The organism is Streptomyces sp. NRRL S-920, assembly GCF_000717945.1.
Classification (GTDB): Bacteria; Actinomycetota; Actinomycetes; order Streptomycetales; family Streptomycetaceae; genus Streptomyces; species Streptomyces alboniger.
Genome location: NZ_JODF01000078.1, coordinates 1 through 51,002 on the forward strand (window position 1 = coordinate 1; position 51,002 = coordinate 51,002).

Annotated in this window: 48 protein-coding genes, 1 tRNA gene, 4 pseudogenes and 2 riboswitches; of the genes and pseudogenes, 34 read left to right on the forward strand and 19 right to left on the reverse strand. The window is 69.7% G+C overall.

Features of this window, described 5'->3' with window-relative positions; genetic code table 11:
* Positions 1–497, reverse strand: a pseudogene (locus IG54_RS43915) (hypothetical protein); the annotation flags it as partial.
* Here IG54_RS43915 and IG54_RS40870 point away from each other — a divergent pair.
* Positions 433–1,293, forward strand: a pseudogene (locus IG54_RS40870) (RDD family protein); the annotation flags it as partial. The pseudogenes IG54_RS43915 and IG54_RS40870 overlap by 65 nt on opposite strands.
* A 104-nt stretch (positions 1,294–1,397) precedes the next feature.
* Positions 1,398–2,084 (forward strand): RDD family protein, encoded by a 687-nt coding sequence (locus IG54_RS0133255; RefSeq protein ID WP_030793431.1) that lies wholly within the window; start codon positions 1,398–1,400, stop codon positions 2,082–2,084.
* A gap of 64 nt (positions 2,085–2,148) precedes the next feature.
* On the opposite strand, the gene IG54_RS0133260 is transcribed toward IG54_RS0133255, so the two are convergent.
* Positions 2,149–2,412: a hypothetical protein gene (locus IG54_RS0133260; protein ID WP_030793433.1), complete on the reverse strand. Its 264-nt coding sequence runs from the start codon at positions 2,410–2,412 to the stop codon at positions 2,149–2,151.
* A 540-nt stretch (positions 2,413–2,952) separates the two neighbouring features.
* On the opposite strand from IG54_RS0133260, the gene IG54_RS0133265 reads away from it, so the two are divergent.
* Together IG54_RS0133265 and IG54_RS0133270 are read left to right on the forward strand one after the other, a co-directional pair.
* Positions 2,953–5,373 (forward strand): immune inhibitor A domain-containing protein, encoded by a 2,421-nt coding sequence (locus IG54_RS0133265; RefSeq protein ID WP_030793436.1) that lies wholly within the window; start codon positions 2,953–2,955, stop codon positions 5,371–5,373.
* Positions 5,374–5,521: 148 nt separating this feature from the next.
* Complete coding sequence (locus IG54_RS0133270; protein WP_030793438.1) at positions 5,522–5,851, forward strand: hypothetical protein; 330 nt, start codon at positions 5,522–5,524, stop codon at positions 5,849–5,851.
* Between the two features lie 91 nt (positions 5,852–5,942).
* Here the strand turns inward: IG54_RS0133270 and IG54_RS0133275 are convergent, their stop codons facing one another.
* Positions 5,943–6,527: an isochorismatase family protein gene (locus IG54_RS0133275; protein WP_030793441.1), complete on the reverse strand. Its 585-nt coding sequence runs from the start codon at positions 6,525–6,527 to the stop codon at positions 5,943–5,945.
* Positions 6,528–6,606: 79 nt separating this feature from the next.
* Positions 6,607–7,935, reverse strand: coding sequence for a nicotinate phosphoribosyltransferase (locus IG54_RS0133280; RefSeq protein WP_030793445.1), 1,329 nt, complete (start codon positions 7,933–7,935; stop codon positions 6,607–6,609).
* A 92-nt stretch (positions 7,936–8,027) separates the two neighbouring features.
* Between IG54_RS0133280 and clpS the strand changes: the two genes are divergently transcribed.
* The 10 genes from clpS (at position 8,028) to IG54_RS0133330 (ending at position 15,944) form a co-directional block, all read left to right on the forward strand.
* Positions 8,028–8,342, forward strand: a complete 315-nt coding sequence (clpS, locus tag IG54_RS0133285; protein ID WP_030793452.1) for an ATP-dependent Clp protease adapter ClpS — start codon at positions 8,028–8,030, stop codon at positions 8,340–8,342.
* Between the two features lie 11 nt (positions 8,343–8,353).
* The gene (locus tag IG54_RS0133290) at positions 8,354–8,950 is read left to right on the forward strand and encodes a DUF2017 domain-containing protein (protein ID WP_030793454.1); all 597 of its coding nucleotides are present in this window, start codon (positions 8,354–8,356) and stop codon (positions 8,948–8,950) included.
* A 362-nt stretch (positions 8,951–9,312) separates the two neighbouring features.
* Positions 9,313–10,809 (forward strand): amino acid permease, encoded by a 1,497-nt coding sequence (locus tag IG54_RS0133295; RefSeq protein ID WP_051820294.1) that lies wholly within the window; start codon positions 9,313–9,315, stop codon positions 10,807–10,809.
* Between the two features lie 89 nt (positions 10,810–10,898).
* Positions 10,899–11,321, forward strand: a complete 423-nt coding sequence (locus IG54_RS40875; RefSeq protein WP_030793458.1) for a Mov34/MPN/PAD-1 family protein — start codon at positions 10,899–10,901, stop codon at positions 11,319–11,321.
* Positions 11,285–11,453, forward strand: a riboswitch (cobalamin riboswitch). Its footprint overlaps the gene before it by 37 nt.
* Positions 11,454–11,497: 44 nt before the next feature.
* Complete coding sequence (locus tag IG54_RS0133305) at positions 11,498–12,460, forward strand: ABC transporter substrate-binding protein (protein WP_030793460.1); 963 nt, start codon at positions 11,498–11,500, stop codon at positions 12,458–12,460.
* A 185-nt stretch (positions 12,461–12,645) separates the two neighbouring features.
* Positions 12,646–13,623, forward strand: a complete 978-nt coding sequence (locus IG54_RS0133310) for a FecCD family ABC transporter permease (RefSeq protein WP_078594807.1) — start codon at positions 12,646–12,648, stop codon at positions 13,621–13,623.
* On the forward strand, positions 13,620–14,429 hold the full coding sequence (locus IG54_RS0133315) for an ABC transporter ATP-binding protein (protein WP_051820286.1): 810 nt from the start codon (positions 13,620–13,622) through the stop codon (positions 14,427–14,429). The genes IG54_RS0133310 and IG54_RS0133315 overlap by 4 nt, the downstream gene beginning before the upstream one ends.
* Positions 14,430–14,473: 44 nt before the next feature.
* Positions 14,474–14,575 (forward strand): putative leader peptide, encoded by a 102-nt coding sequence (locus IG54_RS43670; protein WP_324615449.1) that lies wholly within the window; start codon positions 14,474–14,476, stop codon positions 14,573–14,575.
* 124 nt (positions 14,576–14,699) lie between these two features.
* Positions 14,700–14,978, forward strand: a complete 279-nt coding sequence (locus IG54_RS0133325) for a MoaD/ThiS family protein (protein ID WP_030793467.1) — start codon at positions 14,700–14,702, stop codon at positions 14,976–14,978.
* Between the two features lie 12 nt (positions 14,979–14,990).
* Positions 14,991–15,944 (forward strand): PLP-dependent cysteine synthase family protein, encoded by a 954-nt coding sequence (locus IG54_RS0133330; protein ID WP_030793470.1) that lies wholly within the window; start codon positions 14,991–14,993, stop codon positions 15,942–15,944.
* A gap of 533 nt (positions 15,945–16,477) precedes the next feature.
* Here IG54_RS0133330 and IG54_RS0133335 read toward each other — a convergent pair.
* Complete coding sequence (locus IG54_RS0133335; RefSeq protein ID WP_030793476.1) at positions 16,478–16,921, reverse strand: type II toxin-antitoxin system PemK/MazF family toxin; 444 nt, start codon at positions 16,919–16,921, stop codon at positions 16,478–16,480.
* A gap of 201 nt (positions 16,922–17,122) precedes the next feature.
* Between IG54_RS0133335 and IG54_RS0133340 the strand changes: the two genes are divergently transcribed.
* A complete protein-coding gene (locus tag IG54_RS0133340; protein WP_030793479.1) occupies positions 17,123–17,875 on the forward strand; it encodes an MBL fold metallo-hydrolase in 753 nt (250 codons plus the stop codon).
* 69 nt (positions 17,876–17,944) lie between these two features.
* On the opposite strand, the gene IG54_RS0133345 is transcribed toward IG54_RS0133340, so the two are convergent.
* Together IG54_RS0133345 and IG54_RS0133350 are read right to left on the reverse strand one after the other, a co-directional pair.
* The gene (locus tag IG54_RS0133345) at positions 17,945–19,219 is read right to left on the reverse strand and encodes a PTS transporter subunit EIIC (protein ID WP_030793482.1); all 1,275 of its coding nucleotides are present in this window, start codon (positions 19,217–19,219) and stop codon (positions 17,945–17,947) included.
* A 256-nt stretch (positions 19,220–19,475) separates the two neighbouring features.
* Positions 19,476–20,789 (reverse strand): PTS transporter subunit EIIC, encoded by a 1,314-nt coding sequence (locus tag IG54_RS0133350; protein ID WP_030793485.1) that lies wholly within the window; start codon positions 20,787–20,789, stop codon positions 19,476–19,478.
* A 236-nt stretch (positions 20,790–21,025) separates the two neighbouring features.
* Here IG54_RS0133350 and IG54_RS0133355 point away from each other — a divergent pair.
* From IG54_RS0133355 to rdgB, 4 genes and pseudogenes are all read left to right on the forward strand, one after another.
* Positions 21,026–21,262: pseudogene (locus IG54_RS0133355) on the forward strand (glucose PTS transporter subunit EIIB); the annotation flags it as partial.
* A gap of 110 nt (positions 21,263–21,372) precedes the next feature.
* The gene (gene rph / locus IG54_RS0133360) at positions 21,373–22,119 is read left to right on the forward strand and encodes a ribonuclease PH (protein ID WP_030793491.1); all 747 of its coding nucleotides are present in this window, start codon (positions 21,373–21,375) and stop codon (positions 22,117–22,119) included.
* A 238-nt stretch (positions 22,120–22,357) separates the two neighbouring features.
* Positions 22,358–22,753 carry a hypothetical protein gene (locus tag IG54_RS0133365; protein ID WP_030793493.1) on the forward strand — a complete coding sequence of 132 codons (396 nt, stop codon included), beginning with the start codon at positions 22,358–22,360 and terminating at the stop codon, positions 22,751–22,753.
* A 34-nt stretch (positions 22,754–22,787) separates the two neighbouring features.
* The gene (gene rdgB, locus IG54_RS0133370) at positions 22,788–23,393 is read left to right on the forward strand and encodes an RdgB/HAM1 family non-canonical purine NTP pyrophosphatase (protein ID WP_030793496.1); all 606 of its coding nucleotides are present in this window, start codon (positions 22,788–22,790) and stop codon (positions 23,391–23,393) included.
* An 83-nt stretch (positions 23,394–23,476) separates the two neighbouring features.
* On the opposite strand, the gene IG54_RS0133375 is transcribed toward rdgB, so the two are convergent.
* The 3 genes from IG54_RS0133375 to bcp all read right to left on the reverse strand — a co-directional run bounded on the left by IG54_RS0133375 (position 23,477) and on the right by bcp (position 25,687).
* Positions 23,477–23,562: transfer RNA gene (locus IG54_RS0133375), tRNA-Leu, on the reverse strand.
* 15 nt (positions 23,563–23,577) lie between these two features.
* Entirely contained in the window at positions 23,578–25,092 is a 1,515-nt protein-coding gene (proP, locus tag IG54_RS0133380) for a glycine betaine/L-proline transporter ProP (RefSeq protein WP_030793499.1), read from the reverse strand.
* Between the two features lie 127 nt (positions 25,093–25,219).
* On the reverse strand, positions 25,220–25,687 hold the full coding sequence (gene bcp, locus IG54_RS0133385) for a thioredoxin-dependent thiol peroxidase (RefSeq protein WP_030793501.1): 468 nt from the start codon (positions 25,685–25,687) through the stop codon (positions 25,220–25,222).
* Between the two features lie 149 nt (positions 25,688–25,836).
* Here bcp and IG54_RS0133390 point away from each other — a divergent pair, with 149 nt between their 5' ends.
* From IG54_RS0133390 to IG54_RS0133400, 3 genes are all read left to right on the forward strand, one after another.
* Entirely contained in the window at positions 25,837–26,157 is a 321-nt protein-coding gene (locus IG54_RS0133390) for a DUF3618 domain-containing protein (protein WP_030793502.1), read from the forward strand.
* A gap of 64 nt (positions 26,158–26,221) precedes the next feature.
* On the forward strand, positions 26,222–26,566 hold the full coding sequence (locus IG54_RS0133395; RefSeq protein WP_030793504.1) for a GroES family chaperonin: 345 nt from the start codon (positions 26,222–26,224) through the stop codon (positions 26,564–26,566).
* A riboswitch (guanidine-III (ykkC-III) riboswitch) is annotated at positions 26,565–26,635 on the forward strand. Its footprint overlaps the gene before it by 2 nt.
* A 47-nt stretch (positions 26,636–26,682) precedes the next feature.
* Complete coding sequence (locus IG54_RS0133400; protein ID WP_030793506.1) at positions 26,683–27,003, forward strand: DMT family transporter; 321 nt, start codon at positions 26,683–26,685, stop codon at positions 27,001–27,003.
* 110 nt (positions 27,004–27,113) lie between these two features.
* Here the strand turns inward: IG54_RS0133400 and IG54_RS0133405 are convergent, their stop codons facing one another.
* The gene (locus tag IG54_RS0133405; protein ID WP_078594809.1) at positions 27,114–29,372 is read right to left on the reverse strand and encodes a transglycosylase domain-containing protein; all 2,259 of its coding nucleotides are present in this window, start codon (positions 29,370–29,372) and stop codon (positions 27,114–27,116) included.
* 185 nt (positions 29,373–29,557) lie between these two features.
* Here IG54_RS0133405 and IG54_RS0133410 point away from each other — a divergent pair, with 185 nt between their 5' ends.
* From IG54_RS0133410 to IG54_RS0133425, 4 genes are read left to right on the forward strand one after another with little or no spacing between them, the layout of a single operon-like run.
* Positions 29,558–30,379 carry an ABC transporter permease gene (locus IG54_RS0133410; RefSeq protein ID WP_030793511.1) on the forward strand — a complete coding sequence of 274 codons (822 nt, stop codon included), beginning with the start codon at positions 29,558–29,560 and terminating at the stop codon, positions 30,377–30,379.
* Positions 30,372–31,211: an ABC transporter permease gene (locus tag IG54_RS0133415; protein ID WP_030793514.1), complete on the forward strand. Its 840-nt coding sequence runs from the start codon at positions 30,372–30,374 to the stop codon at positions 31,209–31,211. Before IG54_RS0133410 ends, IG54_RS0133415 begins: the two co-directional genes overlap by 8 nt.
* 6 nt (positions 31,212–31,217) lie before the next feature.
* Positions 31,218–32,186 carry an ABC transporter ATP-binding protein gene (locus tag IG54_RS0133420; protein ID WP_030793517.1) on the forward strand — a complete coding sequence of 323 codons (969 nt, stop codon included), beginning with the start codon at positions 31,218–31,220 and terminating at the stop codon, positions 32,184–32,186.
* Between the two features lie 10 nt (positions 32,187–32,196).
* The gene (locus IG54_RS0133425) at positions 32,197–32,877 is read left to right on the forward strand and encodes a DUF1707 SHOCT-like domain-containing protein (protein ID WP_030793520.1); all 681 of its coding nucleotides are present in this window, start codon (positions 32,197–32,199) and stop codon (positions 32,875–32,877) included.
* A gap of 28 nt (positions 32,878–32,905) precedes the next feature.
* Here IG54_RS0133425 and IG54_RS0133430 read toward each other — a convergent pair whose 3' ends face one another.
* Positions 32,906–34,228 carry an SGNH/GDSL hydrolase family protein gene (locus IG54_RS0133430; RefSeq protein ID WP_030793523.1) on the reverse strand — a complete coding sequence of 441 codons (1,323 nt, stop codon included), beginning with the start codon at positions 34,226–34,228 and terminating at the stop codon, positions 32,906–32,908.
* A gap of 216 nt (positions 34,229–34,444) precedes the next feature.
* Between IG54_RS0133430 and IG54_RS0133435 the strand changes: the two genes are divergently transcribed.
* The 3 genes from IG54_RS0133435 to IG54_RS0133445 all read left to right on the forward strand — a co-directional run bounded on the left by IG54_RS0133435 (position 34,445) and on the right by IG54_RS0133445 (position 38,532).
* Positions 34,445–35,839: a DUF445 domain-containing protein gene (locus tag IG54_RS0133435; RefSeq protein ID WP_030793527.1), complete on the forward strand. Its 1,395-nt coding sequence runs from the start codon at positions 34,445–34,447 to the stop codon at positions 35,837–35,839.
* 180 nt (positions 35,840–36,019) lie between these two features.
* A complete protein-coding gene (locus tag IG54_RS0133440; protein WP_078594811.1) occupies positions 36,020–37,531 on the forward strand; it encodes an MFS transporter in 1,512 nt (503 codons plus the stop codon).
* The gene (locus tag IG54_RS0133445) at positions 37,528–38,532 is read left to right on the forward strand and encodes a GlxA family transcriptional regulator (RefSeq protein ID WP_267883682.1); all 1,005 of its coding nucleotides are present in this window, start codon (positions 37,528–37,530) and stop codon (positions 38,530–38,532) included. The genes IG54_RS0133440 and IG54_RS0133445 overlap by 4 nt, the downstream gene beginning before the upstream one ends.
* A gap of 24 nt (positions 38,533–38,556) precedes the next feature.
* On the opposite strand, the gene IG54_RS0133450 is transcribed toward IG54_RS0133445, so the two are convergent.
* From IG54_RS0133450 to IG54_RS0133470, 5 genes and pseudogenes are all read right to left on the reverse strand, one after another.
* A complete protein-coding gene (locus tag IG54_RS0133450; protein ID WP_030793534.1) occupies positions 38,557–38,859 on the reverse strand; it encodes a hypothetical protein in 303 nt (100 codons plus the stop codon).
* 75 nt (positions 38,860–38,934) lie between these two features.
* Positions 38,935–39,450 carry a nucleoside deaminase gene (locus IG54_RS0133455; protein WP_051820291.1) on the reverse strand — a complete coding sequence of 172 codons (516 nt, stop codon included), beginning with the start codon at positions 39,448–39,450 and terminating at the stop codon, positions 38,935–38,937.
* A gap of 66 nt (positions 39,451–39,516) precedes the next feature.
* Positions 39,517–40,578: a hypothetical protein gene (locus IG54_RS0133460; protein ID WP_030793538.1), complete on the reverse strand. Its 1,062-nt coding sequence runs from the start codon at positions 40,576–40,578 to the stop codon at positions 39,517–39,519.
* Positions 40,579–41,372: 794 nt separating this feature from the next.
* Positions 41,373–43,553, reverse strand: a pseudogene (locus tag IG54_RS0133465) (DUF3427 domain-containing protein); the annotation flags it as partial.
* A gap of 75 nt (positions 43,554–43,628) precedes the next feature.
* Positions 43,629–44,663, reverse strand: coding sequence for an SEC-C domain-containing protein (locus tag IG54_RS0133470; protein WP_030793544.1), 1,035 nt, complete (start codon positions 44,661–44,663; stop codon positions 43,629–43,631).
* A 305-nt stretch (positions 44,664–44,968) separates the two neighbouring features.
* Here IG54_RS0133470 and IG54_RS0133475 point away from each other — a divergent pair, with 305 nt between their 5' ends.
* From IG54_RS0133475 to IG54_RS0133490, 4 genes are all read left to right on the forward strand, one after another.
* On the forward strand, positions 44,969–45,289 hold the full coding sequence (locus IG54_RS0133475; protein WP_051820292.1) for a DUF6412 domain-containing protein: 321 nt from the start codon (positions 44,969–44,971) through the stop codon (positions 45,287–45,289).
* A gap of 138 nt (positions 45,290–45,427) precedes the next feature.
* Positions 45,428–46,186, forward strand: a complete 759-nt coding sequence (locus tag IG54_RS0133480; protein ID WP_030793550.1) for a YidC/Oxa1 family membrane protein insertase — start codon at positions 45,428–45,430, stop codon at positions 46,184–46,186.
* A gap of 192 nt (positions 46,187–46,378) precedes the next feature.
* Positions 46,379–47,236 carry a fumarylacetoacetate hydrolase family protein gene (locus tag IG54_RS0133485; protein WP_030793553.1) on the forward strand — a complete coding sequence of 286 codons (858 nt, stop codon included), beginning with the start codon at positions 46,379–46,381 and terminating at the stop codon, positions 47,234–47,236.
* A gap of 215 nt (positions 47,237–47,451) precedes the next feature.
* Positions 47,452–48,786, forward strand: coding sequence for a hypothetical protein (locus IG54_RS0133490; RefSeq protein ID WP_106977153.1), 1,335 nt, complete (start codon positions 47,452–47,454; stop codon positions 48,784–48,786).
* Between the two features lie 89 nt (positions 48,787–48,875).
* Here the strand turns inward: IG54_RS0133490 and IG54_RS0133495 are convergent, their stop codons facing one another.
* Together IG54_RS0133495 and IG54_RS0133500 are read right to left on the reverse strand one after the other, a co-directional pair.
* Positions 48,876–49,364 (reverse strand): heme-degrading domain-containing protein, encoded by a 489-nt coding sequence (locus IG54_RS0133495; protein WP_030793559.1) that lies wholly within the window; start codon positions 49,362–49,364, stop codon positions 48,876–48,878.
* Positions 49,361–50,515 (reverse strand): Gfo/Idh/MocA family oxidoreductase, encoded by a 1,155-nt coding sequence (locus IG54_RS0133500; RefSeq protein WP_078594817.1) that lies wholly within the window; start codon positions 50,513–50,515, stop codon positions 49,361–49,363. Before IG54_RS0133500 ends, IG54_RS0133495 begins: the two co-directional genes overlap by 4 nt.
* A gap of 55 nt (positions 50,516–50,570) precedes the next feature.
* Between IG54_RS0133500 and IG54_RS0133505 the strand changes: the two genes are divergently transcribed.
* Positions 50,571–51,002 (forward strand): MarR family transcriptional regulator (locus tag IG54_RS0133505; RefSeq protein WP_030793564.1); only part of this gene is annotated, 432 nt, incomplete at its 3' end.

The following is a 51,002-nucleotide window of genomic DNA, read 5'->3' on the forward strand; positions in this document are numbered from 1 at the left end:
GCTGCGGGGTCCGGGTCCGCCGGGGTTGCGGGGTCCGGGTCCGCCGGGGCCGGGGTGACCGGGGCCGGGGCGGGCAGTTCTGCCGGGAGGGGGTCCGCCGGGGCCGGTACGACCGGTGCCTGGGCGGGCAGTTCTGCCGGGATGGGGGCCGCAGGTGCCGGCGCGACGGGTGCCGGGACGCACGGGTCCGCCGGGGCCGGTACGACCGGTGCCGGGACGCACGGGTCCGCCGGGGCCGGGGCGACCGGAGCCGGTACGACCGGCGCCGGGACGGGCAGGTCTGCCGGGACGCACAGGTCCGCCGGGATGGGGTCCGCCGGTGCCGGCGCGACCGGGGCCGGAACGACCGGTGCCGGGACGCACAGGTCCGCCGGGGCCCCCTCGGCGCGGGCCGGTGCCTCCGCCTCCGCCACCACGCCCTCCTCCTCTTCACCCGCGCCCACGCACACGCCCACGCCCTCGCCCCGCAGCGACGGCACCATGGCGATCCGTGCCATCCGGCCCGCGCCGGGGCAGCGGGGCGGGCAGACCTCCGCCGCGCAGACCTCCGTACCGCCGCAGGCGTCCGCCCCCGCACAGGCCCCTGTGCCCCAGCAGGCCCAGCAACCTCAGCAGCAGCAACCCCAGCCCCAGCCGAGCGCCGCGCCCCTCACCTCCGGGTCCGGCGGTGGCTCGCCCTCCTGGGCTCAGCAGGTGCATCAGCTCGCGGGGGCCTCCCCGGGCGCGCAGCAGCAGGGCGAGGGGCAGCCCGTCGTGCCGTGGAAGCCGGTGACCGAGGACCCGTTCCTCGCGGCCGCGCGAGCCCAGGCCTCGGCGAGGCCCGCGGGGCTCGGCAGGCGCTTCGCCGCACGGCTCATCGACACGACCGTCCTCGCCGTCGTCACCGGGGCCGCCGCCCTGCCGCTCGGCGCCGAGGCCGCCGACCACATCGACAGCAAGATCGACGCGGCGAAGCTCTCGGGCGAGAAGACCACGGTCTGGCTGCTCGACGGCACCACCGCGGGCTACCTCGGCATCGTCCTCGCCGTCCTGCTCCTCTTCGGCGTCGTCTACGAGGCGCTGCCCACCGCGAAGTGGGGCCGCACCCTGGGCAAGAGGGTGTGCGGAATCGAGGTACGGGACATCGAGGAGCACGAGACGCCCACGTTCGGCGCGGCCCTGCGCCGCTGGCTCGCCTACAGCGTGCCGGGGCTTCTGGTGGTCGGCGTCGTCGGCGTGCTGTGGTGCCTCTTCGACAAACCGTGGCGGCAGTGCTGGCACGACAAGGCGGCGGGCACGTTCGTAGCGGGATGACCGTAATTACGTACGCCGTGGAGTAGGGCCTGCACAAGGCGGCGGGTAACCCGGTCAGCCGCTCGCCGGATGCGGAGCCGGGGCCGTCGCGGTCGACTCGGGCCATGAGCACCGAACCGCCGCAATACCCGCCCCCGGACGACGACCCGTTCAAGAAGCAGCCCCCGCAGGGCGGCGGGTCCCCCTACGACACCCCGCCACCGGGCGGCGGCTCTCCCTACGGCGTCCCGCCCCCGCCCGAGAGCGGCGACCCCTACGGCGGCGGAGCCGGCGGACCCTACGGAGGCGGCGGCGACCCCTACGGCGGCGGTCCGGGCGGCTACGGCGGGCAGGATCCCCTCGCCGGCATGCCCCCGCTCGCCGACAGCGGCAAGCGCGTCCTCGCCCGCATCGTCGACATGATCCTCATCGGCATCGTCGTCTGGCTGCTGTCGTGGCTGTTCAACACGTCCGAATACGACGTGGACCCGGACAAGGTGAACACGGGCAAGTCCTTCGGCCAGTCCCTGCTGGCCGCCGTGCTCTACATCGCGTACGACACCCTCATGATCTCCAGAACCGGCCAGACGCTCGGCAAGAAGTGGCTGGGCATGCGCGTCGCGAACCTCAACGACGGTGCCACGCCGAGCATGCAGACCGCGCTCGCCCGCGCGGCCGTCCTCTGGCTGCCGTTCGCCTTCTGCTGCGCCTGCATCTGGACGGCCATCTGCGGCGGCTGGAGCTTCTTCGACAAGCCCTACAAGCAGGGCCTGCACGACAAGGCCGCCAAGACGGTGGTGGTCAGCGTCTAGGTCGACTCCCGGCAGGTCCGGGTGAGGGCTGGTGCGGCGGCACCAATACCGGCGGGTCCGTGGTTCACGGGCCCGCCGGTTCGCGTACGGGCTCGGCGAGCGCGGCGCGCTGGGCGGGGACGCGCTCCGGGGTGAGGGGCGCGGCGGGCGCGGCCGGTTCGGGCGTCGGGACCGTCATCGCCACGAGTAAGCCGAGGCCGAGCGCGGCCACGGCTATCACCGCGACACCGGCGCCCGAGGCGGTCTGGGAGAGCAGCAGCATGGCGAGGGTGGAGAAGACGACGGTCACCGAACCGTAGGCGATCTGTGCGGTGGTCGGACGTGGCATGGGTCGCGGCATGGCGTGATCCGTCCTCGGCAGTGAGCCCCCCGCGCTCTTGGCCTCGGGGGCGGATGCGGATGTATGGGCAGCTGTATACGAATCGGCGGTATCACCGATATTGGCGGTATCGGCACTATCGGCTGTATACGAATCAAAGGGTGCCTGACGGCGGCGACTTGGGATGTGTCGCCTCGCGCGGTGGCGCACCGTCGATTGACTCTATGACGCTGCATGCCCGACAGGAACGGGCGGTAAGCGTGACCTAACCCACGGTGCCGCAGCACAGGGGGCGCACGGGTTCATGGCGTCCACCAAGTGGACGGTGCGGAGCGCCTGTTGGACTTCTCTCTGTGGTTGTGCCCCGCGTTCGGATAGCGGAACCACGGGTCGCATAGTGCACTTGGCCTGTTCAAGTCAAGGACTGTCTTTTCTCCCGTACTTCCGGTCGAATGTCGTCACTTGTGACGCGTACATCGCGCGCGGACCTCCTCCGACCGGGATCTCGGTCCGCCATTCGCGCGGGCGCGTGGGGAGGACATTCATCAAGTGACAGCCAGAACACGCACGTTCAGAGCCACGGCCGTGGCTGTGGCGGTGGCCGCTGCCGCCGCCACCTACTCGGCGGCGACGGCCACGGCCGCTCCCGGGGACGGTGCCCCGGCCGGGGCACCGGTCGTCGACCGGCAGGACCCGTCGCGGCCCAAGGCGCACAGCGACCACGACCTCGACGGTCCGTTCAGCAAGCAGCAGGCGCAGCAGCGCAAGGCGGCCCTCCAGCAGGTCGTCGCGGGCGACGCCAAGGTGCAGAAGCGGGGCGCCTCGAAGGTCGTCAAGCTCGACGACAAGAAGTACGTCGAGCTGGGCCGTGAGAAGACCGACAAGATCTTCACGATCCTGGTGGAGTTCGGGAACAAGGTCGACGACACGACCATGTACGACCCGGACGGCCCCGAGGGCCCGCAGCAGCCCGTCAAGAAGTACGGCGGCAAGCCCGGCCCGCTGCACAACAAGATAGTCAAGCCGGACCGTGCCAAGGACAACAGCACGGCCTGGCAGAAGGACTACAACCGCAAGCACTTCGAGGACCTGTACTTCGGCGAGGGCAAGGACAGCAAGGGCAAGACCAAGCACTCGCTGAAGACCTACTACGAGAAGACCTCCTCCGGCCGCTACTCGGTCGACGGCGGGGTCTCCGACTGGGTCAAGGTCGACTACAACGAGGCCCGTTACGGCTCGAACTACTGCGGCGACACCAACTGCGCCAACGTCTGGGACGCGGTCAAGGACGGCGTGACCGCCTGGGTCAAGGCCCAGAAGGCCCAGGGCCGCACCGACGCGCAGATCAAGGCGGACCTGGCCAAGTACGACCTCTGGGACCGCTACGACTTCGACAACGACGGCGACTTCAACGAGTCCGACGGCTACATCGACCACTTCCAGATCGTCCACGCGGGCGAGGACGAGTCGGCCGGCGGCGGCGCCGAGGGCGAGAACGCCCTGTGGGCGCACCGCTGGTACGCGTACGGCAACGACGCGGGCCGCACAGGACCCGGTGACAACAAGGCCGGCGGCACCCAGATCGGCGACTCGGGCATCTGGGTCGGCGACTACACGATGCAGCCGGAGAACGGCGGACTCGGCGTCTTCGCCCACGAGTACGGCCACGACCTCGGTCTGCCGGACCTGTACGACACCACGGGCAAGGGCGAGAACTCGGTCGGCTTCTGGTCGCTGATGTCCGCCGGTTCGTGGCTCGGCACCGGCAAGGAGTCGATCGGTGACCTGCCGGGCGACATGACCGCCTGGGACAAGTTCCAGCTGGGCTGGCTCGACTACGCCAAGGCGAAGGCGGCCACGACCTCCGAGCACAAGCTGGGCGTCGCGGAGTACAACACCCGCCACCGCCAGGCGCTCGTCGTCGACCTGCCGAAGAAGGCCGTCACCACCAAGATCGTGAAGCCCGCCGAGGGCGCCAAGCAGTGGTGGAGCGACCAGGGCGACGACCTGAAGAACACCCTGACGCGCTCCGTCGACCTCACCGGCAAGACCAAGGCCGAGCTGTCCCTCCAGGGCTGGTGGGACATCGAGGCCAACTACGACTACCTCTACACCGAGGTCTCCACGGACGGCGGCGCCACCTACACGCCGGTCGACGGCACCGCGGACGGCAGGCCGATCACCCGCGACGCCGGTGACAAGCCCGCGCTGACCGGGGTCTCGGGCGCGTACAAGAAGCTGGTCTTCCCGCTCGACGCCTACGCGGGCAAGAAGATCGACATCCGCTTCCGCTACGCCACGGACGGCGGCGCGGGCGGCAAGGGCTTCGCGGCCGACGCGCTCGCGATCACCGCGGACGGCGCCAAGGTCTTCGAGGACGGCGCCGAGGGTGGCGACAACGGCTGGAAGACGAAGGGCTTCTCCCGCATCGGGGAGTCCTTCACCAAGAAGTACGACCAGTACTACCTGGCCGAGAACCGCCAGTACGTGTCGTACGACAAGACCCTCAAGGTCGGCCCGTACAACTTCGGCTTCTCGCGGACCCGCCCCGACTGGGTCGAGCACTACCCGTACCAGACCGGCCTGATGGTCTGGCAGTGGGACACCTCCCAGAAGGACAACAACACCAGCCAGCACCCCGGTGAGGGTCTGATCCTTCCGGTCGACGCGCACGCCAAGCCGCTGAAGTGGAAGGACGGCACGGTCATGCGCAACAAGATCCAGCCGTTCGACGCCCCGTTCAGCAAGTACGCGACGGACGCGTTCACGCTGCACAACGCGGACGTCGCGACGAAGCTGAAGTCCCAGAAGGGCGTCTCGGTCTTCGACGACCGCAAGGGCACCTACTGGTACGCGTCCAACCCCACCGGAAGCGTCAAGGTCACTGACACCAACACCAAGATCCAGATCCTGAAGCAGCCGAAGGACGGCTCTTCGATCACGGTTCAGGTGGGCCCCTCCAAGAAGTAACCCAGCGTTTCCGCAGGTCAAGCCATGATCGGCCGTCGCCCTCTAGCGGGCGGCGGCCGATCGTGTTTAGGTGCGTGCTGTGTACTTCTTATTGACGCGGGGTCCGGCCAGGGGCCCCGCGCGATGTCTCACGGGGGTGTGACGACGTATGTCCGCAGGAGGTTTCTGCAAGCTGCCGAACGGCAGCGTGGTGGTGGCGCTGACCCTGCCGAGCCCGTCGCCGGGCGGCGGCGCGGTCAGGGTGATAGCGCACGCCGTGAACCGCGCGAGGGCGCTGACGCGGGTGCGGAACCTCGGCCTGCGGGCGGTGTATCTGCGGGGCAACGCGGAGCCGCCCACGCCGGACGAGGTCACGGCGGTCCTGCACCATCCGGACGGGTTGATATGGCGGGCGGCGCCCAATGCCATGCAGGAGCTGTGGCATCCGGTCAGGACGCTGAAGAGGCAGAGCACCAGGACCAGCCCCTCCGGCGTCTGAGGAGCGAGCCCAGGAGTCAGCCCCTCCGGCGTCTGAGGAGGGGCGGAGCCCCGTGGCGGTCGGGGAGTACCGGGTCCGGGCCGCGTGTCGTTCAGACGACCGGCTTACCGGTCAGCTCGACGCCGGCGGACCGCAGCTCCGCCAGGGCCCGCTCCGTGGTCTCGGCGGAGACCCCCGCGGTCAGCGCCAGCAGCACCGTGGTTTTGAACCCCTCCCGGGCCGCGTCCATGGCGGTGGCGCGGACACAGTGGTCGGTGGCGATCCCGACCACGTCCACCTCCGTGATCTCCCGCTCCCGCAGCCACTGAGCCAGGGAGAGGCCGTTCTCGTCGACGCCCTCGAAGCCGCTGTAGGCCGCCGAGTGCGCCCCCTTGTCGAAGACCGCGTCGATGGCTCCGGAGGCGACGGCCGGGGCGAAGTTCGGGTGGAAGCCGACGCCCTCCGTGCCCGCCACGCAGTGCGGCGGCCAGGAGTCGGCGTAGTCCGGGCGGTCGGAGAAGTGGGCGCCGGGATCGATGTGGTGGTCGCGGGTGGCCACCACGTGGCGGTAGCAGGCGGGAGTCTGGCCGATCAGTTCGGTGATGGCGGCGGCCACGTCGGCTCCGCCGGCGACCGCGAGGCTGCCGCCCTCGCAGAAGTCGTTCTGGACGTCTACGACGATCAGTGCGCGGCGCATGGGCGGTGTCCTTTGGTGGGGTGACTACGAGCCTAGAGACTTCGCGTGCGTTACGGGAGGGGGTGTCTTCCCGGATCCGTCAGAGGTATTCCGTCGGGATGACCGCCTCGCCCCGCGACAGCTGCGTCGCCGAGAGGGGCAGGCGGGCGCGCGCCGCGGCGTGCCGGTCGCGGACCGCGTCCAGCGGCTCGCGGGCGACCACCTGGCCGCCCTTGACCAGCTCGACCAGGAGCTGGCGGTCGGCCAGCTCCGGCGGCACGGCCCCGGTGCCGACGACCTCGGCCTCGGCGACGCCGTACGCGTCGGTCCGCCGCGCGGCCCACTTCCGTCCGCCCAGGGAACTCTTGGCGCCCAGCGACTTCTTCGCCACGGGCTCCAAAGGCGCCTTGAGGTCCGCCGAGTGGGCGCGGGCCACCAGCTTGTAGACCATGGAGCAGGTGGGGTGCCCGGACCCGGTGACGAGCTGGGTGCCGACGCCGTACGCGTCCACGGGCGCCGCCCGGAGCGAGGCGATGGCGTACTCGTCGAGGTCGGACGTCACGACGATCCTGGTGTCCGTCGCGCCGAGTTCGTCCAGCTGCTGGCGCACCCGGTGGGCGACGAGCAGCAGGTCACCGGAGTCGATCCGCACCGCGCCCAGCTCGGGCCCGGCGACCTCGACGGCCATGCGGACGGCCTCGGCCACGTCGTAGGTGTCCACGAGCAGGGTCGTGCCGCGGCCGAGCGAGTCGACCTGGGCGCGGAACGCGTCGCGCTCGTTGTCGTGCAGCAAGGTGAAGGCGTGGGCGCTCGTGCCGACGGTCGGGATGCCGTAGCGGAAGCCCGCGGCCAGGTCCGAGGTGGTCGCGAAGCCGCCGACGTACGCGGCGCGGGAGGCGGCGACGGCGGCCAGTTCGTGGGTGCGGCGGGCGCCCATCTCGATCAGCGGGCGGTCCCCGGCGGCCGAGGACATCCGGGAGGCGGCGGCCGCGATGGCCGAGTCGTGGTTGAGGATGGAGAGGATCACGGTCTCCAGGAGCACGCACTCGGCGAAGGAGCCCTCGACCCGCAGGATCGGCGAGCCCGGGAAGTAGACCTCGCCCTCGGGGTAGCCCCAGATGTCACCGCTGAAGCGGTAGCCGGACAGCCACTCCAGGGTGGCCTCGTCGACGATGTTCCGCTCACGCAGGAAGCCGAGGACCCCGGCGTCGAAGCGGAAGTTCTCCACGGCGTCCAGGACCCGCCCCGTGCCCGCCACGACGCCGTAGCGGCGCCCCTCGGGCAGTCTGCGGGTGAACACCTCGAAGACGGACCTGCGTGCGCCGGTGCCGGCCTTCAGCGCGGCCTGGAGCATCGTCAACTCGTACTGATCAGTGAAGAGCGCCGTCGACGGAACATCCACCGGCAGGCCAAGGTCCGCTGTGTTCATACGAAGGATGCTACCGCACATCTCGTCACTCTGACGATTTCCTGGGCCCCGTTTGTGCCCCGTTTGTGCGAGTGCCCCCCTGGGGTGGCAGCATGGGGCAAGTGAGTACGGCTCCCGCAGAGATCACCCGCCCCGAATCGGACGAAGAGACGCTCGTCGTCCCTGAGCCGGACGTTCCGTGGATCACGCTCGTGCACAACGACCCGGTCAACCTCATGAGCTACGTGACGTACGTGTTCCAGACGTACTTCGGGTACTCCAAGGAGAAGGCCACCAAGCTGATGATGGACGTGCACCAGAAGGGCCGTGCGGTCGTCTCCAGCGGTACCCGCGAGGAGATGGAGCGCGACGTACAGGCCATGCACGGGTACGGGCTGTGGGCCACCCTTCAGCAGGACCGGAAGTAGCGACGCATCTGATGCCAGGACAATTCGAACAGATCCCCGGGGGTGGCGCCGCCGTCGCCCTCGACGAGGTCGAGATCTCGATCATCCGTTCCCTCGCCGTGCAGCTCCTGGAACTCATCGGCCCGGGCCCCGGCGGCGAGCCCTCCGACGACCCCCTGGCCGAACTCTTCGCCGAGGGCCCCAGCGAGCCGCCCGCCGACCCGGTGATGCAGCGCCTGCTCCCGGACGCCTACGGCGGCCCCGGCAGCGAGCGGGGTGACGAGGACGAGCTGCGGGCGTATTCGGCGGAGTTCCGCCGTTTCACGGAGAACGACCTGCGGGCCAAGAAGCGGGACGACGCGCTGGCCGTGATCCGCTCACTGGACTCGATGGCGTCCTCGGGTGAGGGCGGAGCTGTCCTGAAACTGTCGGTCGAGGAGTCCCGGCAGTGGCTCGGGGCGCTCAATGACCTGCGGCTCGCGATCGGCACGCGCCTTGAGGTCACCGACGAGGACGACGCCGATCTGCTCTACCGGCTCCCCGACTCCGACCCCCGCAAGCCGATGGTGATGGCCTACCTCTGGTTGGGCGGATTGCAGGAGACGCTGGTCGGGACGTTGCTCGACTGAAAACCGGTGCATATGACACCGAGATTTGCCGCCCCGGACGCCCGCCGTTCACGTGGCGGCCCGTTCGCTCAACGGACGCTCAAATCCGGATAACGATCCTGTCACTTCATTGCCCGCATTTACCGCGTCAAGAGAAGTTTGTCCGCTTCTCCCTGTGGTGTGCGCCACAAGTGGCTGATTCTCGCACTGTTGCGGTCGTGATAAATCTTCACGACCGCTCGGTCGACGCCACCCATGTCGCCGAGGGCGCTCGATCCGGCAGACCGCCGGAAGCACTCCATTCACATCCGGGGGGATCAGGACCTGGTCCGCAGCCATCACGCGAAACGCGGGCGCGGATCAGCATGGAGAAAGGCGTCACCATGACCTCAGTGCAGGTCGAAGAGCAGCACGACGGGCACGACGGCGATGGTGCCGTGCAGGCCGCAGGCGGCCCGTCCGGCGAGGGCTACCAGCGCGGTCTGGGGGCCCGGCAGATCCAGATGATCGCGATCGGCGGTGCCATCGGCACCGGCCTGTTCCTCGGCGCGGGCAAGGCCATTCACAAGGCCGGCCCCAGCCTCATCCTGGCGTACGCCATCGCGGGCCTCGTCATCTTCTTCATCATGCGGGCACTGGGCGAGCTGCTCATGTACCGCGCCGTGTCGGGCTCCTTCTCGGAGTACGCACGCGAATTCATGGGCCCGTTCTTCGGATTCGTGACCGGCTGGACGTACTGGCTCTTCTGGGTCGTCACCGGCATCACCGAAGTCACCGCGGCCGCCCAGTACATGCAGTACTGGACACACGACTCATTCCCACAATGGGCCTACGCGCTCGTCTTCACGGTCATCCTGTACGGCGCGAACCTCATCTCCGTGAAGCTCTTCGGTGAGCTGGAGTTCTGGTTCTCGATGGTCAAGGTCACCGCCATCATCGGCATGATCCTGATCTGCGTCGGCATCCTCACCATCGGCTTCTCCGACGCCGGTGACACCGCGACCGTGGCCCACCTGTGGAACCAGGGCGGCTTCTTCCCGAACGGCATCGGCTCCACGCTGATGACGCTCCAGATCGTGATGTTCGCCTTCCTCGCCGTCGAGCTGGTCGGCGTCACCGCGGGCGAGTCCAAGGACCCGAAGACCGTCCTGCCCAAGGCCATCAACACCGTGCCGTGGCGCATCGCCGTCTTCTACGTCGGCGCGCTGATCATGATCCTGTCGGTCGTGCCGTGGACGCACTTCCAGCCCGGGGTGTCGCCGTTCGTCGCGGCCTTCGAGAAGATGGGCCTCGGTGTCGGCGCCGCGATCGTGAACTTCGTGGTCCTCACCGCCGCGCTCTCCTCCTGCAACTCCGGCATGTACTCCACCGGCCGCATGCTGCGCGACCTGGCCCTCAACGGCCAGGGCCCGAAGCTCTTCACCAAGCTCACGAAGAACGGCCTGCCGCTGCTCGGCACCACGTTCTCCGCCGCGTTCATGCTGGTCGGCGTCTGGATCAACTACCAGTGGCCGGGCGAGGCGTTCAACTACGTCGTCTCCTTCGCGACCATCTCCGGCATGTGGGCCTGGATCATGATCCTGGCCTGCCAGATCCGCTACCGCCGCAAGGCCGACCGCGGTGAGCTGCCGCAGTCCACCTTCCGGGCGCCGGGCGCCCCGTACACCAGCTGGTTCGCCCTGCTCTTCATCGGCATGGTCATCGTGATGATGGGCGTCGACAAGGACGCGCGTATCTCGCTGTACGCCGCCCCGGTCTGGGCCGCGATCCTCGGGGTCACCTACCTGGTCCTCAAGAGCCGCAACCCGCAGGCCGCCGCGTTCAACAAGCGCAAGGTCGGCGTCGTCGCCTCCGAGGACGCGCCGGTCGACAAGGACTGACCCCGGCTCCCTGGAGCCCCTGTCCAGCATGTGGGCCCGCCCGTACCGCACTCCGGTACGGCGCGGGCCCTCTGCTTATCCTGACTGCCATGCTGACCATCACCCAGGCCCTCCACGACCAGATCGTCGCGCACGCCCGCCAGGACCACCCCGACGAGGCGTGCGGCGTGGTCGCGGGCCCGGCGGGCACCGGCCGCCCCGAGCGGTTCATCCCGATGCTGAACGCCGCGCGCTCGCCCACGTTCTACGAGTTCGACTCGGGCGACCTGCTCAAGCTCTACCGCGAGATGGACGACCGCGACGAGGAGCCGGTGGTCATCTACCACTCGCACACCGCGACCGAGGCCTACCCCTCCCGCACCGACATCTCGTACGCCAACGAACCCGGCGCCCACTACGTCCTGGTCTCCACCGCGGACACCGACGACGCGGGCCCCTTCCAGTTCCGCTCGTACCGGATCGTCGAGGGTGAGGTCACCGAGGAAGAGGTGCGGGTCGTACAGGCATACTGACCCCGACCACTTCTGGGCGGCAGGAGACAGGAAGCCGGTGCGAACCCGGCACGGTCCCGCCACTGTGACCCCACACCCCCCTCACCGGGGGCGCGGGGGAGTCAGGAACTGACCTGCCGCCTTCTCTCCACGCAACGCAGGGGACGCGGAAATCCCCTGGAGGAGGCAGTACAGCCATGTCCCGCGCCCTACGCGTACTCACCGCCGCGGCCCTGCTGGCCCCGCTCGCCGCATGCGGCTCGTCCGAGTCCGCCGACTCCAAGAAGCCCGCAGCCAAGGCCGCCGGATTCCCGTACACCGTCACCAACTGCGGTGTGCGCACGACGTACGAGGCGCCCCCCGAGCGGGCCGTCACCATGAACCAGCACGTCACCGAGGTGATGCTGGAACTCGGCCTCAAGGACCGCCTCGTCGGGACCGCCTACCTCGACGACAAGGTGCTGCCGAAGTACGAGAAGGCGTACGACTCCGTCCCCGTCCTCGCCAAGGAGTACCCCTCCTACGAGAAGCTGCTCGCCGCCAACCCCGACTTCGTCTACGGCGGTTACGCCAGCGCCTTCCTCGCGGGCGACGGCCGCGGCCGCCCCGCGCTCGCCAAGTCCGGCATCAAGAGCCGCCTCAACATCGAGGGCTGCGCGAAGCGTGCGGTCTCCATGGACGACGTGTACCGCGAGGTGCGCGAGGTCGGCTCGACCTTCGGGGTGCGCGAGCGCGCGGACAAGTGGGTGAGCGGCGCCAAGCGGGTACTGGCCGCCACCGAGAAGAAGGCGAAGGGCGGGAAGCCTGCCTCCGTCTTCGTCTACGACAGCGGCGACAAGACCGCGTTCACGCTGGGCGGCCGGGGCATCGGCAACGACATCGTCGAGCGGGCGGGCGGCCGCAACGTCTTCGCCGACGTGGACAAGTCCTTCGGCGACGCGTCCTGGGAGAAGGTCGTCGAACGCAAGCCGGAGGTCATCGTGATCCTCGACTACGGCGCCACGACCGTCGCCCAGAAGAAGCGCCGCCTCCTCGAAGACCCGGTCCTCGCGGACGTCCCCGCGATCAAGAACAAGCGGTTCGCGGTGCTTCCCCTGTCGGACGCGGTGACAGGAGTACGAGCCCCGGAGGCGGTGAAGAAGCTGGCGGCACAGCTGTGACGGAGCGCTTGGGAAGCAAGTCCGCACGGGTGGATATCAAGTCCGTCCGGCGCCTGATCCAGCCCGGGGGAGGCAAAATCCAGCCCGTCCGGCGTTTGAGGACGAGCCCGAAGGGCGATCGACCGAGCTTCAGGGGGCGGCGCCTCCTGACATTGGCGGGACTGACCGCAGCCCTCGCGGCAGCGATGCTCGCCGGCCTGGCCCTGGGCTCGGTCAGGATCCCCCCGAGCCAGGTCGTGGAGATCCTCACAGGCCGCGCGGAACCCTCCCCCTTCCGCACGATCGTCCTGGAGGTAAGACTCCCCAGGGTCCTGCTGGGCGCCACCGTAGGAGCCGGACTGGCAGTCATCGGCACCGTCCTCCAGGCGCTCGTCCGCAACCCCCTCGCCGACCCGTTCCTCCTGGGCGTCTCCTCGGGCGCCTCCGTAGGCGCGGTCTCGGCGATCGTCCTCGGCGGCGTCTTCGGCGTCGGCACCGCGCTGAGCACCGCCGTCACGATCCCCGCGGCCTCCTTCGTGGGCGCGCTGATCTCCCTGGTCCTCGTCTACGCCCTGGCCAGAAGCGGCGGCGGGGGCTTCGCCACCGGGCGGCTGATCCTCGCGGGCGTGGCCGTCTCGTACATCCTGACCGCGCTGACCAGCCTCATCCTCGTCACCGCCGACAGCGCCGACCACCTCAAGGAAGTCCTCTACTGGACGCTCGGCGGCCTCGGCAGCGCCCGGTGGGACATGCTCGCCCTGCCCTGCGTGGTCCTCGCCGTCGGTACGGCCGTCATGATCGCGCTGGCCCGCCCGCTCGACCTGCTGCTCGTCGGCGAGGAGGGCGCCACCGTCCTCGGCCTGGACACGGCCCGCTTCCGCGCCGCCGTGTTCGTCCTCTCCTCGCTGCTGACCGGCGTCCTCGTCGCGTACAGCGGCGCCATCGGCTTCGTCGGCCTGATGGTGCCGCACGCCGCCCGGATGCTGGTCGGCGCCGCGCACCGCCCGCTGCTCCCGGTCGTGGCGCTGATGGGCGCGGTGTTCCTGGTCGTCGCCGACCTCGCCGCGCGCACGGTCGCCGCCCCGCAGGACATCCCGGTCGGCGTGCTCACCGCGCTGACCGGAGGACCGTTCTTCCTGTGGCTGCTGCGCAGGGGCCAGACCCACGAAGGGATGTCCACGTGAGGCTGCGAGTCGAGAACCTCGGCTACCGGACCCCGGGCGGCCTGCGCCTCCTCGACGGCGTCTCACTGGCCGTCGCCGAGGGCGAGACGGTCGGCATCGTCGGCCCCAACGGCAGCGGCAAGACGACGCTGCTGCGCTGTGTGTACGGGGCGCTCACCCCGGACGAGGGCCGCGTCCTGCTGGACGGCGCCGACCTGGCGGGGGTCGGTGCCAAGGCCCGCTCGCGGCACATCGCCACCGTCCCGCAGGACGGCCAGGCGGGCTTCGACCTCACCGTGCGGCAGGTCGTCGCGATGGGCCGCTCCCCGCACAAGCGCTTCTGGGAGGGGGACACCGAGCGGGACGACGGTCTGGTGCGGGCCGCCCTCGGGCGCGTCGGCGCGAGCGCCCTGGCCGACCGCTCCTTCGCGGCGCTCTCCGGTGGCGAACGCCAACGTGCCCTGGTGGCGCGGGCGTTGGTGCAGCAGTCGACGGTCCTGGTCCTCGACGAGCCGACCAACCACCTCGACATCCGCTACCAGCTGGAGATCCTCGCCCTGGTCGGCGGTCTCGGCACGGCCAATCTCCTCGCCCTGCACGACCTGAATCTCGCGGCGTACTACTGCGACCGCCTGTACGTCCTGCAAGGCGGCCGCCAGGTCGCGTCAGGCACCCCCGAGGAGGTCCTGACCAGCGAACTGCTCGCCGAGGTGTACGGCGTGTCGGCGGACGTCGCGGTGCACCCGGCGACGGGGGCGCCGACGGTCACCTTCCTCCCCGCGGCGGGTGCGCATCCAGGTGATGGACGGAAAGTATCCACCATGTGAGATCACATTCCAGAACCCGGACCGGGAATCGATACGATGAGCGCATGGTTTCCCACGACGTGAGCGACAAGATGCCGGGCATGCTGCTCGTGGCGCGTCTGCACGTCGACCTGTGCAGGCTCAGCAGCGCCATCTGTCAGCGCTGACCCCTGCCGCCGTACGGCCGAGAAAAGGGCCGCGGCGCCCCACCGCGTACGAACGCGCACACGGCGCACGACCGGGCCGCCGCGCGCCCACTCACCTGAACTCTTCCGACAGGAGCCCGCAGCCATGGCCATCGAGGTCCGCATCCCGACCATCCTCCGCACCTACACCGACGGCGAGAAGGCCGTCCAGGGCAGCGGGGACACCCTCGCCGAGCTGTTCACCGACCTGGACTCGCGGCACGCGGGCATCGCCGAGCGCATCGTCGACGACGGCAAGCTGCGCCGCTTCGTGAACGTGTACCTCAACGACGAGGACGTCCGCTTCCTCGACGGCATCTCCACGAAGCTCTCCGACGGCGACAGCGTCACGATCCTGCCGGCCGTCGCCGGCGGCATGGTCTAGGCCCGATCCCGGATGCCTCGCTACGACTCCCCGCTCGCCGCGGTCGGCAACACGCCGCTCGTGCGCCTGCCGCGCCTGTCCCCCTCGGCCGACGTCCGCATCTGGGCCAAGCTGGAGGACCGCAACCCGACCGGTTCCATCAAGGACCGGCCCGCGCTGCACATGGTCGAACAGGCCGAGAAGGACGGCCGGTTGACGCCCGGCTGCACGATCCTGGAGCCGACCTCCGGCAACACCGGCATCTCACTCGCCATGGCGGCCGGGCTCAAGGGCTACCGCATCGTGTGCGTCATGCCGGAGAACACCTCGCAGGAGCGGCGCGACCTGCTCGCCATGTGGGGCGCCGAGATCATCTCCTCCCCGGCGGCCGGGGGCTCCAACACCGCGGTCCGCGTCGCCAAGGAACTGGCGGCCGAGCACCCGGACTGGGTGATGCTCTACCAGTACGGCAACCCCGACAACGCGGGCGCCCACTACGCCACGACGGGCCCCGAGGTCCTCGCCGACCTGCCCTCGATCACCCACTTCGTGGCGGGCCTCGGCACGACGGGCACGCTCATGGGCGTCGGCCGCTATCTGCGCGAACAGAAGCCGGACATCAAGATCGTCGCCGCCGAGCCGCGCTACGACGACCTCGTCTACGGCTTGCGCAACCTCGACGAGGGCTTCGTCCCCGAGCTGTACGACGCCTCCGTCCTGACCACCCGCTTCTCCGTCGGCTCGGCCGACGCGGTGACGCGCACCCGGGAACTCCTCCAGCAGGAGGGGATCTTCGCGGGCGTCTCCACGGGCGCCGCGCTGCACGCGGCGATCGGCGTCGGCAAGAAGGCGGTGGCGGCGGGCGAGAGCGCCGACATCGTCTTCGTCGTCGCCGACGGCGGCTGGAAGTACCTCTCGACGGGCGTCTACACCGCCCAGACGACGGAGGCAGCCATCGAAACCCTCCAGGGCCAACTGTGGGCCTAACCGGCCGGGGCACGGACCTCATCACCGGCTCCGCCGAGTTCGTCCTCAAACGCCGGACGGGCTGAGGGCATCTTGCCGGGTGGGTTGGGGGCATCCGGCTGGGTGGGGTGGGGACGTCCCGCTGGGCGGGGTGAAAAGGACCCGCCGGGCGGGCCGGGAACATCCGGCCGGACCGGCCGGAAGCCCCCCTGCCCGGGCCCGTTCACCCGCCCGGGCAGTGGCATGTCGGGGCTCAGCCCGCCAGGTACCGCACCTGGTCCCACACCACCGGGTCCACCGACCCTGCCCTGCACCGAAACTCTGGCCGGGGTGGGCTGGAAACGTCCTGCCGGGCGGGTTGGGAGCATCCGTCCGGATGGGCCGGGAACATCCCGCCGGGGTGGACTGCAAACGTCCTGCCGGGCGGGCTGAGAACATCCGGCCAGGTGGGCCAGGAGCATCCGGCCCAGGTGGGCTGTAAGCATCCCGCCGGACCGGCCGGAAGCCCCCCTGCCCGGGCCCGTTCACCCGCCCGGGCAGTGGCATCTCGGGGCTCAGCCCGCCAGGTACCGCACCTGGTCCCACACCACCGGATCCACCGACCCGGCCCTGCGTCGGAACTCCCACAGCGGTACGTCCCTCAGCTCGTCCGTCTCCAGGAAGCTGGGGCGGCCCTCCGCGTCGCCGACCGAACCCGGTGGCAGCGGGATCACGCCCGCTCGTTCGTCGTGGTACCTGCTGGTGATCTTCGCGACCCGGGCGTTCTCCCCGCGCACGGACAGGATCAGACACGGCCGGTCCTTTCCGCCGGGGCCGTCCTCGAAGGGCACCCGCGCCCACCAGATCTCCGCGGGCCGCGGCGCGGGAAGCCGTCGGCGCGGGCCGCGCGGCGGGCGGGTGGTCCGCCAGCGGGGGCCGCGGCCCCATCCGTCCACCAGCGCCACGACCAGCGCGAGCACCACGACGGCGGCGAGCGCCAGCCACCAGGACGTGTCCATAGCCACGACGGTACCGGCGCACTCCCCATACCGCCCGCCACTCCACCACCCGCCCCACGCGCCACCCGAACCGGTGACACCGCAGGTGAGTTCCCCCACAACGGCCCGCGACGGAGGAGCGACCGCGCCTTTCGCGCCTTACGCTCGACGGACCGCACACCCACCCCCCAGCTCCCTCGCCAGCGCGGAGGTCCCAGCTTCATGAAGCTCACCGTCGTCGGCTGCTCGGGGTCGTTTCCGTCCGCGGAGTCGGCCTGCTCGAGCTACCTCGTCGAGGCCGACGGCTTCCGGTTGCTGCTCGACATGGGCAATGGCGCCCTCGGCGAGCTCCAGCGCCACATCGGTCTCTACGACCTCGACGCGATCTTCCTCAGCCATCTGCACGCCGATCACTGCATCGACATGTGCGCGTACTTCGTCGCGCGCTACTACCGGCACGAGGGAGGCCGCTGCGCCCCCATCCCGGTCTACGGCCCCGAGGGCACCGAGCAGCGGCTGACGACCGCGTACGCGGACACACCGTCGGCCTCCTCGATGAGCGAGGTCTTCGACTTCCACACGGTCAAGCCGGCCTCGTTCGACATCGGCCCGTTCTCGGTGCGCACGGAGAAGATGTGTCACCCCGTCGAGGCGTACGCCATCCGCGTCGGGCACGCCGGGAAGACCCTCACGTACTCCGGTGACACCGGCCCCTGCGCGCCCCTGGACGAACTGGCCGCCGGCACCGACCTCTTCCTGTGCGAGGCGGCCTTCACCCACGGCAAGGAGAACATCCCCGACCTCCACCTGAACGGCCGCGAGGCGGGGGAGTCCGCGCGACGCGCGGGCGCGGGAAGGCTGCTGCTCACCCACATCCCGCCGTGGACCGACCCCCAGGTGAACCTCGCGGACGCCCGCGCGGTGTACGGGGGGCCGGTGGAACTCGCGGCGCCCGGCGCGTCGTACGAGGTCTGACTCCGGGCACGGCGAAGGCCCCGGAACCGAACCGGTTCCGGGGCCTTCGCCGTTCAGCTGGGCCGCAGGCTACTTCGCCTCGGCCTTCTGGAGTTCGGCCAGCTCCTCGTCGGACTCGCGGCCCGGCGTCGGCAGGTTGAACTTGGTGATCGCGAAGCGGAAGACCACGTAGTAGACCGCGGCGAAGCACAGGCCGACCAGGGCCAGGCCCCACGGGTTCTTCGCGATGCCGAGGTTGAGGAAGAAGTCGACCGCGCCCGCCGAGAAGCCGAAGCCATCCTTCATGCCGAGCGCCCAGGTCAGCGCCATGGAGACACCGGTGAGCACCGCGTGGATCGCGTACAGGACCGGCGCGATGAACATGAAGGTGAACTCGATCGGCTCGGTCACACCGGTCACGAACGCGGTGGCCGCGAGGGAGAACATCATGCCGCCGACGACCTTGCGGCGCTCGGGACGGGCGCAGTGCACGATCGCGAGGCAGGCCGCGGGCAGGGCGAACATCATGATCGGGAAGAAGCCGGTCATGAACTGGCCCGCGCTCGGGTCGCCGTGCAGGAAGCGGGCGATGTCGCCGTGGTAGTCCGTGCCGCCGTCGTTGTACGTGCCGGCCTGGAACCACGGGAAGGAGTTCAGCAGGTGGTGCATGCCGATCGGGATCAGCGCGCGGTTGGCGACGCCGAAGACACCGGCGCCGACGGCGCCCGAACCGACCAGCCACTCACTGAAGTTGTGCAGACCGGTGCCGAGGACCGGCCAGATCAGGCCGAAGACGATGCCCGCGACCAGGCCCGCGAAGGCCGACAGGATCGGGACGAGGCGGCGGCCGCCGAAGAAGCCCGCCCAGTCGGGCAGCTTGGTCCGGTAGAACTTCTGGTACAGCAGGGCGACGATGATGCCCATGACGACGCCGCCGAGCACACCCGCGTTGACCGGCGCCTCGTTCATGACGATCTTGCCGTCGGCGACGGAGGCGACCTTCGGCAGGTTCTTGTCCGTGAAGGTGGCGAGCACCTTCTGGAAGACCAGGTAGCCGGTCACGGCGGCGAGGGCCGTCGAGCCGTCCGACTTCTTGGCGAAGCCGATCGCGATGCCGACGCAGAACAGCAGCGCCATGTTGTCGAGCAGCGCGCCACCGCCCGCCGCCATGTAGCTCGCGAGCTTGTTGATGAAGGTCGGGAAGGACTCCCGGCCCAGCATGTCGTCCTGGCCGAAACGGACCAGGAGGGCTGCGGCGGGCAGCACGGCGACCGGCAGCATCAGGCTGCGGCCGATGCGCTGCATGACAGCCATCGCGCCGGAGCCCTTCTTCTTGGCCGCGGGGGCGGCACTGGCCGTGGACACAACTTCCTCCAGTGGGCAAGGCGCCGCCTGGGGACAGTTAAGTGGGGGACGGCGGCGTCTCCGGGGGACGCGACGAGAAGGCCGCGTGGTCTACACCATTGAGTGGTGTAGACCTGTTGTAGCACGGTGAAGGTGACGTAAGGAACCCGCGATTCCTGTGGGCTCGGCCATATCCGCATATGACCGGCCAAAGGCCCCCGGACCCGAGGTCCGAGGGCCTTGCGAGGAAGCCGGGGAGCCGCTCGGCGGCGCCGCGTCAGGCTTTGGTCTGCTCCCGGTCCAGGGCCTCCGCCTCTTCCTGTGGTTCACGCCCCGGAGTCGCCAGATCGAACTTGGTGATGACGAAGCGGAATACGAAGTAGTACACGACCCCGAAGCCGAGCCCGATCAGAATGATCAGCCACGGCTTCGTCGCCAGACTCCAGTTGATCACGTAGTCGATCAGCCCCGCGGAGAAGCTGAAGCCGTCCTTCACGCCCAGCGCCCACGTCACCGCCATCGAGACGCCGGTCAGCACCGCGTGCAGCGCGTACAGCAGCGGCGCGATGAAGAGGAACGAGTACTCGATCGGCTCGGTGATGCCCGTGACGAACGACGTCAGACCGACCGACAGCATCATGCCGCCGACCACCTTGCGCCGCTCCGGGCGCGCGCAGTGCGTGATCGCGAGCGCCGCCGCGGGCAGCGCGAACATCATGATCGGGAAGAAGCCCGAGGTGAACTGGCCCGCCGTCGGGTCGCCCGCGAGGAACCGGTTGATGTCGCCGTGCACCATCGTGCCGTCCGGCTTCGTGTAGTCGCCGAACTGGAACCATACGAACGTATTCAGGAACTGGTGGAGCCCGACCGTGAGCAGCGCGCGGTTGGCGACGCCGAAGATGCCCGAGCCCAGCCAGCCCAGATCCACCAGCCACTTGGAGAAGCTGGTCAGCGCGTCACCCACCGGCGGCCAGATCCAGACGCACAGCCCCGCGAAGAGCAGCCCGACGAAGGCCATGATGATCGGCACCAGTCGGCGGCCGTTGAAGAAGCCCAGCCAGTCGACCAGCTTCACACGGTGGTAGCGCTGCCAGAACCACGCGGCGAGCAGACCCATCACGATGCCGCCGAACACCCCCGGGTTCTGGTACGCGGCCTGCGCCACCGTGCCGTCCTCCGCGACGCAGACGCCGCTCCACATCCCGGCCGTGCCGAACGTCGTATCGGCGGGGCAGTCCTCGGGGAAGGCGCGCAGCACCGCGTAGTAGACGAGGAAGCCCGCGACCGCGGCGAGCGCCGTCGAGCCGTCCGCCTTCTTCGCCATGCCGATCGCGACACCGACGCAGAACAGCAGCGGCAGACCGAGCGAGGAGTCGAGCAGGGAGCCGCCCGCCGCGGCGAAGACCTTGGCCACGTTCGTCCAGCCGAGCCCGTCGGCGCCGAAGACGTCCGGCTGGCCGAGGCGGTTGAGGATGCCGGCGGCCGGCAGCACCGCGATGGGCAGCTGGAGGCTGCGGCCCATCTTCTGCAAGCCCTGGAACAGGCCGTTCCACCACTTCTTCCGCGGCACCGCTGCGGCGTCGGAACTCATCGGCGTCCTCCCGGGACAGGCCTGGTTTGGCGGTCGCCCTAGACTGGTGTAGACCAGTTGGGAACGGGTGGGGGCGCCGCCTCCGGCAGGGGGCGACACCTTGATCGTCATCATGGGGCGCATGCGCCGTGACCGCCCGCGAAGATGGTCCAACCGTGCGTTAACGTGACAGAGCGGACCGTCACACAGCGGACCTACGGCCTGCTGAGGCCGCGTCCTTTGGAACCAGGGAGAAACACATGGCCAGCAAGGCTGAGAAGATCGTCGCCGGGCTCGGCGGCATCGACAACATCGAAGAGGTCGAGGGCTGCATCACCCGCCTGCGCACCGAGGTCATCAACCCCGACCTCGTCGACGACGCCGCGCTGAAGGCCGCCGGCGCCCACGGCGTCGTCAAGATGGGCACCGCGATCCAGGTCGTCATCGGCACCGACGCCGACCCGATCGCGGCGGACATCGAAGACATGATGTGAGTTCCTGAACCCGCACAGGTGAGGGGCCCTTCCCCGGCCGGGGCACCGGCCGGGGCACCGGCCGGGGAAGGGCCCCTCACCCATGCCCCGGGTCCCGATAGGCTCAGCCCATGTCCTCTACGCCCTCCCCCCGCATCGACGGCCGCACGCCGCAACAACTCCGCCCCATCACCATCGAACGCGGCTGGAGCAAGCACGCCGAGGGCTCCGTCCTCATCTCCTTCGGCGACACCAAGGTCTTCTGCACCGCCTCCGTCACCGAGGGCGTCCCGCGCTGGCGCAAGGGCAGCGGCGAGGGCTGGGTCACCGCCGAGTACTCGATGCTGCCCCGCTCCACCAACACCCGCGGCGACCGCGAAGCCGTCCGCGGCAAGATCGGCGGCCGTACGCACGAGATCTCCCGCCTCATCGGCCGCAGCCTCCGCGCCGTCATCGACTACAAGTCGCTCGGCGAGAACACGATCGTCCTCGACTGCGACGTCCTCCAGGCCGACGGCGGCACCCGCACCGCCGCCATCACCGGCGCCTACGTCGCCCTCGCCGACGCCGTCGCCTGGGCCCAGGGCAAGAAGCTCATCAAGGCGGGCCGCAAGCCCCTCACCGACACCGTCTCCGCCGTCTCCGTCGGCATCGTCGGCGGCGTGCCCCTCCTCGACCTCTGCTACGAGGAGGACGTCAAGGCCGACACCGACATGAACGTCGTCTGCACCGGCGACGGCCGCTTCGTAGAGGTCCAGGGTACCGCGGAGGCCGAGCCCTTCGACCGCAAGGAACTCAACGCGCTCCTCGACCTGGCCGTCGGCGGCTGCGAGGACCTCGCCGCCCTCCAGCGCGAGGCACTGGCCGCCACCCGCTAGGGCCTGCCCGCGACGCCCGGCACGCACTCTCGCCGCGTCGGCCGGAAGCACAAGTACGCCCAGTACGAGGGCATCCGGCCGCCACGCCGAGGCCACGCACCGGGCGGGGCAGCGACGTACATCACGCATTACGTAAGCGACACTTGAGCAACCGACAACCCCCTGCCGGGCGTTGTTACGAGTACGGGCGCGCGGACAGAGCCGGGCGCCCGTACGCACCCCGGGGAGGGACCGAACCATGGCCGCGCGCCACCGTCGTATCGCCACCGCTGTCGCCACAGCCCTGATCGTCGTACCCGCAGGCGTCGGCCTCGTCGGCTGCGACGCCGTCTCGAAGGCCCTGGACTGCGTCCAGACCGCCGACACGATCGCCGACAGCGTCACCGACCTGCAACAGGCCGTCGAGAACGCCGGCGACAACCCCGCCGAGGCCGATCGGGCGCTCGACGACATCGGCAAGAACCTCGACAAGATCAGCGACAAGACCGACGACGCCGACGTCAACAAGGCCGTCGACGACCTCGACAAGGCCGTCGACAACGTCCGTGACGCCATCAAGAGCGGCGACAACACCCCCGACGTCAGCCCCGTCACCGACGCGGCCGGCGAACTCACCAAGGTCTGCACGCCGTGACGGACGCGGGTCCGCTCCCCGGGATACTGGGGGCATGACCCGCCTCATCCTCGCCACCCGCAACACCGGCAAGATCACGGAACTGAGGGCGATCCTCGCCGACGCAGGCCTGAGCCACGACCTCGTCGGCGCGGACGCCTACCCCGAGATCCCCGACGTCAGGGAGACCGGCGTCACCTTCGCCGAGAACGCCCTCCTCAAGGCGCACGCCCTCGCCCGGGCCACCGGCCTGCCCGCCGTCGCCGACGACTCGGGCCTGTGCGTCGACGTACTCGGCGGCGCCCCCGGCATCCTCTCCGCCCGCTGGTCGGGCCGCCACGGCGACGACCGGGCCAACCTGGACCTGCTCCTGGCCCAGCTGTCCGACATCGCTCCGGAACACCGGGGCGCCCACTTCGCCTGCGCGGCGGCCCTGGCGCTGCCGGACGGCACGGAACGCGTGGTGGAGGGCCGGCTGCGCGGCACCCTGCGCACGGCCCCCACGGGCTCCGGCGGCTTCGGCTACGACCCGATCCTCCAGCCGGAGGGCGAGACCCGCACCTGCGCGGAGCTGACGGCGGACGAGAAGAACGCGATCAGCCATCGCGGGAAGGCGTTCCGGGAGCTGGTGCCGGTGGTGCGGGAGTTGCTGAGCCAGTGAGCCAGTGAGCCAGTGAGCCAGTGAGCTAGAGACAGACACGGGAATGGCCTGCGAATCAGTTTCGATTCGCAGGCCATCTTCCGTGCGGCGGAAGGGATTCGAACCCTCAGGCCCGATCAAGGGCTACAGATCCTAAGTCTGCTGTGTCAACCAGTTGCACCACCGCCGCCGGTAGTCAGTCATGCTAACGGGCCGAAGGAGCCAGTGGCACACGGGTCCGGGCCTCCACCAGCTCCGCCGCCTCCTCCTTCGACTCCACCGACGGCGGCGAGCCCGACAGCGGCTGCTGGGCCGTCTCCTTCATGCAGGCCACCGCGATGATGCCGACCAGCGCCGCCGCCATCGAGTAGTAGGCCGGGACCATGTCCGTGCCCGTGATGCTGATCAGGGACGTGATGACCAGGGGAGCCGTGCCGCCGAAGAGGGAGGCGGAGAGGTTGTAGCCGACGGACAGGGAGCCGTAGCGGACCGAGGTGGGGAAAAGGGCCGGGAGCGTCGCCGACATGGTGCCGAGCAGGCAGACCAGGGAGAGGCCGAGGAGGAGCATGCCGGCGGAGACCCCGAGCAGGCTGCCCTGCTTGATCAGGAGGAACGCCGGGACGGAGAGGACCAGGAAGCCCACCATGCCGGTCATCAGCAGCGGCTTGCGGCCGAAGCGGTCGGAGAGCCTGCCGACCTGGTTCATGATCAGCATCAGCACGATCATCGTGCCGATGAGGATCAGCAGGCCGTGGGAGTCGTCGTAGCCGAGTTCGTCGGAGAGATACGTCGGCATGTACGACAGCAGCATGTAGTCGGTGACGTTGTACGCGCCGACCAGGGCGATGCAGAGGATCAGCGTGGGCCAGTACTGCCGGAAGATCTTCGCGAGGTCGCCCTTGGCCGTGGTCTCCACGGTGGAGGCGCCCTCGGACGCCGAGTGGAAGGTGGCGTCCTCCATCTTCTGGAAGGCGGGGGTCTCGTCGAGCTTGAGGCGGAGGTAGAGGCCGACCAGGCCGAGCGGGCCCGCGACGAGGAACGGGATGCGCCAGCCCCAGGAGTCCATCGCGTCCGAGCCGAGGGCGGTGTTCAGGATGAGGACCAGACCCGCCGCGCCCGTGTAACCGGCGAGCGTGCCGATCTCCAGGAAGCTGCCGAAGTAGCCGCGCCGCTTGTCGGGGGCGTACTCGGCGATGAACGTGGACGCGCCCCCGTACTCACCGCCCGTCGAGAAGCCCTGCACCAGGCGGAAGAAGATCAGCAGGACCGGCGCCCAGAAGCCGATCGTGGCGTAGGAGGGGATCAGGCCGATGGCGAGCGTGCCGATCGCCATCAGGATCATCGTCAGCGCGAGGACCTTCTTGCGGCCGATCTTGTCGCCCATGGGTCCGAAGACCATGCCGCCGATGGGGCGTACGAGGAAGGACACCGCGAAGGTGGCGAAGGAGGAGATCAGCTGGGCCGTCTCGTTCCCGGAAGGGAAGAAGACGTGGCCGATGGTGACGGCCAGATAGCTGTAGATGCCGAAGTCGAACCACTCCATGGCATTGCCGAGCGAGGCCGCTTTGACGGCCCGCTTGACCGCGGCCTCGTCCGTCACCGTGATGTCGGTGCGGCGCAGGGGAGGGTTCTTGCGCCGGTTGGCAGCCCGGAACAGCGTGCGGTGGCGTCTCATCGCCTCCGGGTCGGCCTCGGCGTCGAGCTCTTCGTGGGCCGCCATGGAGTGGTTCCTTTCGTTCTTCGTACAAGTTCCCCGTGTGGTCACTTGCTCGAAGATGGCTGTTGCAAACGTAAGCCCCTCGCGAGAGGGGCTTACGTCACATCACGGCTCGGGCGGCCGGAACGGCTCAGACGCCGAGGTCCCTGATGATCTTGGCCACGTGGCCGGTCGCCTTCACGTTGTAGAACGCGTGCTCGACCTTGCCCTGCTCGTCGACCACGACGGTCGAACGGATGACGCCGGTCACCGTCTTGCCGTACAGCTTCTTCTCGCCGAAGGCGCCGTACGCCTCCAGGGTCTCCTTGGAGGGGTCGCCGACCAGCGTGACCTTCAGGCTCTCCTTCTCGCGGAACTTCGCGAGCTTCTCCGGCTTGTCCGGCGACACGCCGATGACGTCGTACCCGGCCGCCGCGAGCACGTCGAGGTTGTCGGTGAAGTCGCAGGCCTGCTTGGTGCAGCCGGGGGTCAGGGCGGCCGGGTAGAAGTACACGATGACCTTGCGGCCCTTGTGGTCGGCCAGCGAGACGTCCTTGCCGTCGGCGTCGGGCAGGGTGAAGGCGGGGGCGGTGTCGCCGGGCTGAAGTCGCTCGCTCATCTTCGGTCTCCTCGCGGGGGGCGTACACAAAAGGTGTGGTGACGGAGTCGAGCGTAATAGGGGTGCCGTGGGGTGCGGCGCGCGTGAAGCTGACAGACTGTGGTGACAGTTCACGTCCACATAGTCGATACGACCACGGAGGCAGCGCGGTGTCGGATGCCAGGACCCCTGCGCAGATCGAGGCGGACATCAAGCGTCGGCGCGACCAGCTGGCCGAGACGCTCGACGAGATCGGGGTGCGCGTCCACCCGAAGACGGTCGTCGGTGACGCGAAGGCGAGGGTCGTCGCCGGCGTGGACAACTCCCTGGGCCGGGCCTATGTCGGGGCGAACCGATTCGTCTCGGACGTGAAGGGCCGGTTCCTCGGGGAGGACGGCTCGCCCCGCGTCGAGCGGATCGTCCCGGTGGCCCTGGTCGCCGTGGGCGTCGTCGGCCTGCTCGTTCTCACCTCGCGGCGGCGCAACAGCTGACCCAGGGGCCGCATACCCGACCCGGAGGGCCGCGGACGGCCCCGGGGCAGGTAGGTTCGGTGCTGTGAGCGAGAAGACCCACCACGACGACAAGCTGCCCATCCGGATGCTGCACGACCGCGTGCTCGTGCGGCAGGACACCAGCGAGGGCGAGCGCCGCTCCGGCGGCGGCATCCTGATCCCCGCGACCGCGGCCGTGGGCCGGCGGCTCGCCTGGGCCGAGGTGGTCGCGGTCGGGCAGAACGTCCGTACGGTCGAGCCGGGCGACCGGGTCCTGTACGACCCGGAGGACCGCGCCGAGGTCGAGGTGCGGGGCGTGGCGTACGTCCTGATGCGCGAGCGCGATCTGCACGCCGTGGCCGCCGACCGCTTCGAGGGCTCCGAGGACTCGACGGGCCTGTACCTGTAGCGCGGTTTGCTACCGTGGAACCACCCCGACGAGACGCGCCGTACCGGGTTATCGCAAAGACGACGCACCCCCATCAGGTAACGCGCTGAGCGTTCCTTCTCGTCGGAGGTGCCGTCATGGCCTGGGTTCTGTTGATCGTCGCCGGTCTGCTCGAAGTGGGCTGGTCGATCGGGATGAAGTACACCGAGGGGTTCACGCGGCTGTGGCCCAGCGTGTTCACGGGCGCGGGCATCGTCGCGAGCATGATGCTCCTGTCGTACGCCGCCAAGTCGCTGCCCATCGGCACCGCGTACGGCGTGTGGGTCGGCATCGGCGCGGCCGGTGCGGCGGTGCTCGGCATGGTCGTCCTGGGAGAGCCCGTCACCGCCGCGCGGATCTTCTTCGTCTGCCTGCTGCTGGTGGCCGTGGTCGGGCTCAAGGCGACCTCGGGACACTGACCCCGCCCGGCGGCGACACGCCCTAGGGCCTGTCCGGCGGATCATGCCGCGGGCCGCGGTGTCTGGCACTTCCCCAAGCTCTCGGCTTCGCTCGAGCAGGGGAGACCCCATCACTGCGGCGTTGTCGTCGGTTGACAACTCCCCCAAGCTCTCGGCTTCCCGGTCTGCCCGCCGGGGTCCTGGCCGCCGTCCGTGGTGGTGCCGCCGGTGTCCTGGCCGCCGGTGGTGGCGCCCCCGTCGGTGGGCCCGCCGTCCGTCGCGCCGCCGTCCGTGGGGTCGCCCGTGGTGGCGCCGCCGTCGGTTCCCGGGTCCTGGGTGCCGCCCGTGGCCGGGTCCGGTACCACCGGCACGTCCGCGCCCTGCGACAGCTCCAGGTCGAAGTCCTTGACGGGCTCGCCCTCCAGGGCGGCCTTGGTGTACTGCGCCCAGACGCGGGCCGGGTAGGCGCCGCCGTTGATGCGGGACTCGCCCAGCGCGCCGTACAGCGGGGTGTGCGCGCCGGTCTCCGGATTCTGGCCCATGACGGCGACCACCGTCGCCAGGTCGGGGGTGTATCCGGCGAACCAGGCGGCCGTGTCGTTCTCGGCGGTGCCGGTCTTGCCCGCGGCGGGCCGGCCCGCTCCCTGGGCGGCCGTACCGGTGCCGCCCTGGACGACGCTCTGGAGGATGGAGGTGGTGGTGTCGGCGGCCTCGCGGGTCACGGCCTGCTTGGTGTCCTGCTCCGGCAGGCCGATCTTCTCGCCGTCCTTGGTGATCTTCTCGACGAGCGTGTACGTGCCGTGCTCGCCGTGGTTGGCCAGCGTCGCGTACGCCTCGGCCATGTCGAGGACGCTGGCGGTGGCGGGGCCGAGCGCGATGGACGGGGAGGCGGTGAGGTCGGGCGTGGACTCCGGGACGCCGAGGGCGACCGCGGTCTCCTTGACCTTGTCGGAGCCGACGTCGACGGCCATCTGCGCGTACACCGAGTTCACGGACTTGTCGGTGGCCTCGCGGACCGTGGTGTTGCCGTAGGAGACCTGGTCCTCGTTCTCGGGGGCGTACGTGCCGCCGCTCCAGCCCTGCACGGGCCGCTTGTTGGTGCCGTCGTAGACGGTGTTCGGGGTGATGGGCTGCCCGCTCTGGGTGACCGAGCCGTTCTCCACCGCGGAGGTGAACACGAACGGCTTGAAGGTGGAGCCGACCTGGTAGTCGCGGCGCGTGGCGTTGTTGACGTACTGCTTGGTGTAGTCGATGCCGCCGTACATCGCGACGACCTTGCCGGTGGCCGGGTCGATCGAGGCGCCGCCCGCGCGGACGTTGCGGTCGGCCTTGCGGGCCTTCTTGTCGACCTTCGACATCACCTGCTCGTCGACGGCCTTCTTGAAGGCCTCCTGGCGGTCCTTCTGGAGGGTCGTGGTGATGCGGTAGCCGCCCTTGGCGAGGGTCTCCTCGTCGATGATCTTGTTGGCGGTGAGGTAGTCCTCGACGGCCTTGACGACATAGCCGCGCTGCCCGGACAGGCCCGCCGCGCCCTTGGCCTCGTCGGGCACGGGGAACTTGATCCCGGCCCGCTCGGACTTGCCGAGCCAGCCCTCCTTGACCATGCCGTCGAGGACGTAGTTCCAGCGGCCCGCCGCGCGCTGCCTGTTCTCGGGGTGCGTGGCGACGTCGTAGGCGTTGGGGGAGTTGAGGAGGGTCGCGAGGTAGGCGCCCTCGGCGGTGGAGAGTTCCTTGACGTTCTTGCCGTAGTACGCCTGGGCGGCGGCCTGCACGCCGTACGCGTTGCGGCCGAAGTAGCTGGTGTTCAGATACCCGGAGAGGATCTCGTCCTTGCTCACCTCGCGGTCCAGCTTGATGGAGATGAAGAACTCCTTCACCTTGCGCGAGACGGTCTGCTCCTGGCCCAGGTAGTAGTTCTTCACGTACTGCTGGGTGATCGTCGAGCCGGACTGCTTGCCCTTGCCGGTGACGGTGTTCCAGGCCGCGCGGATCATCGCCTTCGGGTCGACCGCGGACTCGCCGTAGAAGTCGCGGTCCTCGGCGGCGAGCACGGCGCGCTGGACGTGCAGCGGGATCTGCTTGAGCGGCACCTTCTCGCGGTTCACCTCGCCGTCGCGGGCGATCTCGGAGCCGTCGGCGTACAGGTAGACGTTGCTCTGCTTGGTCGCGGCGGCGTTCGCCGGGGGGATCTCGACCAGCATGTAGCCCGCCATGAAGGCGCCACCGACCAGCAGGACCAGCAGGATGAAGCCGCCGAGGACCATGCGCCAGGTCGGGAAGATCCGCCGCCAGCCCTTGCGCTTGGGGCGCCCCGGCTTCTTGGCCTTGCCGGTCTTGGTGGCCCCGCCGCCCTGCCCGGCAGGGCCCTGCTGCTGCGGCTCGTCACTCATGTCTTGCGGAACTCCCGGTTTGCGTCGTACGTCCAGTACGCCTCGTAGACCCCATTGCACACTGCCACCCACGCGTCGGCACCCGGCACGCGCCCCCGCACCGAAAATGCCTGGCGCGAGTGGCCCCGATCACACTACGATCCTGCGCTTCGGCCCGATGCGGGGCGAGGCCCACTGTGAAAGGGATGCGTGTGCGTACAGGACGGTTCCGTTTGTACGCGGCCGTCGCCCGGGGAAGCTTTCGCCGGTACGCCACCTACCGGGTCGCGACCGCGGCGGGAGTCTTCACCAACACGGTCTTCGGGCTCATCCTCGCGTACACCTACATCGCGCTCTGGGACGAGCGGCCGGGCCTCGGCGGATACGACCAGGAGCAGGCGATCACGTTCGTCTGGCTGGGGCAGGCGCTGCTCACGGTGATGGCGCTGATGGGCGGCGGCTTCGAGGGCGAGCTGATCGAGCGGATCCGCACCGGCGACATCGCCGTCGACCTGTACCGGCCCGCGGACCTCCAGGCCTGGTGGCTGGCGAGCGATCTGGGCCGGGCCCTGTTCCAGCTGCTCGGGCGCGGCGTCGTGCCGATGGCGGTCGGCGCGCTCGTCTTCCAGCTCGCGCTGCCCGCGGATCCGCTGCGCTGGGCGGCGTTCCTGCTGGCCGTGGTGTTCGGCGCGGTGGTCGGCTTCGCGCTGCGCTTCCTGGTGGCGCTGACCGCGTTCTGGCTGCTGGACGGCGCGGGCGTCACGCAGGTGACGATGCTCGCGGGCACCTTCTTCTCCGGGATGCTGCTGCCGCTGAACGTCTTCCCCGGAGCGCTCGGCGAGGTCGCCCGCGCCCTGCCCTGGTCGGCGCTGCTCCAGGTGCCCGCCGATGTGTTCCTGGGCAGGTCCACGGGTCTTGGCCTGATACGGACATACGTCTTCCAGCTCGGCTGGGCCGCGGCGCTGCTGACGGCCGGGCGGCTGCTCCAGGCCGCGGCGACCCGCCGGGTGGTGGTCCAGGGTGGCTGACCTCGACCCGCACACCGGCCTGGCGCGGGTGCGCTCCGGGCTGCGGGCCTACCGGCTGATCTCCGCCATGTGGATCCGCTCCCTCATGGCCTACCGCCTCTCCTTCGCGATGACCGCGCTCGGCAACTTCGCGGTGACCGCGTTCGACTTCGCGGCGATCTTGCTGATGTTCTCCCAGGTGGACCGGCTCGGCGGCTACTCGCTGCCGGAGATCGCCTTCCTGTACGGCGCCTCCTGCACCGCGTTCGGGCTCGCCGACCTGTCCCTCGGATCCATGGACCGGCTCGGCAAGCGGGTGCGCGACGGCACGCTCGACACCCTGCTGGTGCGGCCCGCCCCGGTGCTCGCGCAGGTCGCCGCCGACCGGTTCGGGCTGCACCGGCTCGGGCGGCTGACCCAGGGCGCGCTCGTCCTCACGTACGCGCTCGTGGTCCTGGACATCGCATGGAGCCCGCTGAAGGTCCTGCTGGTGCCGCTGATGCTGGTCAGCGGCGCGGGCATCTTCGCGGCCCTGTTCGTGGCGGGCGCGGCCTTCCAGTTCGTGGCGCAGGACGCGGCGGAGGTGCAGAACGCCTTCACGTACGGGGGCACGACGCTGCTCCAGTACCCGCCCTCGGTCTTCGCCAAGGACCTGGTGCGGGGCGTCACCTTCGTACTGCCGCTGGCCTTCGTGAACTGGCTGCCCGCCCTCTACGTCCTGGGCCGGCCCTACCCCCTCGACCTGCCGGTGTGGACGGCCTTCACGCCCCCGTCGGTCGCCGTCGCCTGCCTCGCCCTCGCCGGTCTCGCCTGGCGCGCGGGCCTTCGTTCCTACCGCAGCACAGGGAGCTGAACCGCCGTGGACACAACCGACCTCATCGAACTGGAGGGCGTCGAGAAGGTCTTCGACGTACGCAGGAAGACGGGGTTCCTGCGGCGCGAGCGGCACGAGGTGCGGGCCGTCGACGGGATCTCCTTCACCGTGCCGCGCGGCGAGATGGTCGGCTACATCGGGCCGAACGGCGCGGGCAAGTCGACGACGATCAAGATGCTGACCGGGATCCTCACGCCGAGCGGCGGCCGGCTTCGGGTCGCGGGCATCGACCCCTCGCGGGAGCGGACGAGGCTCGCCCAGCGCATCGGCGTGGTCTTCGGCCAGCGCACGACGCTGTGGTGGGACCTGCCGCTGATCGACTCGTACCGCCTGATGCACCGGATGTACCGCATCCCGGACACCCGCTTCCGCGAGAACCTGGACCGGTGCGTGGAACTCCTCGAACTGGGCGCCCTGCTCGACGTCCCCGTGCGCCAGCTCTCGCTCGGGCAGCGGATGCGGGGCGATATCGCGGCGGCGCTGCTCCACGACCCCGAGGTGCTGTACCTGGACGAGCCGACGATCGGCCTGGACGTCATCAGCAAGGCGAAGGTGCGGGGTTTCCTGCGGGACTTGAACGCGGAGTCCGGCACGACGGTCCTGCTCACCACGCACGACCTCACCGACATCGAGCAGCTGTGCGAGCGCGTGATGGTCATCGACCACGGGCGGCTGATGTACGACGGTCCGCTCGCCGGTCTGCACGAGGTGGGGGAGAGCGAGCGCACCCTCGTGGTGGATCTGGAGCGCGAACTTCCGCCCATGGAGGTGGAGTCGGCGCGGGTGGTGAAGGTGGAGGGCCCGCGCCAGTGGCTGGCCTTCCCCGCTGCGGAGTCGGCGGCTCCGCTTGTCGCGCGGATCGCGGCGCGGTACCCGATGGCCGATCTCTCCATCAGGGAACCGGACATCGAGGCGGTCATCGCCAAGATGTACGCGGAGAAGGCGACCTCGTAGGCTTCCCCCCATGAGTGAGAAACTCCCCGAGCTGCGGGCTTCCGACGCCGACCGAGAGCGGGTCGCCGAAGTACTGCGGGACGCGATGGCCGAGGGCCGCCTCGACATGACGGAGTTCGAGGAGCGCCTCGACGCCGCGTACAAGGCCCGTACGTACGGCGAGTTGGAGCCGCTCACCCGCGACCTGCCGGCGCACGGCGCCAAGGTCTCCATGGTGAAGCGGCCCGAGAGCGGCGACCCCGCGGCCATCGACTGGGCCGCGCGGATGGTGGACCACGAGCCCACCTCGACCGGCGGCTTCGCCTTCTGGAGCGGCTTCAGCCGCAAGGGCGGCTGGACGGTGGGGCGGCAGTTCACCGCGTTCGCGATGTGGGGCGGCGGCGAGATCGACCTGCGCGAGGCCTACTTCGCGGAGCGCGACGTGGAGATCCGCTGCTTCACCATCATGGGCGGGCTCCAGGTCATCGTGCCCCAGGAGCTGAACGTGGTGGTCAAGGGCTTCGGCATCATGGGCGGCTTCGACGACAGGGCGACCGGCCTGGGCACGCCCGGCTCACCCCGCGTGGTCGTCAAGGGCTTCGCCCTGATGGGCGGGGTGGGCGTCGACCGCAAACTCCGCAAGGCGGAGAAGCTGCGCCTCAAGGAGGAGCGGCGAAGAGAGAAGCTGGAGCGGCGCAAGGGGCTGGACTGAGGCGCCCCGCACGGGGCGCGGGGGACCACTACAGCTCGGCCGCCGCCGAACCCTTCAGATGCGAGAGGTCGAACGCCTCCGCCATCGCGCGGAACCCCGCGTCCGAGGGGTGCAGATGGTCCCCGGAGTCGTACCGCTCCCGCAGCTTGCGCGGGTCGTACGGGTCCCGCAGCGCCCGGTCGAAGTCGACGACCTCGTCGAAGACCTTCCCCGAGCGGATCTGTTCGTTCACGCCCTGGCGCACCGCTTCGAGAGCGGGTCCGTAACCGCGGTGCCCGCCGAACGGCATCACCGTCGCGCCGACGACCCGCAGCCCGCGCGTGTGCGCCTGGCGGGTCAGCTCGCGCAGGCCCTCGACGATGCGGTCCGCGTTGTTCTGGTGCGGGTTGCGCAGGATGTCGTTGACGCCGAGGGCGATGACGACGGCCTTGACGCCCGTACGGCCCAGGACGTCACGGTCGAAGCGGGAGAGCCCGCTCGGGTTCGCCGCGGGCCGCCCGCGTCCGTCGGAGAGGATGCGGTTGCCGCTGATGCCCTGGTTCACCACGCCGTAGCGCGGCGCGCCCGACTCGGCGCGCAGCCGGTCGGCGAGGACGTCGGTCCAGCGGCGGTTGGCGCCCATCGTGGACGAGATGCCGTCGGTGATGGAGTCGCCGAAGACCACGACGGTGCCGTCGGTCTCGTTGCTGAGCACGTCCACGGCGGAGAGGTAGCGCCAGAACGGGCTCTGCTCGGTGTACGCGTCACCGGCCGGGTCCTCGGTGCGGTCGCCCTCGGCGACATAGCTGATCTGGCGCGCGTGCGGGTGGTAGGTGACCGGGCCCGAGGGCGTCGGCGAGTACGTCGTGACCAGCAGGTCGGCGTCGTGCGGGACGCGCAGGCGGGCGGCGTCGCTCATCGCCTGGGCGCCCGGCGGGATGACCACCGAGGTGTTGCCGTTGAACGTGAGGCGGCGCAGCGTGCCGGGCGCGACGGCCGGGGCGTTCGACGCGGAGGCCAGCGCGATGGAGGCGTGCGTGACGCTCAGCGGCGTGGTTCCGTAGAGGTTCGACAGGGTGATGCGGGCGCTCTCGCCGCCGACGCTGGTGTGCACCACGTTGCGGATGGAGCGGCCGGCGAACCCCTTGCGTCCGGTGCCCGGTTCGAACCCCGCGGGCGAGGCGGACCAGGAGCCGACCCAGGTGCCGGAGGAGGCGGGGTCGGCGGAGTTGCGGGAGCCTCCCGGACCCGCGCCGATGGTGTCGCGCGAGCTGTCGTCGGTGCCGGCGACGCCGACGTATATACCGGCGGAAATCACCACTATGACCGCGATGACCGCGGCGAGAAGGGCATAACCGTGACGCTTGGTCATGCGGGCTCTTTCTCCTCGGGCAGGGGGAGCCCCGAGGCTCCGGTGTGATCACCCCATGATGCGGCATGGGCCGTGAGGCGGCCGACACTGCCCCCCTCTGCTCATATCGACGCCGGGAACTTGTCGTTCGTTCCAGGAGTAGGGGGGAAGGGACGGAGAACACAGGACGCGGGGACAATGCGGATGAGGACGAGGCGAACGGGCCAGGTGGAGTGAGTGGAGAGCGCAAACGCGGAGAACAAGTCTGAACCGGACAAGGCGCGCAAGGCGGGCAAGGCGGGCGCGGGTACGCCGTTCGGAGCAGCGGCCGGGGGCTTCTCCGGCCCGCGGGGCCCCGTGGCTCCGGGCGGCTTCACGTACAGCCCCGCCGACGAGGAGAAGCGGCGCGGCGTACGCCGGATGAAGATCACGGCGACGGGGCTGCTCGTATTCGTCGCGGTCGTCTACGTCCTCGCGAAGTGGGCGCAGCACTCGGGCGCCGGCACCTGGGCCGGTTACGTCGCCGCCGCGGCCGAGGCCGGCATGGTCGGCGCGCTCGCCGACTGGTTCGCGGTGACGGCGCTCTTCCGCCACCCCCTCGGCCTGCCCATCCCGCACACGGCGATCATCCCGAACAAGAAGGACCAGCTGGGCGCCTCCCTCGGCGACTTCGTGGGGGAGAACTTCCTCTCCGCCGACGTCGTCCGCGGCCGTCTGCGCGCCGTCGGCATCGGCGCCCGCCTCGGCACCTGGCTCGCCGAGCCCGCGCACGCCGACCGCGTCACCGCAGAGCTGGCCACGGCGCTGCGCGGCGCCCTGACCGTCCTGCGCGACTCGGACGTCCAGGCCGTCGTCGGCGAGGCCATCACGCGCCGCGCCGACGCCCAGGAGATCGCGCCCGGCATCGGGAAGACGCTGGAGAAGATCGTCGCCGACGGCGGCCACCACAGGGTCGTCGACCTCGTCTGCGTACGCGCGCACGACTGGCTGGTGGAGCACGCCGACTCCGTGATGGACGCGGTCCAGGGCGGGGCGCCCGGCTGGACCCCGCGGTTCGTCGACAAGCGGGTCGGCGAGCGCGTCTACAAGGAACTGCTGCGCTTCGTCACCGAGATGCGGGACATGCCCGAGCACCCCGCGCGCGGCGCCGTCGACCGCTTCCTCGCGGACTTCGCCGCCGACCTCCAGTCCGACTCGGACACCCGCGCGCGCGTGGAGCGCCTCAAGGGGGACATCCTGGCGCGCGGCGAGGTGCAGGACCTGATCGCCTCCGCCTGGTCGGCCGTACGGTCCATGATCGTGGCCGCCGCCGAGGACGAGCGCAGCGAACTGCGACTGCGCGTGCGGGCCTCGCTGCTCTCGCTCGGCTCGCGGATGGCGCAGGACGGGCGGCTCCAGCAGAAGGTCGACGGCTGGGTCGAGGGCGCGGCCGTCTACGTGGTCACGACCTACCGCGACGAGATCACCTCGCTCATCACCGACACGGTGGCGGGCTGGGACGCGGAGCACACCTCGAAGAAGATCGAGGCGCACATCGGGCGGGACCTCCAGTTCATCCGGATCAACGGCACGGTGGTCGGCTCCCTCGCGGGGCTCGCGATCTACGCGGTGTCGCGGGTGTTCGTGGGGTGAGCGGGGCAGGCGGCCGGTGATCATCCGGCGGACCCGGCGCGCGTGAGGAAGCGTTTACCGGGCACTCTGGAGTAGCTCGCTCAGTGCCGAGGGAGCCGTCGCCCGCGCGGCGCGACCAGCAGTGCCCGGCAAGCGCGCGGCAGTACGGCGACGTGGGAACAGCGGAAGGAGCCGCCCGCCATGACCGCGTCGTCCACGCCCGCAACGCCGCCGCCCCCCGAGCCGGAGCCCCGCCCCGGCCCGGACTCCGGAGCCGAGGCCACCGTCACCACCGCCGTGCCCGCCCGCCTCGACCGCCTCCCCTGGTCCCACTGGCACTGGATGATCGTCGTAGGCCTCGGCACGGTCTGGATCCTGGACGGCCTGGAAGTCACCACCGTCGGCAACATCGCGAGCCGCCTCTCCGAGGAGGGCAGCGGTCTGGCCATCTCCTCGGCGCAGGTCACCGGCATCGCGGCGGCCCTGTACGTGGCGGGGGCCTGCGCCGGGGCGCTCTTCTTCGGCCGGCTCACCGACAAGTACGGCCGCAAGAAGCTCTTCATGGTCACCCTCGCGGTGTACCTCGCTGCCACCGCGCTCACGGCGCTCTCCTTCGACGCCTGGTGGTTCTTCCTCTTCCGGTTCCTGACCGGCTTCGGCATCGGCGGCGAGTACGCGGCCATCAACTCGGCCATCGACGAGCTGATCCCGTCCAAGTACCGGGGCCGCGTCGACCTCATCATCAACGGCAGCTACTGGCTCGGCGCGATCGGCGGCTCACTGCTGTCCGTCGTCATGCTCAACACCGACATCTTCCCCAAGGACCTCGGCTGGCGGCTGACCTTCGCCCTCGGCGTCGTACTCGGCCTGGTGATCCTCCTCGTACGCCGCCACGTCCCGGAGAGCCCGCGCTGGCAGCTCATCCACGGACACGGGGAGAAGGCGGAGGAACTCGTGTCGTCGGTGGAGCGCGAGATCGAGGCGGAGAAGGGCGAGCCGCTGCCGCCGCCGGACCGCGAGATCACCATCCACCAGCGCAAGAGCATCGGCTTCGGCCTGATCGCGAGGACGGTCTTCCGCGACTACCCGAAGCGGGCGGTCCTCGGCCTCTCCCTCTTCGTCGGACAGGCGTTCCTGTACAACGCGATCACGTTCGGCTTCGGCGCGATCCTGACCAAGTTCTTCGATGTCCCCTCGGGCAGCACGGGCTACTACTTCGCCGTCATCGCCGCGGGCAACTTCCTCGGCCCGCTCTTCCTCGGCAAGCTCTTCGACACGGTGGGCCGCAGGATCATGATCTCGTCGACGTACATCGTCTCCGGTGTGCTGCTCTTCCTCACGGCCTGGCTGTTCGACCGGGGCTCGCTCAGCGCGGCGACGCTGACGGCGTGCTGGTGCGTGGTCCTGTTCTTCGCGTCGGCGGGCGCGAGCAGCGCGTATCTGACGGTCTCCGAGATCTTCCCGATGGAGACCCGGGCCATGGCCATCGCCTTCTTCTACGCGATCGGCACGGCGGCCGGCGGCATCAGCGGCCCCCTGATCTTCGCCAAGCTGACCGAGTCGGGCGTGGTCGGCGACACGGTGCTCGCGTTCCAGATCGGGGCGGGCCTGATGTGCGCGGCGGGCCTGGTGGCGGCGGCGTTCGCCGTGAAGGCGGAGAGGCGTTCGCTGGAGGACATCGCGGAGCCGCTGTCTGCGGTGAAGGCGGGGTGAGCGGGGCGGGGCGGCGGCGGAGCGGGGCTGCGGCCGGGGCCGCGACTGTGGCGATCCTGGTCAGGGATGGCGTACTGCCCATGGAGCTGGGCCTGGTCCACCAGCTGCTCGGCACGGCGCGCTCCCCCTCGGGCGACGCCCTCTACGACGTACGCACGTGCGCGCCCCGCCCCGGCAGGATCCGCACGGACGCGGACTTCCCGATCTACGCGGAGCACGGCCTGGACGTGGTCGCGGCGGCGGACACGGTTCTGGTCCCGGCGTCGCACGAGAGCGACGAGGAACTGGAACCGGGCGGCCTGCCACCGGAGTTGGTGTCGGCACTGGCCCTCCGGGAGGGCCGCAGGGTGGCATCCATCTGCACGGGCGCGTTCGTCCTGGCGGCGGCGGGCCTCCTGGACGGGCGCAGGGCGACGACCCACTGGCTCTCGGCGGACCGCTTCGCGCGGCGGTTCCCGGAGGTGAAGGTGGACGCGGACGTGCTCTACGTGGACGAGAACGAGGTGCTCACCTCGGCGGGCGAGGCCGCGGGGATCGACCTGTGCCTGCATCTGATCCGCTCCGACCACGGCGCGGCGATCGCGGCGGAGGTGGCGCGCCGCACCGTCGTACCGCCCCACAGGGAGGGCGGCCAGTCCCAGTACATCCAACGCCCGCTGACGGAACCGCGGTTGGCGTCGACCGGCACGGCCCGAGCCTGGGCCCTGACCCGCCTGGCGGACCCCCTGACCCTGGCCGACCTGGCGGCGGTCGAATCGATGAGCGTACGCACGTTCAGCCGCCGCTTCCGCGAGGAGACGGGCCTGACGCCCATGCGGTGGCTGACGCAGCGCAGGGTGGACCGGGCACGCGAACTCCTGGAATCCACGGACCACACGATCGACCGCATCGCCGCAGAGTCGGGCTTCGGCACGGCGACGTCCCTGAGACAGCACTTCGCGGCGGGGGTGGGGGTGGCGCCGGGGGTCTACCGGGGGGCGTTCAGGGGCTCGACCCGCTGACTCCGCCCGCCCCCTCGGGCCGCCTCAGCCCCGCCGGTCGGCAAGCAGATACGAGGCGACGCCGACCGCCCCCGAGACCCCGAGGACGGACGGCCAGGCCCCCACCTTCTTGGCCAGGGGGTGCGACCCGGCGAACGCGGCGACGTACGCGGCGCTGAGCGCGGCGGCGGTCCTCCCTCCGGCGGCCTGCTGCCACTGCCGGGCGGCGACGCCTCCGGCAGCGGCGAGCACGATCCCTCCGAGGGGCCGCTTCTTGGTGAACCGGGCGACGCCGTACCCCCCGATGAGCCCACTCGCCGCCACGACCGCTCCCGGAATCCTCGCCATGCTCGCCCCGCCTCTCGGTTTGCCTCTTGGCCCGAGGCTAACGCGCGGCGACCGGAAACCGGGGAGCGGGATGCGTCAGAACTTCGGCTCCACGGGGCCGGGCTGCGCCGCCGCCCACGCGGCGAGAACATCCACGGCGGCCGAGCGGGGCGCACCGTCGACGGCCACCTCGTCCAGCATCCGCCGCTCGGCGTTGGGCAGCGCGAGTTCCCGATAGAACCGCAGATCCTCATGCCCGTTGACCGCGGCGTCGTGACTGGTGGCGCCGTAGACGAGCCGCGGAATCCCGGCCCAGTAACAGGCGACGAGACACATGGGGCAGGGCTCGCTGCTCGAATACAGCGTGCCGTTCTCCATGAGGTACGTCCCGAGCCGCCGCCCCGCGTCACGCAGAGCCACGACCTCGGCGTGCGCGGTCGGATCACACGCCTCGACAACGGAGTTCGCCCCCTCGCCCACCACGTCCCCGTCCACGACGACGACGGCACCGAAGGGCTTCTTCGTACTGCCGTCGGTGAGTGAGCGGCGGGAGTGAGCGATGGCCAGATCGAGAAACTTGCGGTCTTGGGCGTTCTCGGGGGCGTAGGGCAAGGGTTCGTCCTCTCCTCGCGGGTAGCGGCCGGCCCGACGGTGTTGTCACGCCGGGGATCGACTTTCTCACCTGCGTACCAAGGCTGGGCATTCGGCGCACTGGGGGACAGGTCCTCTTCGGCGGCCCTGAGCGTTTCGTTCACTCTGGAACTCAGAGAACCCCCCGTCCTCGGTTTGATAAATAACACCGACGTCGTGTTCATCAAGGAGCTCCCGGATGTCGGCGTCGGGGAGCTCAGGAGAGAGAACCATGAGCCGCAGCGGCTGGCTGTGTTCCATGGTGCGCAGATAGCGACTGAGATCCAAGAGCTGTGCGAGGGCTCCCCGGATCGCTTCGCGCGACGTGCTCCCTGCCGGCTCGTACAGGGTGTTGTCGCTTTCGTCATAGAGGTCGGTGATCAGGGTGGAAGTCTTGTCTTTGACATCCACTTGGAGATATCCGACGGAATGGCCCGCTTGGTGTAGTTGACTCTCGTAGCTCTCGCTCAACTCATCCCGTCGCTGCGCAACGACATCCTCGGGCGTCTGGTGACGCTGCTGACGCCGCTGCCTGCGCTGCGCCCGAGCCAACCGCGTGGCTTCCCTCGCGCGAAGGAAGATAGGCCTAGTACTCCCTGCTCTTGGGAGCATGTGCGCCTCGGAGCGGTAAACTTCGCCGATCGGTCGCAGACGGAAGACGATGACGCTTCGCTCTCGCTGGTTCTCGTCAAGAGCCTGCCGCAGGTGATAGGGCTCGCGCTCATCGACGGCGAACGGACCAACGTACCGGTGAAGTCGAGCTCCCGAACCAGGGACCTTCCCCTCGGCTATGAACAAGTGGAGTGTGCGTCCACGCGCCGCGTGGTCCAGGACAGCTGAGTTCCCTTTGCCGAAGAGGCCGCCGAAGGTCTGATCGCCCCGGGTGCCCGCACCTGTGTAAGTGAAGACAGGGCCGAGGTCGTCCTCCTCCGCCAACCATCCATCGCGGTACCCGTACTGCTTCCCGGCGTCGATGTCCGAGAAGAGCACAACGGTCCTCTTCACATCAGAGGGACAAATCCCGCCCTGCGGGCTCCCTCCTAGATGTTCACGGATCTCCGCGCGCGTTCGGATGTCTCCAGGCAAGATCGTCGGCGCGGATGTCGTCATGGGCTAGAGATTAGACCGCCCCTCTGAGGCTGCTCCACTCAGGGCAATGATGGGCCCAGCGTTGCGCGTTGGCTAGGCGAGGTAAGGGCGAGACGATGGGGGCATGGATCAGGGAATAGCTGCGGTACTGGCTGGTGGCGTCGGGCTGCTGGGGGCGGTCGCCGGTGCCATCGCCGGTGGAGTATTGGCAGTGCGAGGAGCAAAGATCGGTGGTTCTAAGGCAGTTGAGGCAGCAAGGTTGCAGATTGCAGGCCAGGCGGCTGCTGAGCAGTTGCAGTGGGTACGCGGGCAACGGCAACAGGCTTACGGGCGACTGCTCGATGCTCAGTCCGCGGTCGAGGACACGCTGGCGAGAGCTGCGCCGGGAATAAGAGCCGGTGGTCGTCTCACGGACGAGGCGCGCGATGAACTCGCAGAGAGGAGCCTGGCCCTCCAAAAGTGCACGCGGCAGATCGCTCTCTGGGGGCCGGAAGAGGTGATTCGGTTGGCACACGCACTTGCCGTAGCCACTATCGACGCGACGCAAGCTCTCAGGTTGGCGCAGGGCAGCGGTGGGGCAACTCGCGGAGGAGCGCGCCCCGAGTGGAATCGCTGGGACCAGGCCAATCAGGCGATGACACACGCACACGCTCTCTTCCTTGAACGTGCAGGAGCGGTTGTGCGCGCCCCAAGCCAGGCTGCCAGTTAGTCCAGACGAGCCGCGCGGTTTCCTGCCTCAGGAGAGATCTTCGCGACAGCCGATGCGGAGAGGGCAACAGGACCCATGGTCGTCCCCTCCGCACTGGCCGCCTCAGTCACTTCGCTGGCGCCGCGGAGTACGTCCACACATCCGCCGGCATCTCCTGCTCCAACTCCCACGTAATCGCCATGGGCTTGGTGCCCTCGTGCGAGATGTAGCGGGCAGGTCCCAGGAACATCCAGGGTGCTGGGCCCCCGATGTCCGAGTTCTTGTATCGACGGACGAAGAGCAGGATGTGACTTCCGCGCTGGGAGTGTTCACGGTAGCGCCGGCCGGTAGTGGAATCCTCGTCGGTTGTGCTCTGCGATTCCCAGTGAAAGTGGGTCGGGTCAATCGCGTAGTCCCGGTAGCGGACGGTGGGGGAGAAGTCTTTATCGTCCTTCTCTAGCGTAATCAAGAGGGCATCGGAGTTGACTTCCTTGGCGTCCACTACGCCTTGAGCGAATGAGCCTGGCATCTGACCGCCGAGACGCGCCACGCCAAGAGCAGCCAGGATCTCGGAGCGGTTGTATGAGCTGTGCACCTTGAGCGGGAGGCCGCTGTGTGCACCTGCTAGGGAGAGCGGAAAATGGTCTGCTGTGGCCAGGCAGTGATCGAGGACCTGGTGGAGTTCATCACGAAGGGCCTTCTGCTCGCCTAGCGAGGACAGCCCCTCCTGATAAGAGGAGAAACCCCCTGCTTTGTCCCACAGGTTAAAGAAGAGCATGCGGGCGTAACCCTGCTGAAGTGGGGACAAACTGTCGTACGCGGGTGGGTTGTCTGTCAGGAGTAGCTTGTACGCGCCGATGCGCTCGCTGTCATCGATATGAAGGAACGACGGAACGCGCTTGAGTAGGTTTCGCTCCCCATCGGGAGCGATGTCGGTGCGGAGCCCCGACCGGCGTAGCAGCGTGGTCCAGGAATTTCCGTTGCCGCCGCGGTAAATCTCCTTGATTTCGCGGCCGCTTTCCTCCAAGTAGGTGGTGAGTCGCACCTCCCCGTAGGAGAATACCTCTCGGGCCAGCGTCGTTACGTTAACGCCGATCTGGTCCTGAATGTTCTGAATGATGGTCTGCTTGGCCTTCGGTTCCAGGATGATTTCGCAGCCCGAAGGGAGGAGCGGGAAGTCGTTCTCGATACCGTCAATGAGGCGCTTCCGTGTGAGGTTCGTCAGAGCGCGAAATTGATTCTCGAAGCGGAACTCTTTACGGTGCTGCCCAATGAAGTCCAGAACAGTCAAGTGATCCTTGCTTGCTGTTCGGCGGAGCCCGCGACCCAGCTGCTGGAGGAACACTGTGGAGCTTGCTGTCGGGCGGAGAAGCAGAATCGTGTCCACGTCCGGTATGTCCAGCCCCTCGTTGAAGAGGTCGACAGAGAAGATGATTTGGACATCGCCGGACTTAAGGGATTTAAGCGCCTGCTTCCGCTCGTCCTGTGGTGATTCGCCAGAAAGGGCGACAGCGTTGAGTCCAAACCTCTCAAAGTGGCCAGCCATGAAGCGCGCATGTGACACGGAGACGCAGAAACCGAGCGCACGCATGGTGCGGGGGTTCCTGACTTTCTCTCGAACTGATTTCACGACAAGACGGGCTCGTACGTCATTACCCGTAAGGATGTTGCTAAGGGCAGCTACGTCGTAAGCGCCACGTTTCCACTCCACCGACTTAAGGTCAGTGGTATCGCTAATGCCGTAGTAGCGGAAAGGGCTGAGCAGTTCGTTCTCCAGAGCCTCCCACAGCCTCATCTCGGCCGCGATGTGCCCATCAAAGAACTCGTCTTGGATGTTCTTTCCATCCATGCGCTCAGGTGTCGCAGTGAGCCCAAGAAGTTCTTGAGGTGTGAAGTAGTCGAGGATCTTGCGGTACGTGGGGGAGGTCCCGTGGTGGAACTCGTCGATGACGATGACATCGAAATGATCCGATGCTAGGCGATCTAGCGCCCGAGCGTTCAGGGATTGGACACTCGCGAATACATGATTCCACTCTTTAGGTATCTCGCCGCTATAGAGAAGCTCGCCGAACTCAGGGTCGTCGAGCGCTGTCCGGTACGTGCGACGTGACTGATCGAGGATCTCCCTGCGGTGGGCGACAAAAAGAAGCTTCGGGTGGTGTCCTGCCTTATCGCGGAGGCGTGCGTAGTCCAGCGCGGCCATGACGGTCTTCCCGGTTCCGGTCGCGGCGACCAGAAGGTTGCGATGGCGGTTCCGAACCGAGCGCTCCACTTCTAGGCGCTCAAGCATGTCCTTTTGGTGCGGGTAGGCGGTTAAAGCGCTGTAGCTGGGAATGGTGGTGTCCTCTATGTCGAAGGGAAACGGAGCGGGTAAATAGCCGCCTTACTGCGCGCCGTGACACTCGCCGTACACAACCCCGCTACCGCACCAGCACTCCGCCCCCCGCTCCGGCGGCCACCCCGCTGCTCGCCCCCGCGCCGCCAGTGTTGTCGCGTACTGGGGAAGCAGGGACGGCTCCTCCGGGGACGTGCCCTCTGAGGCGGCGAAGGCCTCGTAGGACGGGACTGTGCCGGTCACGATGCCCAAGTTGGGGGTTCCGGACGCGGAGAGTTCGCGTAGGGAGGACTCTATGGTCGCCAAGTGCTCCTCGTGGGAGGGGTATTCGGCGGTGAGGGACGGGTACGCCGTCAGGAGTTCTGTCAGTTCCGGGGCCGGCCAGTGCAGGATCGCCACCGGGAAGGGGCGGGACAGGGCCTGCCTGTACGAGCCCAGCTCCGCCTGGAGGCGGGTGATCTCCGCGCGGAGTTCCGCCGGGTTCTCCGAGCCCAGGGACCACGTCCGCTTCGGGTCGTGCAGTTCGTCCAGGGGGACGGGAGACGTGGAGATGCGGTCCGCCAGGGCGTCCCACGCGTCGTGGTCCATGCCCAGCATGCGGCGTACGCGGTGGCGGCCGAAGAGGAGGGGGTGCGTCGCGTACGGGGGATCCGGTGTTTCCGGGGGGAGCAGGAGGGCGGCCGCCTCCGTGAACGTGGCGTGCGCCTGCTCCAGTTCGTCGTGGGATTCGAGTGACTCCGCCACGATCACCCACGGCGCGGGGTCCCGCGGAGCCGTCGCGCGGACTCCGTCGATGATCGCGCGGGCCTCCGCCTCGTGGCCGTACTCCCAGAGGTTCGAGGCCTTCAGGGCGCGGATGAGAAGGGGGGAGGCCGGGGGACGCTCGGCGTCCGCGGACAGGAGGCGGTCGTAGAGCGCTGTCGCGCGGTCGCGGGCGCCCGCCAGTTCGAGGTGGGCGGCGGCCTGGAGGAGCAGTTGTTCCGCGTCCTCCGGGTACAGGCCGGCCGTGCGTTCCAGGCGCGCGGCTTCGGCGATGTGGTCGGCTTCGACGTGGTCGGCGGCGGCAGGCTTGTCGGGGCGCATACGGGACACCGTACTGCTGAGCGGGCCACTTGCAGGAGGGCCCCGGCTCGTTCCGTCAGTGCCGCGTACGCCGTGGATTGTGGGGAGGGGCGCGCCTGTCGTACGGGGGGCGTGCGGGATGCCGACATGCCGGCATGCGGTTCAGGTACGTGGGCGGGCCGCCGGTCGCGCCCCGCCCGCTCCTTCAGTCGGACACGGCCGATCCTGTATAACGGGCGGTACGAGATGTACGTACAGTTGTACGGGCCGTGCCGTGCCGCAGTGGCGCACGGCGCCGGGCAATAGGAGCGAGAGGGGGACCGACGGTGCACGAGCTGATCCGTGGCTGGAAAGCCGCCGCGCGCCCCGCCCTGCTCCTCCTCTTCCTGCTCGTCGAGGTCGTCCTCGTCGACACCGGCAGCCTCACCGCCGCCGTCGCGCTCGCCGCGACCGCCGCCGCGGGGTCCGCGCTCGCCGTCTGCTCCGTGATCGCCGCGCGCTGCGCCCCCGCCGTGCCCCGCACCCGAGTGCGCACCGCCATCCGCGACCGTGAACGGCGCACCGCCTTCCTGCCCCAGCGCGACCCCGACGCCCGGGGCCGCAGGCGCCCCCGAGCACCCGGCCGTTCCCTCCCGACGGCCGCGTAGGGGACCCGCACACCCGTACCCGTGCCCCTCGTGGGCCGTCACGCCGAGTCGACTCCGCACACCGCCGAGTCGACCTCTTCTCCCGGCACGACGGAACCCTCGGAGGGCTTCTCCATGTCCGATCTCTTCTCCGCACTCATGTCCGTGTTCGCGGACCTGGTCGCGCACCTCGCCGACCTGCTCGACCCGGTGTTCCACGGCTCGGCGACCGCCGCCGCGATCGTCCTCTTCACCGCCTGCGTACGACTCCTCGTCCACCCCCTCTCGCGCGCCTCGGCCCGTGGTCAGAAGGCGCGCGCCAGGCTCTCGCCGCAGGTCGCGGAGTTGCGCAAGAAGCACGGCAAGAACCCGGAGCGGTTCCAGAAGGCGGTCCTCGAACTGCACCGCGAGGAGAAGGTGTCGCCGCTCTCCGGGTGCCTGCCGAGTCTCTTCCAGCTGCCCGCCTTCTTCCTGCTCTACCACCTCTTCTCCAGCTCCGGCTCCGGCTCCGGCGTGGGCGGGTCCGGAGGGCTGCTCGACCACACCCTCGGCTCCGCGCCGCTCGGTGGCCGGTGGGCGGACGCGCTGGCCCACGGCGGGCTCTTCGGGGCCCAGGGCCTGGTCTACCTGGTGCTCTTCGTGATCGTCGCCGCGGTCGCCACGTTCAACTACGGGCGCACCAAGCGGCAGCTCGCGGCCAACCCGCCGGTTCAGAACGGTGACCAGCAGGTGCCGGGCATGGACACGATCACCAAGATCATGCCGCTGATGTCGTTCATGACTCTGTTCACCGTGGGGTTCGTGCCGCTCGCCGCCGCGCTGTACGTGGTGACCAGCACGACCTGGAGCGCGGTCGAGCGGGCGGCGCTGTACCGGGACATGCCGAACGGGGCGCCCCTCGCGTCCGTGGCCGGGTAGCTGGAGACGGTCGTCCGGGTGGGTGGAGGCGGCCCTCCGGGGAGGCGGCTCCCGAGTGCCCCTGGCTACCCCCCAGTAAGGGTCCAGTACGTGAACGGGGTATTGCGGAGTGGACAGCGACCTTGGAGGATCGGCCAAACCTCCGATGGCCGCACCCCATCGGCCGGGCTACCGAAGGAATGGAGTTCGACCATGAAGCTGCTGCGAGTCGGTACGGCCGGGGCCGAGCGCCCGGCGCTGCTCGACGCCGAAGGGGTGCTGCGGGACCTGTCCGGGATCGTCACGGACATCGACGGGACGGTGCTCGCCGACGCGGACGCGCTCGGCCGGATACGGGCCGCCGCCGACTCCGGTGAGCTGCCCGTTCTCGCGGCCGACGGCCTGCGCGTCGGGCCGCCGGTCGCGCGGATCGGCAAGGTCGTCTGCATCGGGCTCAACTACTACGACCACGCCCGCGAGACGGGCGCGGAGCCGCCCGCCGAACCCGTCATCTTCTTCAAGGCGGCGGACACGGTGATCGGCCCCGACGACACCGTCCTGGTGCCGCGCGGCTCGGTGAAGACCGACTGGGAGGCCGAGCTGGCCGTGGTCATCGGACGTACGGCCCGCTATCTGGAGTCGCACGAGGAGGCGCTGGCGCATGTCGCGGGGTACGCGGTGGCGCACGACGTGTCCGAGCGGGAGTATCAGATCGAGCGGGGCGGCACCTGGGACAAGGGCAAGAACTGCGAGACGTTCAACCCGCTGGGCCCCTGGCTGGTCACCGCCGACGAGGTGCCGGACCCGCAGGCGCTGTCCCTGAAGCTCTGGGTCAACGACGAGCTGAAGCAGGACGGAACGACCGCCGAGCAGATCTTCCCGGTGGCCGAAGTGGTGCGTTACGTAAGCCAGTTCATGACGCTCTACCCCGGTGACGTCATCAACACCGGTACGCCGGCGGGCGTGGCCATGGGGCAGCCCGAGCCGAAGCCGTATCTGCGGGCGGGGGACGTCGTGGAGCTGGAGATCGAGGGGCTCGGGCGACAGCGGCAGCAGCTGAAGGACGCGTAAGCGGCCTCGCGCGCAAGCCGCCCCGAGGATCATCGGCCCTGCGCGCAAGCCGCCCCGTCGGTACCCCCCACCAGCCCTGATAGGTCGCGACAGGGCGGAACAAGCCTCTCCGTGATCCGTTGTGGCTAGTTCGGGGCTCACGCCCCCACCCCCCGTGGCCGCTACATTCACCCCCGACCGCGCACACAGGACCAGGCACCAGGGGGAAACAGGCAATGCTGCGCTCCATAGGGCCCGTAAGCCGCTTCGGCAGATCATTCACGGCGGTGACCGCCACGGCGGCCACCCTGGCGGTCACCGCCATGAGCCTCGCCGCCTCACCGGCCGCCGCGGCACCCACCGCCGCACCGGCTGCCGCCACGACGGCCCGGCCCGGCGACACCTGTACGGCGGCCGACCTCGGCACCCGCAAGCCGTACATCAAGTCCACCGAAGTCTCCCCGACGATCACCCACTTCAAGGGCTGGTACGTCACCGAGGGCACCACCGGCAACCATTCCGTCACCACCAGCACCCAGACGGTCATCTCGGTCTCCGTCGGCGCCACCGGCGGTCTCGAGGGCAGCTTCCCCGTCCAGACCCTCACCGCCGCCGGTGCGAGCCTGGGGCTGAGCGTGAAGGTCGACGCCTCCTCCACGAGCACCGAGTCGAACGCGGTCACGTGGAACTTCAACCAGCCCGGCTACTACGGCGTCTACAAGGGCACCAAGAAGGTCACCGGTACGTACGCGAGCCTGAACTGCAACCGCGTCCAACAGAGCGGCGGCGGCTGGGCGTTGAAGTGGATCGAGGGCCCCGGCGGCGGCAACTTCACCACCTTCACCACATTGGAGGAAGGCGCGGTGCGCTGCCAGGACAGCGTGCCCGCGAACAGCATCATGGCCAAGGCGCAGGGCCTCCTCGACTGCGGCTCGCCCGCCGCGAAGGCCGAGCGCCCGGCGGGTGCGGTGCCGCCTACGGCGAAGCAGAAGCGGGACCGCCTCGCGCAGCGCCAGGCCGCCACCGGTGGCAAGGCCGCCGGACAGCCCAAGGTCGCCGGAGAGCCCAAGGCCGGCGGGCCCGGCGCGAAGGCCGGCGCGCCCATCGCGAAGGCCGACCTCAGCTGCGGGTCCGAGCTGTACAGGATCACCGTACCCGGCAGGCCCCTCTCCTGGGGCGCGCCGCACCTCAGGGCCGACAGTGTCCGCCTGCGGCCCTCGACGATCTTCAGCGGCAACCTGGACCAGTGGCGCCTGTGCAACGTGACGGAGCGCGACGGGGTCATGGAGGCGACCCTGTGGAACTTGGGCAACCAGGCATGCGCCAACATCTTCCCGCAGAACGCGGGCACCGATCAGACGCCCCTGATGATGGAGTCCCCGTGCAGGGAGGACGACCTCCAGCGGTTCTACATCTACCGTGATGTGCCCGGTAGCTCGAAGATCGGTGTGCAGAACAAGTACACCGGCTCGATGATGGGCCACGACCGGTACGCGGACGGGGAGTCCATACGCCAGTACTCCAGCGGCAGGCAGGACGGTACGGGTACGTACACCCTGAACCGAGTCTGACGGCGCACGCGCTGTGAGCGGCCCCGCACGAGAACCCGGCGACTTCCCGGTTCCGTGCGGGGCCGGCTTTCCTTCGGGCCGAGGGCGGTTCAGGTGGCGATGAACCGCTCCAGTGCCGCCACCACCAACGCGTGGTCCTCCACCTGCGGCAACCCCGACACCGCCACCGTCCCGACGACCCCCGCGCCCTCGACCGCGAGCGGGAACGCGCCGCCGTGGGCCGCGTACGTGTCGGGGTCCAGGCGGGAGGAGGCCTCGAAGGTCGTGCCCTTGGCGCGGAAGCGGGCGCCGACCAGGTAGGAGGAGCAGCCGTAGCGTTCGACGACGCGGCGCTTGCGGGCTGTCCAGGCGTCGTTGTCCGGGGTCGAGCCGGGCAGCGCGGCGTGGAAGAGCTGCTGGCCGTTCCGGGTGATGTCGATCGCCACCGGGGCGCGGCGCTCGCGGGCCAGCTCCACCAGGAGGTTGCCGAGCGCCCACGCGTCGTCGTACGTGAAGCGGGGGAGCACCAGGCGGCGTTCCTGGGACCGGAGTTCGTCGAGGGAAGGGGCTTCGGCGGGGGCGGGGGCGGCGGCGGTCACAGCGTCACCGCCACACCGTCGCGGGCCGAGCGACGCGCCGCCTCCAGGACGTCCAGGGCTTCGGCGGCCTGGAGCGCGGTGACGGGGTTCTCGCCGGTGCCGCGCAGGGCGGCGGCGATCGCGGCGTAGTACGCGGGGTAGTCGCCCGGCAGTGTCGGGAGTGGGCGGCCGCCACCGGTCAGCGGGGACTCCCCGGAGCCGACCCGGCCCCACATCGACTCGGCCTCCACGCCCCAGGGGCTCCGCGTCGCGGGGCGCCCGCCGTCGCGCAGGGCCGCCTCCTGGGGGTCGAGGCCGTACTTCACGTAACCCGCCTGGGAGCCGAGGACGCGGAAGCGGGGGCCGAGCTGGGCGGTGGTGGCGCTCACGTACAGGTGCGAGCGGACGCCGTTGGCGTGGGTGACCGCGATGAACGTGTCGTCGTCGGCCTCCGCGCCGGGCCTGCGGACGTCCGACTCGGCGTACACGCTCACCGCCGGGCCGAAGAGGACCAGGGCCTGGTCGACGACATGGCTGCCCAGGTCGTAGAGGAGACCTCCGATCTCTTCCGGGTCGCCGGACTCGCGCCAGCCGCCCTTGGGGCGCGGCCGCCACCGCTCGAACCGGGACTCGAAGCGCCATACGTCGCCCAGCTCGCCGTCCGCGAGCAGCTGCCGCAGCGTGCGGAAGTCGTTGTCCCAGCGGCGGTTCTGGAAGACGGACAGGAGCAGGCCGCGCTCGTCGGCGAGGGCCGCCAGCTCACGGGCCTCGGCGGCGGTGCCCGCGACCGGCTTGTCGACGACGACCGGCAGGCCCGCCTTGAGGGCGGCGGTGGCGAGCGATACGTGCGTCTTGTTCGGGGACGCGACGACGATCAGGTCCAGCTCATCCGCCCGCGCCCACAGCTCGTCGGCCGACTCCGCGCAGCGCAGGGCGTCACCGAACTCGGCGCGGGCCTGCGCCTGCCGCTCGGGGTTCGACGTCACGACCGTGTCGAGGACGAGGCCCTCGGTGGCGGCGATCAGCGGGGCGTGGAAGACGGAGCCCGCGAGGCCGTAGCCGATGAGGCCTACGCGGAGGGGGGAGCCGGTGCCATTTCCGGTACCCGTTCCCGTGCCCGTTCCCGTGCCCCTTTCCGTTCCCGTGCCGGTGTCAGTCGCTTTCGCAGTCATGCGTCCACTTTGGCAACCGTGTTGCCAAAGTGCAAGCGGAGGGGACAATGGGCAGGTGAAGTCGTACGTGAACAGGGCGAACCCCGGAGTGAACCTGTCGGCGGCGCCGCGCGGCCACAACGCCGCGCTGGTGCTCGATCTGCTGCGCCGGGCGGGCGAGGCGGGCATCAGCCGCCTGGAGCTGGCCGAGCGCACCGGGCTCACCCCGCAGGCGGTCAGCAAGATCACCGCGCGGCTGCGGGCCGAGGGCCTGGCCGCGGAGGCGGGCCGCCGCGCCTCGACGGGCGGCAAGCCGCGTACGGTCCTGCGCCTGGTCCCCGAGGCGGGCCACGCGGTCGGCCTCCACCTGGACCGCGACGAACTGACGGCGGTCCTCGTCGACCTGACGGGCACGGTGGTCGCCGAACGCCACGCTCCCCTCGCTTTCGGCGCGGGCGCGGAGGCGGTCGTGGAGGCGGCGGCGGGGGAGGTGCGGGGGCTTCTGGCG

What these genes read in the sequence shown, in the direction of transcription:
- IG54_RS0133255 (WP_030793431.1), top strand. Translation starts at nt 1,398, where the DNA reads ATGAGCACCGAACCGCCGCAATACCCGCCCCCGGACGACGACCCGTTC.
- IG54_RS0133260 (WP_030793433.1), bottom strand. Translation starts at nt 2,412, where the DNA reads ATGCCACGTCCGACCACCGCACAGATCGCCTACGGTTCGGTGACCGTC.
- IG54_RS0133270 (WP_030793438.1), top strand. Translation starts at nt 5,522, where the DNA reads ATGTCCGCAGGAGGTTTCTGCAAGCTGCCGAACGGCAGCGTGGTGGTG.
- IG54_RS0133275 (WP_030793441.1), bottom strand. Translation starts at nt 6,527, where the DNA reads ATGCGCCGCGCACTGATCGTCGTAGACGTCCAGAACGACTTCTGCGAG.
- IG54_RS0133280 (WP_030793445.1), bottom strand. Translation starts at nt 7,935, where the DNA reads ATGAACACAGCGGACCTTGGCCTGCCGGTGGATGTTCCGTCGACGGCG.
- clpS (WP_030793452.1), top strand. Translation starts at nt 8,028, where the DNA reads ATGGGGCAAGTGAGTACGGCTCCCGCAGAGATCACCCGCCCCGAATCG.
- IG54_RS0133290 (WP_030793454.1), top strand. Translation starts at nt 8,354, where the DNA reads ATGCCAGGACAATTCGAACAGATCCCCGGGGGTGGCGCCGCCGTCGCC.
- IG54_RS0133295 (WP_051820294.1), top strand. Translation starts at nt 9,313, where the DNA reads ATGACCTCAGTGCAGGTCGAAGAGCAGCACGACGGGCACGACGGCGAT.
- IG54_RS40875 (WP_030793458.1), top strand. Translation starts at nt 10,899, where the DNA reads ATGCTGACCATCACCCAGGCCCTCCACGACCAGATCGTCGCGCACGCC.
- IG54_RS0133305 (WP_030793460.1), top strand. Translation starts at nt 11,498, where the DNA reads ATGTCCCGCGCCCTACGCGTACTCACCGCCGCGGCCCTGCTGGCCCCG.
- IG54_RS0133310 (WP_078594807.1), top strand. Translation starts at nt 12,646, where the DNA reads ATGCTCGCCGGCCTGGCCCTGGGCTCGGTCAGGATCCCCCCGAGCCAG.
- IG54_RS43670 (WP_324615449.1), top strand. Translation starts at nt 14,474, where the DNA reads ATGGTTTCCCACGACGTGAGCGACAAGATGCCGGGCATGCTGCTCGTG.
- IG54_RS0133325 (WP_030793467.1), top strand. Translation starts at nt 14,700, where the DNA reads ATGGCCATCGAGGTCCGCATCCCGACCATCCTCCGCACCTACACCGAC.
- IG54_RS0133330 (WP_030793470.1), top strand. Translation starts at nt 14,991, where the DNA reads ATGCCTCGCTACGACTCCCCGCTCGCCGCGGTCGGCAACACGCCGCTC.
- IG54_RS0133335 (WP_030793476.1), bottom strand. Translation starts at nt 16,921, where the DNA reads ATGGACACGTCCTGGTGGCTGGCGCTCGCCGCCGTCGTGGTGCTCGCG.
- IG54_RS0133340 (WP_030793479.1), top strand. Translation starts at nt 17,123, where the DNA reads ATGAAGCTCACCGTCGTCGGCTGCTCGGGGTCGTTTCCGTCCGCGGAG.
- IG54_RS0133350 (WP_030793485.1), bottom strand. Translation starts at nt 20,789, where the DNA reads ATGAGTTCCGACGCCGCAGCGGTGCCGCGGAAGAAGTGGTGGAACGGC.
- rph (WP_030793491.1), top strand. Translation starts at nt 21,373, where the DNA reads ATGTCCTCTACGCCCTCCCCCCGCATCGACGGCCGCACGCCGCAACAA.
- IG54_RS0133365 (WP_030793493.1), top strand. Translation starts at nt 22,358, where the DNA reads ATGGCCGCGCGCCACCGTCGTATCGCCACCGCTGTCGCCACAGCCCTG.
- rdgB (WP_030793496.1), top strand. Translation starts at nt 22,788, where the DNA reads ATGACCCGCCTCATCCTCGCCACCCGCAACACCGGCAAGATCACGGAA.
- proP (WP_030793499.1), bottom strand. Translation starts at nt 25,092, where the DNA reads ATGGCGGCCCACGAAGAGCTCGACGCCGAGGCCGACCCGGAGGCGATG.
- bcp (WP_030793501.1), bottom strand. Translation starts at nt 25,687, where the DNA reads ATGAGCGAGCGACTTCAGCCCGGCGACACCGCCCCCGCCTTCACCCTG.
- IG54_RS0133400 (WP_030793506.1), top strand. Translation starts at nt 26,683, where the DNA reads ATGGCCTGGGTTCTGTTGATCGTCGCCGGTCTGCTCGAAGTGGGCTGG.
- IG54_RS0133405 (WP_078594809.1), bottom strand. Translation starts at nt 29,372, where the DNA reads ATGAGTGACGAGCCGCAGCAGCAGGGCCCTGCCGGGCAGGGCGGCGGG.
- IG54_RS0133410 (WP_030793511.1), top strand. Translation starts at nt 29,558, where the DNA reads ATGCGTGTGCGTACAGGACGGTTCCGTTTGTACGCGGCCGTCGCCCGG.
- IG54_RS0133425 (WP_030793520.1), top strand. Translation starts at nt 32,197, where the DNA reads ATGAGTGAGAAACTCCCCGAGCTGCGGGCTTCCGACGCCGACCGAGAG.
- IG54_RS0133430 (WP_030793523.1), bottom strand. Translation starts at nt 34,228, where the DNA reads ATGACCAAGCGTCACGGTTATGCCCTTCTCGCCGCGGTCATCGCGGTC.
- IG54_RS0133440 (WP_078594811.1), top strand. Translation starts at nt 36,020, where the DNA reads ATGACCGCGTCGTCCACGCCCGCAACGCCGCCGCCCCCCGAGCCGGAG.
- IG54_RS0133450 (WP_030793534.1), bottom strand. Translation starts at nt 38,859, where the DNA reads ATGGCGAGGATTCCGGGAGCGGTCGTGGCGGCGAGTGGGCTCATCGGG.
- IG54_RS0133460 (WP_030793538.1), bottom strand. Translation starts at nt 40,578, where the DNA reads ATGACGACATCCGCGCCGACGATCTTGCCTGGAGACATCCGAACGCGC.
- IG54_RS0133470 (WP_030793544.1), bottom strand. Translation starts at nt 44,663, where the DNA reads ATGCGCCCCGACAAGCCTGCCGCCGCCGACCACGTCGAAGCCGACCAC.
- IG54_RS0133480 (WP_030793550.1), top strand. Translation starts at nt 45,428, where the DNA reads ATGTCCGTGTTCGCGGACCTGGTCGCGCACCTCGCCGACCTGCTCGAC.
- IG54_RS0133485 (WP_030793553.1), top strand. Translation starts at nt 46,379, where the DNA reads ATGAAGCTGCTGCGAGTCGGTACGGCCGGGGCCGAGCGCCCGGCGCTG.
- IG54_RS0133490 (WP_106977153.1), top strand. Translation starts at nt 47,452, where the DNA reads ATGCTGCGCTCCATAGGGCCCGTAAGCCGCTTCGGCAGATCATTCACG.
- IG54_RS0133500 (WP_078594817.1), bottom strand. Translation starts at nt 50,515, where the DNA reads ATGACTGCGAAAGCGACTGACACCGGCACGGGAACGGAAAGGGGCACG.